This is a genomic window from Thalassotalea coralli, from assembly GCF_055786205.1.
This window is the reverse complement of the sequence record NZ_JBVVBK010000001.1, coordinates 922,390-980,060: the sequence shown is the minus strand read 5'-3', so window position 1 is coordinate 980,060 and position 57,671 is coordinate 922,390. Positions and strand designations below refer to the sequence as shown.

The following is a 57,671-nucleotide window of genomic DNA, read 5'->3' as shown; positions in this document are numbered from 1 at the left end:
TTCGGTTTGCCATTTTGTTTCTGACCAAGCTAAATCATTTAAACATAACCGCTTAACCTCAAACAAAATGTCCTCTCCCCCATTTGGCAGTAGATTACCTAGCCGTGTTCTTCGAAGCATTAGATCATCTAAGTGGCATACTTGTTCGTATTTAACTGCCCAAACGAGTTCTGCCCAAAGGTGTCTGGTATAACGAATAGGAAGTAATTCTTTTTCTGAGGAGTCAGCAATAAAGCTATCAGTTAATTCACCATAGCAGGCTCGCACTTGGCTCAATGTTTCATCATTAAGATAACTTGCTGATTCCTCTTGGTACGAAGAAAAAATGGGTTGTTTAATTGCGCTGTCGTAAATCTTATTGAGACGATTCGCGCTAGAGTTTTCGTTATCAGCGCAACTAAGTTGCTTGCAGACTAATGCCATCGTTTGTTCGGCGATAAGCCTAAAAGTTGTTAATTTTCCGCCCATAACCGCAATCAAACTATCTTGCTGCTCTATATGATGATCTCGTTTCTCTTTCGATGGCGACGCTTGTTTTTCAGAGGTAATAACAGGCCTAACGCCCGCAAAGGTGGAAATTATGTCTTTTTCTGTAATATTGGCATTTGGAAATTGTTGAGCAACTGCCGCAAGTAAATAATCAAATTCTTCCTGACTAATACGGGCTTCACTCGTTAATTTATGCTTGTGCTCTACGTCAGTCGTTCCAACAACTGTGGTATTAAGCCAAGGGTAAATTTGAACAGGTCTGGCATCTTGCTTATGTCGTAAAGAAACCACACTTGCCACAGGTAAACGCCAATTAGGAATAACAAGGTGACTCCCTCTAAGTGGGCGCATAAAATAATCAGGTCGTTTACTTTTCTCAGTTTTTAGATCAGTAAGTAGTTGATTTGACCAAGCACCGCAGGCATTAATAACCACTTTTGCATTGGTTTGTAATACTTCGCCATCAATATCAATGCTCACTTGATAACTGTCACATTTATCTTGTCTATTTTGCGTAACTTTAGACACTTTTGCGTAATTGATTGCCTGCCCACCTAAATGTAAAGACTCTTGTATTAACCGCAAAACCATGCGCGCATCATCGGTTAATGCATCAGTAAATTGAGTACCACCAAGCAGGTTTTCAGTCTCGACAAAAGGCACTACCCCTTCGTAGTATGCTTTCGGCCAGTATTTATGTTGTTTCGTTCCGGCAATTAAGTCATAACAGTTTAGCAATTGACCGAATAACCAAGGACTAGGAAATGCTTTTTGATAGTGGCTCATCACAAAGCTTTGCTTAGTAATAAGAGGGTAACCTTCTGATAAAAGGCGCTCGCGTTCTATGACAGACTCTTTCGTTAAACGAAACTGCCCTTGCGCCATATAGCGCAGGCCACCATGTACCATTTTTGAAGAACGACTTGAGCTTCCCCAAGCAAAGTCTTTTTGTTCGACCAGTAAGACGTTTAACTTCATTTGACTGGCAAGTTTGAGAATGCCAGCTCCAGTAATACCGCCACCTATGATAATCAAATCCCAGCACTCTTGACGCTTAAGATGATTTATTCGCTGTTCACGACTTTGCGTAAAATGTTCAGACATAGTCGCTGCAACATGTGCTTGGGTTTGATGAGTCTTAGTAAAACTAGTCATGGTTATACTGTCGCTCGTGCCGCTTATTCTACTAACGTTCCTGGATTGAGCAGTTGTTTATCATCAAAATGCTCAACCAAGTTATCAAGTAGCGCCATTCCTTGGGCACCTTTCTCTTTATGTAAATAAGGCGCGTGGTCTTTACCTACGCCATGCTGGTGGCTTATGGTGCCACCATTATTGACGATAGTATCGCTCGCTAAATGCTTAAGCTTTTGCCATCGCTGTAACGTTTTCTCGAACGTTGAACCATTTCTATAAACATAGGTGGTGTATAAGCTACAGCCTTGGCTGTAAACATGTGAAAGGTGAGTAAATACGTGAACTTTTTCACCTTCATCCTTTAACCCTGAACGAACAACGCTTTCAACTTTAGCCATTAACGCGTCTACATTTTGCCAGTCTGTTGCCGTTTCAAAAGTATCAACCACGTAACCTTTTTGCCAAAGTGCATCACGCAAATAAGGAGAACGAAAACGATTCGCTTGCCATTTCTTGCCTAGTAATTTACCTGTACCCACACCATTAAATTGGCGAAACAACGCTTTTAGTTGTCGCTTACTCGCAGCTATTTGCTGTTTACTTCCGGTTAAGCCATAAGTGAGCATGCACTTATCTTGTCTGCAGCCCCTTAACGCTAAATAACGCTCTAGCCACTTTATTGACTTTTCATGACCCGCTAATTTTAATTGAGTATGGGTTTCAATAGCGTTACTGACTCTTAGCATAGATAAAGGAATGCGTTGCTGAGCCGCTTGTTGACAAAACTGTCTCGCTTGTTGCCACGACGGGAAGAATGCAACCGCAAATGACTCTTTCTCTGCAACTTTGCTCACCCTAACTTTTACTTGCGTTAAAATGCCAAAGCGCCCTTCTGAGCCTAAGATAATTTCACGTAAATCAGGTCCAGCAGATGAAGCTGGAAAGGTTGGTAAATCTAATGTACCGGTAAAGGTTTCTAAGTGACCACCGGCAAATAGTTGCTCTATTCGGCCATAACGCAGAGACTGTTGTCCACTCGAACGGCTTGCGATCCAACCACCTATAGTAGAAAGTTCAAACGACTGCGGGAAATGCCCTAACGTGTACCCTCTCGCTAAAAGCTGCGCCTCTACCATAGGACCCGGTGTGCCAGCACCAAACGTCGCAATTTGACTCTCTTCATCTAAATGAATAAGTTGATTCATCCGTCCCATGTTAACTGTCAGCTTAGGGCGTTCTGAAATTTGTGGGTTGATATGACCTGCGACACTAGTACCACCACCATAGGGGATCAGCTGAACATCGTGTTCTTGACCGTAGGATAAAATGGCTTTTACATCATGGCTATTCTCCGGATAGCAAACACCATCGGGAAACGCGTCAATGTTTCCACTTCTCATGGCAATATAGTCAGATAAAGACTGCCCCCTGGCATGTCTTACCCGCTCTTCTGCATCGATGTTAATCAATGGATGCTTAGGCAGCTTGCTCTCAGGAACGAGCTTAACCACATCCGCTAACTCAACTTCCTTTAAGTAATGCCCATCACCTATTGTTTCAGATAAAAACAGATCTGCAGAAGACGGCAGTGCCATGCTAGTACTATCATCACCCCAGCCATTCCATCGTCTCATTTTTTGCCCCAGCTATATTTTCATTAACACTTATGATAAAACTGGGATTATTGAGAGAAAATGTCCTAAAAAGACAGTATTGATGACATTTAGAGACACAGCTTAAAGAGCCTTAACTAGATCAGTTTATTGATAATGACCCATTTGAATATCCCTTGCGATGAACAACAAACACTAACGTCCATTGATGAAACCTTGGGACAGGCCTCAGTTCCTGCGGTAAATCAATATTTGGAGCTAGCACAAGAACAACATCTTGATTTAGAAAAAGTTTTTGCAGACACCGATATTAAACCAACAATGCTATCTGATAGCAGTAACCATATCCCTGGCGCTAGTTTTCAGCAGTTAATACTCGCTTTAATCAATGAATCCGATGACGAACTATTTGGCCTGCATACAGCTAAATTTGTGCAACCTGGCTCGTATAGCGTATTAGGTTTCATTTCCATGAACTGTGAAACTTTGGGGCAAGCGATAACAAAAATTCAGCCGTTTGAAAAGCTCGTCGGTGACATGGGGACAACTAGTTTTGACGATCTAGATGAGCAAGTAAAAATCAGCTGGCACTGCCAATTTAGTCACCCTGTCGTTAAACGACATATGATAGATAACTGCTTAGCTTCATGGGTGACATTCGCGCGGTATTTGATTAGCCAACCATGTAACCCTACTACCATTCTATTGACGAGACCGACACCGCCGCTCGACCAACAAAATGAATACCAAAACGTATTTAAATGCCCGATAAAATACGGACAAAATGAAAATTCGATTGTCTTTGATAAAACACTATTAGCTTTACCGTTAAACAAAGGGAATCAGCAAATACTATCAACGCTTGAGACGCATGCGAAAACACTTATTTCAAACTTAGGTCACGAACACACTTTTTTAGCTCTGTTAAAACTAGCCATTGAAAATGCACTTGAACACGGCAATACCAGCCAACAGCATATTGCGCAACAATTTGGTATCAGTGCCAAAACCCTGCAAAGGCGATTAGCCGACTTAGATTTACAGTATCAATCTTTTTTAGACGACATTCGCTTAGAAAAAGCTAAATATTATCTTAGCCAAACGACGCTAACACTAAACGTTATTAGCAGTCAGCTAGGCTTTAAAGAACCGAGATCCTTCTATCGTTGGTTTAACAAACTAACAGGGAAGACACCGGGTAAGTTCCGGGAAGATGTTTCAAAAGAAAAAGACTAGTCTTGATGAATCAGTATAACGCTTTTCGATTATAGCCTCTCTGACACTATTAAAAAGGATAATAGCTTTGATGCTATTACCCTTTGCGCAAACTTTTATTGCATGAATGATGTTGTTGTTCAAAAAGCATATAAACGGTAGATGCACTTTAGGATAAAAAGTGAGTTAACCAAGTTCCGGAAATTCAGCTTTCATTTTGTCAAAAATCAGCTCAGCTATAGCTTCAAAGCCATTAGAAGTTGGGTGAATCTCATTGAGCCATTCTTTTTTGCCGTTTAAAGTCCCACGAGAATCGACAACAATGAATTTCTCTCTTTCTTTGCTAATTGCTAACAACTCCCCCCCAATTTTTTCAATAAATATTTTAATAACATCAGCTTGTAGCTCTTCCTTAATGTTTACATTATCCATAAACCTTTTCATCCAACCTTTGGTTTTAATCAAACCACCCAAGAATACTCCGCCAACTAACGATGGATATGGATAATCATACGTATGAGTAATAACAACCGTTTCAGGGCTATAATGATCTCGAATATCAAGTAACTCCTGATACGCTAGCCCTATCTGTTTAACTTTTCGTTCTAAGCGAGTTATATTCACGCATTCTTCAGCTGTTGAATAAGAGGCTCCGTCACTATTTAAAAAGCGCTCAAAATCATTATCTCCAACAATATCATTTCCTCCACCACTAAAGAGTAACAAATCAATTGGTTTTCTATTGTTCTTCTTAGAATGCCATCGCAAAACATCAACAAGCTTGTGCTTCTGCTTGCCTGAAACCATATCAACGGCTTCATCTCCATTAGATGCCATAGAATAAAAATTAGCTTTTTTGTGAGTCCATTTACTTATATGATTTATCAAATTAGATGGTTTACCTGCGATGATCCACTTCGGGGGGTAAGCGAACCAGGAATCACCTTCACTAACAATATTAAGCCGCCCCGGAAACCTTTCTCTCATCTGTATGAATTCTCTAGCATTAGACGTTTTTCTTTTTCTTCTAAGGCGACCAATTTGCTGGGTAGACATTGGCATATATAGCTTCTCCTTGCGCTGCAAATGTAGATTTATTCGTCTTTTTTTGAATAGTCAAAGAACAACTATAGCTAACTTTTGACCATTCTTACCAATCTCGGTATTCAAACAGACTATATTAGAATTCAATTTTCAAGGATACTGCTCACACCCTATTGAATTTAAAGAAAAAAGAATATGTTATCCTCTAAAGCTTGTGAGCTATTCTTAGCCCACTGCCACCACAGTAAACAATTATCACACCACACAATTAGAGCGTACAAACAAGACTTAACTAGTTTTACAAAACTTACCAAAGAGCAACCAATACAACGTTTTGATAAAAAGCAACTCAAATCATATGTTACACAATTGCATCAAATGGAGTTAAGCATTAGAACGATTAAACGCAGAATAGCTTGCTTGAAGTCGATGTTTAGATGGTTAGAACTTGAGGATGAAATTGACATCAATCCATTTCATAAGGCTGATATCTCATTAAAAACCCCAAGACAGCTACCAAGAAACATTCCAAAAAGTAACTTACGAAAAATGCTTAAGTCTGCCAGAGCTAATTTAGGCCTATCAAAAGAAGACAACTATAATACTTCTGGACTAAAAGAGGTTATTACGAAGCCTAAACACTTCAACAAACTAACCAGTCTAATTGCTATTGAACTCCTATTCACGACAGGAATAAGGGTTAGTGAATTAGTTAATATAAATTTAGACCAAATACTTCTAGCAGAAAAAAAAATAAAGATATTTGGCAAAGGGCAGCGAGAGCGTTTTGTTTTTTTACCAAACAAAGAGGTAGCTGACTTAGTAAACCTATATATCTCGTTAAGACAAATAACAGCCCCTAACAATGCCTACTTGCTAGTAAACAGCAGAGGCAAGCAATCGTCTCCTCACTTTATTCGCAAACTCCTTAGACAAGTTTCCGAAACAGCAAAAATAGAAAAAATCACACCGCATATGTATAGGCACTCCGCAGCATGCCAGCTACTAGAATCAGGTGTAGATATTCGCTTTGTACAAAGACTTTTGGGACATCAAAGTATTTTGACTACTCAGCTTTATACACATGTAAACGACAACGTTTTACAAAGGAGAATCACAAAAGCAAATACGAGGAGCTCTATCTCATAAAAAGTAACGATAACTAGGAATTATGGTGTCTAGATTAAATGGATTTTTACCAGAAAGTTTGAACTATATATTGGTCGCAGACCGCACCTACAGAACCTCAGCTTCAGCAAACTTGGAACTAGACGATTTAGAAAAGATAGACGATGGCTATTTCAATGACTTATATGGAACTCTACACGAAATAGGGTATAAAGTTATTCATGTTGAGGGGCCTGAAGAATTAGCAGAATTATCACAAAAAGAGCCAGATGTTCTAGCACTAACAGTATATGGTGGGCAAAAATCCCGCAACAGAATGGCTTTGGTTCCCGCAACATGTGAAGTTCACAACATTAAGTACATTGGTGCCGATGTCTATGCAAGAGTGATATGCCAAGACAAACATTTGTGTAAAAAGTTCTGTGAAGAGCATGGAGCTTTAACGCCTAATTCAGTTGTTTTTAAGGATAAAGTTATACTTGAAGCAATACAAAGGCTCAATTTACCTTTAGTAGTTAAACCAAATTTTGAAGGAAGTTCTATAGGCATTGATGACAGCTCCCTCGTAGCCACCTATCAACAAGCATATGATAAGAGTTCAGAGTTAATAACAAAGTACTCTGAGAGTATTATTGTTGAAGAATTTATCCCCGGCAAAGAGGTCTCTATCAGCATAATAGGTGACGAAAAAGATGTGCACTACTTTGAGGCTATTGCAATTGAACAAGAAGGACAACCTGGCTATTTTGATGATCACCTACTGACGGCTAATGAAAAGCGTAATAAATGGCATGAGAAACATTTTGTTAATATCAATAATGATTTGAGTCAAGAATCAATAAATATTGTTAAAAACATCTTCTTATCACTTGGCAAAGTAGACTACATGAGAATCGATGCCAAGCTGTTTAAGAATAAACTGTATATTATTGAATTAACACCTGATGCACACTTAGGTGAAAGTTCTCAATTTGCACAGTCCTTTATATTGCAAGGGATGAGCTATAAGTCGGTTATTAAAAGTATCATTGAAGCGTCGTTAGTTCGTTATCAAAGTCAATATGCCAATGACTGATGAAACAAATACCGTACTCAGAGTTGATAACGTATTTTTCTTCTTCAGTTAGCTCATTGAAAGCTAGACCACTAAGCCTGTGTTTCCATATGTTGTTTAATGGAAGGTTTAAGTCCAACATTTTAGTTTTAACATGCTCCGCTAATTCACTCTCATTATTCAAATGGTGAAATTTCATTACATTGTAAAGTACAGGAAGAAAAATTTGTCTATCAGAAAAAGTAGGCTCGTCAAGTATGGCCGCTATAGGTTCAATAAGCTCCCCTGCAACTTCTATTTGTCGCATTTTCAGGTTAACCACCAGTAAATTTGACAAAATAACTAATCGCTCAAAGTCATTGCTTGCTGTACTGATAGCACTCATTAAACTCTCTTTTGTTTCCTGCGACTCATGCCCTGCATAAATGTCAATTGCTGCTTCGTTGTTTAACAAAGAATGCCTCTCTGACACCACGCCAGATAAGAGCGCATTAGCATAATGAATACTTTGTTTGGCATCTTTTAATAAGCCTATTCTCGCCTGATGAAAACTGCATGTTAACCAGCTAAATCCAGCGGCTCTTGGGTAACTGTGATTTTCGAAATGACTCGCACTTTGTTTTAAGTATGGGACGGCTTCTGCAGAGCTTAAAACGAGTTCTGCGTTTCTCAATAAAAAGCCATACTCTCTATAGTCTTGGATTTTTTTCGTTGTTAAAAGTTTTTCGAATAACGAACGACACAAATCCATTGCGCCTAACCCTCGAAAACATGCTATTCTCACCAACTCAAAACATAGTTTTGTTCGGTCCGATGTTTGCTCTAGAGCAAGGTGCTCTTCACATATTCGCAGTGCTTTTTGTTGTTCACCTAACTCCTCCAATAAAATGGCGTTCAGAAGCTTTCTAGGAACTGTTTTGTTCGTAATTGAGTCTAACGCTTCTAATGATTCTCTTGGACAGCCTATAGTGTGCAGGTATATGCTCATCCACCAATCTATGTAGTGACCGCTTTCTTTTAAAGATTCTAAAGAGAGTTTACTTCGAACATTTTTAACGTGATCGACAATCATTCTAGGATCATTCTGTGTTAAAGAAATATCCGTTATTTGTTCTAAAACTTCCAAAATGTAGTGAGATTTGGTAACCGTTGAAAAATATAGAAGCCTTTGCAATACCATGCTTTTTGAAACAAAGATGTCATTGCTATTCAATAAGCTTTGGTATTCGTTAAACCAAAAGGAATGTGAAATTGTTCGATAACGTTGTGCAACCGGATCTTTTAACCAAATTGAAGATATAGAGTCATCCGTTGGCAACCACTCATTGTGAACTTGTTTGATAAAACCTTTGCCATGTAATTTAGAAAGTAGGCCGCTAATATCGAAACATATGCTGCCAATACTGGGATCTTTTACCGCTAACTTTATTAAATCTTCTCGAGCCGGGTCTGGATGACAACAGATTAAGGTAAAAATTAATTGCTCCGCTTTGCTTAACTCTTTTAGTCGATAGCTCGATATTAACGTAGGGTTGCAATTACAATTTTGTATAGGGTTTAAGGCTTCTCGAACTTTTTGCTCATTTAACTCTTCAGCAATTATATCGTTTAGTGGCCGCAAGCTACCTTTCCAATCTTTAAAAGCCGAACTAATTAGACTCCAAGCTATATCTTGGTTCTTTTCAAAGTAATCTTTAAACTCTTCAACGCTAATAGGTTCTATTTTTATAGAGTCGCAAAGCAGGCCTGTACTTATTAGCTTCCTCTTCAACTCTGAAACTTGCCAAACATTAGCTTCGTCTAGCTCCGTTGTATATTCATAAACAAACCGAACATTGTTAAACGAAGCTATATTTAATAGGCACTCGAGTGAATAATCGTCAATACACTGGACGTTTTCGACACCGATAAAAACATTTTCTTTTTGCAGTTGTGTGGTTACGTATTCAATTAAAAACTGATGTACTTCAGATGTGTTCGAATCAAATAATTGCTCTCTTGTATGATTAGAAGTTCCATCAGCTTGGTCTAACAACGTCTCAGTAACATGTTTGACAGGAGTTACTTTTGCAATATCTTTTTTGATAGCAGTTTGTAATCTGTGTTTTAGATTAGGAGCTAAGCTTCTCTGATATAATTCAATGTCTTCATAGCTTGAACTAGATTTACCATCCCTAGCAAACTCATCAATGGACTTTGCCAACGAATAAAGATAAGTCCCCGCAGAGTGACGTTTATTGTCATTGTTTGGCACTTCTATTTTCATTGAGGGTGAATTAAGTTCACTGAATACTTGGCTTACAAATCTAGATTTACCTAATCCTGACGCCCCCTCAACAAACAAAGCTATATTTTGCTCAGCAAATAAATATTGATTTAATTTAGCTCTTTCATCACATCGATTAATAAAAGGAAGACTGTCCATAATTCCTAGTTATCGTTACTTTTTAATATGTTAAATAATCTCTTACATTAAAGTGTTCGTCAAACCTTCATCGAAATAAAATATGAAAATCCAATTCGATATACACGCAATCGCATAAAATTGCATGGTCTATTTATAAACTAACTTTTGAAATTCTAAAATATCGGAAAATAACAACCAGCGCAGGCGGCGGGAATTATCGAAAAATCATAATGGCAAGAGTAAATTTAAACTTTGAGAGCGATAGCAAGACTAATGGCCGAAGCCAATAATCATTTAAATAAAAAAGGTAATAGCATCTCTGCTATTACCCTTTTTCTAAATCTATTTATGACAAATCACTAATGGTTTTCAGATACCATATTCACTGTATATTTTGGAATCTCTACGACTAAGTCTTCGTCTTCGACAATGGCTTGGCAACCTAAACGAGATTCTGGCTCTAAACCCCATGCTTTATCCAGCATATCGTCTTCTAACTCGTCACTTTCTTCAAGTGAATCGAAGCCTTCACGAATAATGACATGGCATGTTGTACATGCACATACTTTCTCACACGCATGCTCAATGCCAATGTCGTTTTTAAGCGCTACGTTTAATACACTTTCGCCCTTTTCTGCGTCAAGTACTGCGCCTTCTGGGCAAAGTTCTTCATGAGGTAATACAATAATTTTTGGCATAATCGGCTCAATCTCTATTAAATTTTGTCTACGGCTTGGCCTGATAAGGCTTGATTAATGGAAGCGTCCATTCGTCTCTCTGCAAACGCTGCCGTTAAATGGTTAACTTTTTCAATTGCTTGTTCAATATCGTCAGGATTCGTGCCTTGGCTTGTTTGTGCTAAGTCGCGTAAGCCTGCTTCAATATCGGCGATCTCATCTTGTGACAATAAACGACTATCGGCTTGAAGCGCAGCATTTACTGACTCAATAACGCGTGAAGCTTCCACTTGTTGCTCTTTAAGCATACGTGCTTGCATATCTTCTTTTGCATTAGCAACTGACGCTTTAAGCATATCCGCAATTTCATCGTCAGCTAAGCCAAAGCTTGGTTTTACTTCAATACGCGCTTCTACGCCCGATGATTTTTCCATCGCAGTTACTTCTAATAAGCCATCAGCATCTACTTTAAAAGTCACACGAATATGTGCTGCGCCTGCTGCCATTGGCGGGATATCGCGAAGTTCAAAGCGCGCTAGTGAGCGACAATCTTCAACTAACTCACGTTCGCCCTGAAGCACGTGAATCGCCATCGCTGTTTGGCCATCTTTAAACGTAGTGAATTCCTGCGCTTTAGCCACAGGAATCGTGGTGTTTCTTGAGATAACTTTTTCCACTAAGCCGCCCATGGTTTCTAAACCTAACGATAATGGAATAACATCAAGTAAAAGCATATCGCTGTCTGGTTTATTACCAGCAAGGATATCTGCTTGGATTGCAGCGCCAATAGCGACAACTTTATCAGGGTCGATCGAAGTGAGTGGCTTGCGAGCAAAATATTTCTCAGCAGCTTTGCGAACAAGAGGCACACGCGTTGAACCACCTACCATGACAACTTCATTAACATCAGCAGCTTTTACATCGGCATCTTTCAATGCTCTGCGACAAGCACGCATTGTTTTATCAACTAAAGCTTTTATTAAGCTTTCAAACGTTTCACGAGTGACACTGCCTTGCCAGCTACCCTGCTCCAACTCTAACGAAATATCGAAAGAGACTGCATCAGTAAGTGCTTCTTTAGCACTTTTTGCTTGCACTAGAAGCTGACGTTCCACACTTGCAGATAATGGACGAACTAGGCCCGCTTGCTCAATAAAATAGTCTACAAGCGTTAAATCAAAATCATCACCACCGAGAGCTGAGTCACCGCCCGTTGCTAATACTTCAAATACGCCTTTGTTTAAGCGCAAAATCGAAATATCAAAAGTACCACCACCAAGGTCATAAACGGCGATGACACCTTCTTGACCACTGTCTAACCCGTATGCAACCGCAGCTGCCGTCGGTTCGTTTAAAAGACGTAATACATTAATACCAGCAAGTTTTGCCGCGTCTTTGGTACTCTGACGTTGCGCATCATCAAAATAAGCAGGAACAGTAATAACAGCGCCTGTAAGTTCGCCGCCTAATGCCAGTTCTGCACGCTTGTTCAAATCTTTTAGAATTTCAGCGGAAACTTGAACAGGGTTTACCGCACCGTGGCGCGTTTCGATATCAGGATGGCTCTCATTACCGCAGAACTGATATGGTAATGCTGGATATTTAGCTTGAATGTCAGCTAATGAGCGGCCAATAAGACGTTTAGCAGATATTACCGTATTTTCAGGATCACTAATGGCAAATGCTTTTGCATCATCGCCAACAAGTACCTCACCTTCTTGATAACTGACTACAGACGGTAAAATATCTCTTTGCTGTGCGTCAGGAATAGTCTCTGCCAATCCGCTTTTCACGGTAGCAACCAAAGAGTTAGTGGTACCTAAATCAATACCTACGGCTAGTCTATGCTCGTGCGGTACAGTACTTTGGCCAGGTTCTGCTATTTGTAACAATGCCATATTGGGCTCTTAAATCTCTATAATGTGTCTTGTAAAAACTGTTTGCCAATTAATCGTCAAACAGTTGATCTTCTATTCTTTCTAGCTCTACGTGTAACTTCTGATAAAACTTTAACTTTCTTACCATTTCAGTCGCCGCTTGATTTGAGCTTTCGCTATTTTCTTCAATCGCTTGTGTTAGCTGATGGAATAGAGTTTCGTACTCTTTATCTAGCTCTTCACTTGCGTCTAATAACGCTTGGTTTTGGTCGCCAGCATGTTGAATATCATCCAACATCTCTCTTAATTCCATCTGACGCATCAAAAACATAGTATCGCCAAACGATGCTTGTTCATTTGGCATTTCAACGCCACGTAAAGACAGCAAGTATTCTGCTCTTTTTAATGGATTTTTAAGGGTTTGATATGCATCATTAACTAGCGTAGATTTTTTTGCTGCAAGCAACTGCTCTTGTGCACTGGCATGAGCAAACCTGTCAGGGTGCACGGTTTTTTGGATAGTTTGATAGGTAGTTGTTAGCGCATTCAACTCAACGGAAAAAGATGCCGTTAAACCGAAAATTTCAAAATAGTTCACTTCGACTCGCTTTTTTACGCGCCAGCCTATTGCAGAACTAACGCGTTAATATATTTGAAGGGCTAATAGTGTTTTCCTATTAGCCTTTGTTAATTAGGCAGCGATTATACATTAAAGCTTTCACCACAACCACATTCGCCTTTGGCATTTGGGTTGGTGAATTTAAAGCCTTCGTTCAAGCCTTCTTTAACGAAATCTAATTCGATGCCGTCAAGATAAACCAAGCTTTTACCGTCAATGATGATATTTACATCGTCAATGGCAAACATTTGGTCATCTTCATTTAACTCATCTACAAACTCCAGCACATAAGCTAAACCTGAACAGCCTGTGGTTTTTACACCTAAGCGTAAACCCAAACCTTTACCACGGTTAGTAATAAAAGATTTAACGCGTTCAGACGCTGCTGGAGTCATGGAAACTGCCATAGTTGTGCCTTATTAACCTTGCTTGTTTTTGTAGTCGTCGATAGCTGCTTTAATTGCATCTTCAGCTAAAATTGAACAGTGAATTTTAACTGGTGGTAACGCTAACTCTTCAGCGATATCTGTATTTTTGATGCTTTGTGCTTCATCGATTGTTTTACCTTTTACCCACTCAGTAACTAGTGAGCTAGAAGCGATAGCTGAGCCACAACCGTACGTTTTAAACTTCGCATCTTCAATCACACCTTCTTCGGTGATTTTTAATTGAAGCTTCATTACGTCACCACATGCTGGTGCACCCACCATACCAGTAGCAACTTGAGGGTCGTTTTTGTCCATAGAACCAACGTTACGTGGGTTCTCATAATGGTCGATTACTTTTTCACTATAAGCCATATTATTTCTCCTGACTAACGCGCGACTAGTGCGCTACCCACTCAACTGAATCTAAATCTACGCCGTCTTTAAACATTTCCCATAACGGCGACATTTCACGTAAATGCTCGATAGCTTGCTTGATAATACCGATAGCATGATCAACTTCTTCTTCTGTCGTGAAGCGACCAAAGCTAAAACGAATTGAGCTATGTGCCATTTCGTCATTTAATCCTAATGCACGTAATACGTAAGAAGGCTCAAGACTCGCTGAAGTACAAGCTGAGCCACTTGATACCGCTAAGTCTTTCAAAGACATAATTAATGATTCACCTTCAACAAACGCAAAGCTGACGTTTAAGTTACCTGGGTAACGCTTGTCGAAATCACCGTTAACGAACACTTGTTCCATGTCTTTAACGCCGTTCCATAAACGATCACGCATTGCAGTAACGTGCGCTAAATCTTGTTGCATCTCTTCTTTAGCAATACGACACGCTTCACCAAAACCAACGATTTGATGAGTGGCTAATGTACCGCTACGCATGCCACGCTCGTGACCACCACCGTGCATTTGCGCTTCTAAACGCATACGAGGCTTACGGCGAACATAAAGTGCACCAATACCTTTAGGGCCATACATTTTGTGCGCAGAAATAGAAAGTAAATCTACTTTAAGTGCTTGCATGTCTACTGGGATTTTACCGACACTTTGTGCAGCATCTACGTGGAACGCAATTTTGCGAGCACGACACATCTCACCGATTTCAGCAATATCTTGGATAACACCGATTTCGTTGTTTACATGCATAATGCTAACAACAACTGTGTCATCACGCATTGCAGCTTCTAATTTCTTAAGGTCAATTAAACCGTTAGATTCAGGGTCTAAGTATGTCACTTCAAAACCCTGACGCTCTAATTCACGACACGTATCTAAAACAGCTTTGTGCTCTGTTTTACAAGTAATGATGTGCTTACCTTTTTTGCTATAAAAGTTTGCAGCGCCTTTAATAGCTAGGTTATCAGACTCTGTAGCACCTGACGTGATTACAATTTCACGAGGATCTGCATTAATTAGGTCTGCGATTTGATTGCGGGCAATATCGACAGCTTCTTCTGCCTGCCAGCCAAACTTGTGAGAACGAGAGGCTGGGTTACCGTAAAAACCATCGGTAGTAAGATATTGCATCATCTTCTCAGCAACACGCTTATCTGCAGGTGTTGTGGCTGAATAATCAAAATAAATAGGAAGCTTCATTGACTAACTGTCTCCAACTTAATCTCACACTGCGCTAACAGTTGTGGATAATACTTGTCGTTGCAATTAAGGTTTCATGGCCATTTTTCAATTCGTCTTTGCGCTGAAGGCTATCTTGACGTTGCGAGACCATTTTGACATTTCTTTGTTCAACGAGCTCAGACAAAGAAATACCCTGTAAAAATTCTTCTATACGTAAACTTAAATCAGTCCAAAGTGAATGCGTAAGACACTGACTACCCGATTGGCAATCGCCTTTTCCACCACATTTAGTTGCATTGATACTTTCATCAACGGCACTAATCACGTCAGCAACAAAGATTTGTGCTGAGCATTTACCTAAGCGGTAACCACCACCTGGACCACGAATACTGTTGACTAAACCATGTTTACGAAGGCGCGAAAATAGTTGCTCTAGATACGATAATGAAATACCTTGGCGTTCTGAAATGTCTGCCAATGACACAGGTCCATCTGCTGCATGTATAGCAACGTCTAGCATAGCTGTCACGGCGTAACGCCCTTTTGATGTTAACTTCATTATCTACCCCATTAAAATCGCGCCGCAATTGTACATAACCATACAAAATAGTCAAATAAATACTTGAGCGATATAGTCAGGTATTTTAGCTATCGATCTTCGTTAAGGCAACAAATACTTGACTAAAATACTCAAGTATTTATCACCTTAACACTCAACCCTATGTTTTAGTTTGCTTTTCCTTTACTAGACTGAAGCGCCATATCTTAAAAGCAGCAGGAATAACTAGCATAGTTAGCACAAATGCACTTGCCATTCCGCCCACCATTGGCGCGGCAATTCGGCTCATAAGCTCACTCCCAGTGCCATCAGCCAACAAAATGGGTAAAAGGCCAACAACAATAGTCGTCACCGTCATCAGCACTGGGCGAATACGTAACCCCGCTCCCGAGAGAATGGCTTGATCCAATTCTTGTTGTGTCATTGTTCCACCAGAACTTTCAAGGCTATCTTTAAGGCTCTGCAACGCTTGGTTTAAATACACCAGCATTATCACTCCTAGTTCAACGGCAACACCAGCTAGTGCGATAAAACCAACAACAACGGCAACCGATAAATTAAAACCTTGCAAATATAAAAGCCAAAGGCCGCCGATCATCGCCATAGGTAAGGTAAGCAAAATAATAAACACTTCACCAAAACCTCTAAAGTTTAGGTAAAGTAGTAAAACGATTGCTGCTAATGTCAGCGGTAAAACAAAACGTAGTTTTTGTTGAGCACGTTCTAAATACTCAAACTGCCCTGCCCAGCGCAAAGTATACCCTGCTGGCAAAGTAAGCTCGTGTTCGAGCGTTGCTTTTGCTCTTTTAACGTAATCGCCTAAATCATCACTATCAATATCAACAAATATCCAGCCATTGATACGTGCATTCTCACTCTTGATCATGGGTGCGCCACTATCAACAGAGATAGTGGCTATATCAGCTAATGTAAGGTGCAGCCCTGAACTCGTTAAAATGGGCAACGAGGCTAAAGTCTCTGGAGAGTGTCGATATTGTTGCGGATACCTCAAGTTAACTGGATAGCGGGCAATATCTTCAACTGTTTCAGCAATTTTTCTCCCGCCAACCGCTGATGAAATAAAGCTTTGCACCTCGGCAATCGACAAGCCATAGCGGGCTGCGGCTAGTCTATCAGGTACGATATTGATATAGCGTCCCCCTGCGACTTTTTCCGCATAAACGGATGCAGTACCTTCAAGAGGCATTAGTAGCTTCTCTATTTGCGTACCTATTTTTTCTATTTCAGTCAGGCTTTCACCGGCAACTTTAATGCCTACAGGCGTTTTTATACCCGTGGCTAACATGTCTATTCGAGTTTTTATTGGCATAACCCAAGCATTCGACACACCAGGTAGCTTGACTAACCCTTCAAATTCTTTAATAAGCACATCCGTTGTTATGCCTTCTCGCCACTCAGACTTAGGCTTTAATTGAATGAAGGTTTCTATCATCGTCAGTGGCGCAGGATCAGTTGCCGTTTCTGCACGGCCAACTTTACCAAAGACCGTTTCCACTTCAGGCACTGAACGAATAAGCTTGTCTGTTTGCTGCAAAAGCTCTCTTGCTTTGCCGATGGAAATACCAGGATACGTGGTTGGCATATACATGAGATCGCCTTCATCTAGGGTTGGCATAAACTCCGTTCCTAAATGTTTGAGCGGCCAAAAGCCAGCGACACCAACAAGTACAGCGAGTAACAGCGTAATCTTTGGAAACCTCAGTACGCCTTTAAGCACGGGGGTATAACAAAAGACTAATATGCGATTAAAAGGGTTTTTGTGTTCAGCGACAACTTTGCCACGAATAAAGTAACCCATAAGTACAGGCACTAGAGTAATTGCTAGCGCGGCAGCTGCTGCCATGGCATAAGTTTTGGTATAAGCTAATGGCGCAAACATGCGCCCTTCTTGTGCTTCTAAAATAAAAATAGGTAGGAAGCTGACCGTTATAATTAATAAACTAAAAAACAGCGCTGGCCCCACTTCAGTGGCTGATTTAGCGACTATTTGCCATCTATTTTCTTTCGTTAATGGTGTTTTCTCCATGTGCTTATGCATGTTTTCAATAAGCACAATTGCGCCGTCTGTCATCGCGCCTATGGCAATAGCGATACCACCTAAAGACATGATATTGGCGTTCACACCTTGCATGTACATCACAATAAAGGCCGCGAGAATTCCCATAGGAAGGCTAATAACGGCTACTAAAGAGGAACGTACATGAAACAGGAACACTAAACAAATTACGGCTACAACAATCAGCTCTTCACCTAGCTTTTGCCACAGGTTATCTACGGCGCGGTTAATCAGCGCCGACCTATCGTAAACAGGCACGATTTCAACACCAGCTGGTAAACTATTTTTTAAGCTTTCAAGCTTTTCTTTAACACCGCGTATCGTTTTTTCAGCATTTTCGCCATAACGCATCACAACAACGCCGCCAACGACTTCGCCTTCCCCGTTAAGCTCAGCGATACCACGGCGCATTTGTGGCCCCAATCTTACCTGAGCGATATCTTTTAGTAACACAGGGCTGTCAGAGTTAAAAACGCCTAAAGGAATATCTTCAATATCTTCTATCGATTGAATAAAGCCTTTTACATTAACCATGTATTCGGCTTCCGCCATTTCAATAACAGAAGCGCCAGCTTCTTGATTGGCTTGCTTTATTGCAACCTCTACCATCGACAGCGGTATTTGATAGGCAGCGAGTTTTATTGGGTCTACTTCAATTTGATATTGTTTAACCATACCACCAACGGTCGCCACTTCAGAGACACCAGGAAGCGCTTGCAACTCAAATTTTAAAAACCAGTTTTGCAAAGAAGTAAGTTCAGCGAGATCGTGCTTCCCACTCTTATCCGTTAGTGCATATAAATAAATCCAGCCGACACCCGTAGCGTCAGGCCCTAAAGCTGGCTTAGCTTCTGGGGGTAACTTGTCTTGTACCTGCATCAGGTACTCCATTACGCGTGCTCGCGCCCAATACAAATCTGTATTGTCATCAAAAATTAAATAGACATAGGAATCGCCATAAAAAGAAAAACCGCGTACGGTTTTTACCCCTGGTACGGATAGCAAAGCCGTCGTCAGCGGATAAGTGACTTGCTGCTGTACCACTTGAGGTGATTGTCCTGCATAACTTGTTTTAACAATCACTTGTACGTCAGATAAGTCAGGGATAGCGTCTACGGGAGTATTTTTTACCGCCAATAAGCCTGCGCCGAGCAACATTAAGCTTAGAATAAGGACGAGAATGCGGTTGTGAATAGACCAGAGAATAACCTTAATGATCATGGTGCTCTCCGTGGTCTTTCTCTAAGCTTTCTGTGCCATTACCTTGTGAATCGATAGCAACAACAATGAACTCACCGTCATGTATTTCAAAGGTAAAAGTAAATTCGGTACCTAGTGGAGGAAGCTTGTTCTTAATGGCTTCAGAAATAACAAAATCCATGGTTGCAGGGCCCCGTTGCCATTTTTCTATCGGCCCTCTGGAAATGTTTGCAATGCCAGAATCTGCATCAAAGTTATTGATAATTCCCTTAACAGTTGCCGTGCTTACGGTGTTTTCTTCGCTTTCACTCATGCTCATGTCGTGCATCATATGGCCACTGTGATCTTGCTGACTCATGCGTATAAAGTCAGAGGTTTTACTCGATTCAGAGTCCAATAAGAATTGGGCTGAAATAACAACGTCTTCATCTTCTACTAGCCCAGAAAACACTTGTGTCACGCCATTGTATGAAAGGCCGGTTTCGACATTAACAGATTTAAATTTGCCATTCCCCAATGCAATTACCACTCTGTCTGTTTCACCGACCTTAATAATTGACGTAGCGTCCACCAACATAGTTTCAGCTGCAAGCTCTGGCATTATTTTTACCGTGGCAAACATGTTTGGCTTTAACTCGCCAGCTTGATTGTTCATGCGAATTCGAACGCGAACTGTTCTATTACTCATGTTCAGCGTCGGATAAATATAATCGATAGCGCCAGAAAGAATATTACTAGCAAGGTACTCGGAGGCTATAGATACTTTATTCCCTACCTTTACTTGACTCGCTTGACTTTCTGGCACTTGTGCTTCTAGCCAAATTTCTGAAAGATCGGCGATAGAAAAGAGCGTCGTCCCTAATTCAACATAGTAGCCTTCTCGAATATTTAAGTTTTCGACAATGCCAGCATGTGGCGCAATAAAAGCGATAGTTTGTCGCACCTGCTTACTTCTGCGAATGGCATCTATAGTTGATTGTGGAATATGCAAGGCTCTTAACCTGTTTTCACCAGCAATGATTAAATTGGTTTCACCGGTTTTTAATGACAATAAAAACTCTTCTTGTGCGTTGACTAATTCCGGAGAATAAAGCTCGTAAAGTACCTGCCCTTTTTTGACCTCCTGCCCGGTGGTTTTTACATGTAATTTCTCAACCCAACCCGCGATTCTTGGGTGAATATGACTCAGCTTTTCTTCGCTGTAAGTAAAAGAACCGAATACCTCAATTTCTTGTTGTAATCGCCCAAACGTGACAGGTGCAGTTTTTACCGCTAAATTGTTTTCTACCTCAGGTGAGATAGTAATAGTGCCAGGGGAATCTTGAGCAGTATCTTCTTTATAAACAGGGACAAGATCCATCCCCATGGGTGATTTACCTGGTTTATCACGTCGATAGTTTGAATCCATTGGCGCAACCCAATAGAGAGGTTTATTATCTTGCTCAGACCCTAGTCCAGGATCTTGGTTAGTGATTCCATTACTTAGATGCAGCTTATCGCCAATCCAATCGTTAGCCAAATATCCAGCGACTATACCAACGAAAATTAATAATGCTGAGCCAAGAAACAGGCTCAATTTTCGGCTTGTTGTTGCCATAAAAATACCTAAATGTTTGATAACCTAAAGCTAGGTTAGTTTTATTCAAAAGTGGTAAGCTAAATGCTCACAGAGTTAATCAAACGACAGACAGATCTGTCCTAGGGTTAGGCAATTATTGGTGGTTTTGTGGATTGATGAAATGGCGGTTTGGGAATAGATATAGAGAGGAATGAACGTTCGCCTTCTGTTTTAATATTTGCAACAGGTAGTTGTTCGATAATGCCGAAACTACTCGTTGCATGACATGAGTTAGCCTGGCAGTCACACGTGTTCTGACAACACTCCATTTGCATGTGATGGCTATTGTGCTGAATTTGCGAACCTTCATGTTCTGATTTCACGTTTAAACTATCAGCATCACTAACATGGTTCATGTGTGTCATGTCATGACCGTGATGACTTGTTTCAATCACCTTGTTTTTAGAAGCTGATTCAACGCTAGACTCAGCGGTATTATTATGACGGCACGGTGCTTTAGCATTGGCAAGGGCAGATACTTGTCCAACAACAAGTACCGATAAAATTAGCCATGTTAAAACGCTTTTCAGCACCTATGCCTCTCTTGTGTTTTCTTAAGCTAAGCTCAGTTCAGTTTACTTAAGCTCAGTTCAATTTAGCTTTGCATTGCTCAGTCTGGTTTACATAAACTGAGTTAGGCGATATTTTTAGCTCTGTTTATACCGCTCTGCTTTAACAACAGACCTCATAACTCCATTTTAGATTTCAGGATCAAAAGATTCAATAATTTCTTTACGACGTTTAGCAGCAGCTTTTTCGTCTTCAGCAAACTCTTTCACTTTAAGTTCAGGTAAAGAATCTTGGCAAACTTCACCACCTAAACGGTTAATTTCTTTGCACAAATCAGACACCTTTTCATCCATTAAATGAACGTGATCTAACATTCTGCCGATAGCTTTTGCGACAGGATCTGGGTTGTCAGCAGACACCGCATAAGCATCGAAACCATATTTTTCAGCCGCTTGTTGGCGAAGTCCATTGTCTTTGTCCTTGTTAGCATTCACTATCTTTCCTGGAATACCAACTGCAGTAGCATTGTCGGGCACATCCTTTACCACAACAGAATTAGAGCCAACTTTACCATTTTTTCCGATAGTAATTGGGCCCAATACCTGAGCACCAGCACCTATAACCACATTATCGCAAAGTGTTGGGTGACGTTTGCCAGCTTTCCAGCTGGTACCACCTAAGGTTACACCATGATAAAGCGTCACATCATCGCCGATTTCAGCAGTTTCACCAATAACTACGCCCATACCATGGTCTATAAAAAAGCGACGGCCTAGCTTGGCACCGGGGTGAATTTCTACACCAGTTAACCAGCGTGAAAATGTCGACAACAAGCGAGCAAGTAACTTCCAATTGTTGCGCCAAAGTTTATTACTTGCTCTGTGTATCCAAATAGCATGCATGCCAGGATAATTAGTTAACACCTCAAAAGAAGTGCGTGCTGCTGGGTCTCGATCAAAGACACTTTGAATATCTTCTTTGATACGACTAAACATATTTATTCCTTAATATATGATCACGCAGTGTGATATCAGCTTAGTTTTCGCTTTCACCCTCTGGCTTAGCGCCTTTAGCTGACTTCTCTACTGATGATAAAATGCCACGCCACATTTTTACTTCTTTAGTGTCTGGGCGAGCACGATTAATAAAACGTCGTAACTTAGTCATCACTAAACCTGGATGGCTAGGCACAATAAATCCTGTTGCTTTTAATGCTGTCTCAAAGTGGTCAAACATACGCTCGGTTTCTTCAACCACTGGGTATTCTTCTTCCTCTTGCTTAGCAAACTCTTGCTCTTGAGCTGCTAAGAAAGCCATTCTGACTTCATAACTTAACGTTTGAACAGCCATGGCCAAATTCAATGAACTGTACTCAGGGTTTGCTGGAATTTGTACATGAAAATGACACAACTGTAATTCTTCATTAGTTAAGCCACTACTTTCACGACCAAACACCAAAGCAACCGGATATTTACTCACTTCAGAAATTAGCTTTTCACCACAACTTCTCGGCTCAAGCATTGGCCAAGGTAAAGTTCTAGAGCGAGCACTAGTTCCTACCACTAAGCCACAGTCCTCAATAGCTTCTTCTAACGTACCTACCACTTTAGCATTGGCTAATACGTCCGTTGCACCTGCTGCCAGAGCTTGTGCTTGACCGTTTGGCATTTCAATCGGGTCAACTAATACCAATTCACTTAGTCCCATGGTTTTCATTGCTCGTGCAGCTGAGCCCATGTTGCGACAATCTGAGGTATTCACTAAAACTATGCGGACATTTTCTAACATTATCTTTTCTCTAAATAGATTAAATTTCGTTCATCTGCGCCTAGCAATATTATTCCAAACTAAATAAGTGTCTAGACGGCTAAAATTGCCGACAATGTTAACACAAAAACAGTAGCGCTGTACCCTATAAAAGTCACCCTTTTTTCTAGCCATTATCATTCTGAAATAGTACAAATTTTTCTAAAAATAATTCTCCCCCCTTCACTACTTTTATGTAAGGCCTAGTAAATTACTGGCATTACCTCTTAAGTATTGTTATAATCCGCCGCCGAATTTCAGATGAAAATTCGTTTCGTTCTTTTACAAAGCTGTTTAACTGTTAAGGTATTGCTATGCACCCAATGCTCAATATAGCCGTACGCGCTGCGCGTACAGCCGGAAATATTATTGCTCGCTCTTTTGAACAAACTGATCGTGTTGAAGTAGAGTCTAAAGGAACTAATGACTTAGTCACAAACGTTGACAAAATGGCAGAAGAAGCCATTGTTGAAACAATTAAAAAGTCTTACCCAGATCACGCTATTATTGGTGAAGAAAGTGGTGTAATCGTAGAAAACGATTCAGAATACCAATGGATTATTGATCCTCTTGACGGTACAACAAACTTTGTAAAAGGCATTCCTCACTTTGCCGTTTCAATTGCCTTAAAAGTAAAAGGTAAATTAGACCAAGCAGTCGTATTTGACCCAATCCGTGGTGAATTATTCACAGCAAGTCGTGGTAAAGGCGCACAGCTTAACGGTTTCCGTATTCGCGTTCGTCAAAGCAAAGAACTTACTGGTGCTGTACTTGCCACAGGTTTTCCATTTAAGCACAAGCAACATATGGCAGCTTACATGGAAATGTTCCAAACGTTATTCGTAAAAACGGCTGATATGCGTCGTGCAGGTTCTGCCGCACTTGATTTAGCGTACGTTGCAGCTGGTCGCGTTGACGGTTTCTTCGAAATTGGCTTAAAGCCTTGGGATACCGCAGCAGGCGAGTTATTAGTTGTTGAAGCAGGTGGGCTAGTAACTGATTTTGTTGGTGGTCACAATCACAGCAAATCAGGCAACATAGTTGCAAGTTCACCACGTGTACTTAAAGAAGTGTTAAAAGACATTCGCCCTCACTTGGGTACTGCGCTAGCTAAATAAGCAAACCGAATGTTGAATTTAAAAAAAGCGTGCTTAAAGCACGCTTTTTTTATGCATCGATTTCTTGTGTGCTCAACCACACTAACGTCACTAGGCAATGCCACCTAAACTCTCTGGCGTATTAGGTTTATTATTTGCCAAGAACGCAATTAATTCATCAGGTAACAGCGGCTTGCTGTAATAGTAGCCTTGGATGATATCGCAATCCATTTGTCTTAATAGGTTTAAGTGTTGTTCTAATTCAACACCTTCAGCAACAATAGACAGACCTAAGTTTTTCCCTAAACCAATCACAGTATTGATAATGGCTTTATCTTCTGAGTTAGTATGACACTGACGTACAAATGACTGATCTATCTTTAACGTGTCTACCGGAAAACGCTTCAGATAACTCAACGATGAATAACCGGTACCAAAATCATCAATCGATAACTTCACACCAAGCGCTTTTAACTGTTCCATTACCACTAGCGTATTAACCTCGTTATGCATAAACACACCTTCAGTAATTTCTAACTCTAAATTTTCTGGTGGTAACCCAGTGTTAATTAACACTTCTTTTACCGTCTCGATAAACGTTGGGTGAGAAAACTGTCGTGGCGAAACGTTTACAGCAACAACGATATCGAAGTAGCCTTGTTGAATCAGGCCTTTAGTGAATATTGCCGCTTGCTCTAAAATCCACTTACCAATCGGCACGATTAACCCAGACTTTTCCGCTAGAGGAATAAACTCTGCTGGAGAAATGATATTGTCATTATGTCGCCACCTTAACAGAGTCTCTATACCTACGACTTTTTCTTTTCTAGCACACAGTTGAGGCTGAAAGACTAAGAATAGCTCATCCAACATTAATGCATGGCGTAACTTATCCACCATAGTCGTGCGTTTTTGGGCTGCAAGTGCATAATTAGGATTATAGATGGCATAACTTTCGTGTTCTTGCTCACTGACAACAGATAATGCTAAATGAACATGTTTTAACAAGGATACAGCGTCATCACCATGAGCCGGAGCAATGACAAAGCCCAAATCAGTTTCAATAAATAGCTCGCCAAACTTAGTCACTAGCGCTTGTTCTTTATCATCGGTGATAGAATTCGCGAATTCGCGAATTGAACGCTCTGATACATCACCTTGAATAACAACAGCAAACTCACTTTCACTGATATGATAAAGTTCAACCCCCGTTGGCAGCTTTTTACACATAACTTTTGCAAAACAACGCACCAATGCCGTTAGTACTTCTCCACCTAAAGTGGCGACTTTTTCGTTAAAATGTCGAATAGCTATTACACCTAATGCAAACGGCTTTTGCTCTTGTAATAGGTTCGTTAAATTATCGTGTAGCTTATATTGATTAGGTAGTTGGGTTTCTTGTGATGTAAAAGCTAAATGCTTTACTGCGCGCTCAGCCTGAACTCGTTCAGTCACATCTTTAATATGAATGTCATAAGCTTGCAAAGTTGGGTGCCAGTAAATACTGGTTTGTAAAACTCGGTCTTTAACCGGTGCTTCAATAACTACACTATGATCTTCGCTAGTGGCAAGTTCTAATTTAATCTTATCGAAGTCTTGTGGCAGTAAAGCTAGTGTTTCCACCTCTTCCAGCCCCATAGTGTTTAGCAACGTTTCACAAGCAGGGTTTGAAAACAAAGTTTTACCTGAACTATCAATACTAAATATAGGGTTTGGATTACGCTGAGAAAAAAGGGCTAGACGAGAACTTTTTGCTTGAGTTAGTACATATTGGTGTATATACCGAGAGCCAACCGCCGCAATAATCACAATAAGTGCGCTATAAGCCAATACTAGCCAACCTGTTGCGTCTATTTGCGACACAGTGGCTTTGTGGCCTAACTCCACTTGAGCCGTAGTTAAATGTTCAATTTCTTTGAGTTTAGGCAGTAATGCAATGCGCTTGGCACTAATTTGACGCAAAACGGCACGCATATCATCCCAATTATCATCATTAACCAACATCAATTTATTGAACTGGTTAAACAAACTAATAATATCTGCCTGCTCTTGCTCTATATGCGTCACCAAGTTGGCGAAGTCATCGGTCCCTTTCAATCCAGAAAGGTGCATTGTAAATTGTCGCTGGATGTTTTTCGATGACTCTATAAATACATCGGTTTCTTGTGAGCGATAATACTCATATATTATTCGTTCTTGTTCACTTAAATCTGCTATTAGCTCATTAATGGCAGAGAATATAGGAAGGCGATTAGTAACTAGGTCTACTGTATGTTCTTTAACGTTATTATTAGCAAAATATACTAAGGCTGAAAGTGCGATTCCCAGAAAAATGCTGAGACCAGCTAATAATGACGCTCTAACTAAATACCGCTTTACAATCAATTGCATTTGTTATTCTCTTTATTGTCTCGATGTACGTGAACGTAACTGCTTAATTAACAAATCTCACATAAGTACAATTTGCTAACAATACTTATGACAGGACAAAGGCAAATAAAATTTCCATTATTATTAACAGTTAGGTTAAATGCATTATAAATGCAACTCTAAGTTTCCCATTCAAGCTATTGGTTATAAGATGAAACTTATCAGCATAGCTTTCACCTTATTGAGAGGTTACAATGCCTAAATGTACTCACTCAGCTATTAAGACGTTAGCATGCAATACCCTGAAACTCCACATAAACAGCCTTTTGGTGCTGGCGAAGTAGCGTTAGTTGGCAGCGGCCCAGGCGATCCTGAATTATTAACACTGCAAGCGTATAAATTTATTCAACAAGCTGAAGTGGTTATTTATGACCGTTTAGTGAGCAAAGAAATCATGGCATTGGTTCCAGAGCACGCTGAATTAGTATACGTTGGTAAGATGCAATCTCATCACCGAGTGCCGCAAGATGGTATAAATCAGCTCATTGTTGATCATGCTAAAGCAGGTAAAAAAGTCGTTCGCTTAAAAGGTGGTGATCCTTTTGTATTTGGCCGTGGCGGTGAAGAAGCCCAGTTTGCCTTAGCGAATAACGTTGCTTGTCATATCGTCCCCGGCTTAACAGCCTCTTCTGCTTGTTCAAGTTATGTTGGTATTCCGCTAACCCATAGACAAGTTGCCCAAAGTTGCACCCTAGTTACTGGTCACGTGAAAAACTGTGGTGCATTAGATCTCCCTTGGCATACGTTAAGTGATGAGAAGCAAACTGTTGTTTTCTATATGGGCGTGAAAAGCTTGCCAATTATCACTAAACAATTAATAGATGCTGGCCGACGTGAACAAACACCTGCGGCGTTAATTCACAAAGGAACTACCCCTGAGCAACAATTGTATCGTGGCACTTTAGCAAACCTAAATGAAATCGTAGAGCAACATAATGTTAAGCCGCCTACGCTTATCGTTATTGGTGATGTGGTCGATACGTTTTCTCCTGAACAATTAACGAATCTTGGCTATTTATCGCCTGCTTAGCGACAGCCATTTACCGCGAGTCTTCTAAAAATTCCTACGCTAATATTCACCCTATAACCAAAACGCATAGGGTGAATTGCCAATTGAATATTTAATTCAGTTAACATGACTATATACTCACGTAATAACAATTTTTAGAGAATAACTATGCGTGCCCTGCAATTTACCATTCCCCTATTACTGGCAACCAATTTGGTAAGTCAATCAACCAGTTTCGCGGCTGACAACTCACTGACATTTAACGGTCAGTTATTAAATGAACAGAATAAGCCTTTAGCCAATGCAATGGTTCAAATTGCCGGGAAAAGCATTAAAACATCGAAAGATGGTTCTTTCTCTGTTTCACTGCCTGAACAAAAAATCTATCGACTCGATTTAGAAAAAGCCGGCTACTACCAACGCATACAACACTTTAGCGAACAAGAGTTAGTAAACTCTGATAAAAAGCTTTCGTTTACCTTAGTAAAAAAACAAGCTAAACGCGTGATGTTTGCCTTTGGTGGCGACGTGATGATGGGACGCAGGTATTTAAAGCCTTATTTTAACGATCCGGTACTTATACACCAGGAAACCCTGTTAGACGATAGCAAGGTACTGCTTAAGCAAGTTAAACCTTATTTGTCTATTGCCGATTTCGCGGCACTAAACCTAGAAAGTCAAATTGCACATGACAAACCAAAAGAGCGTGCACCTAAGTCTGTAACTTTTTATTCGCAGCCAGAAATTGTTGAAGCACTTCAATGGGCAGGAATCGACTATGTTACTTTAGGCAACAATCACACCTATGACTATTTAGACGAAGGGTTAGATTCAACCCTAAAAGCGCTAGATGAAAAACAGCTACCATATTCAGGGGCTGGCTTTACCGAAGAGCAAGCACTTAAACCCTACAACGCGACACTTAATAACACCCCATACGCTATGCTTGGCTACGTTGGCTGGCAGGGCGGCGGAAAAATAAAGCAAACGGCTAGCAGTGTGCAAGGTGGTGCCGCATTTGGTTCAATGGAAAACATTGTTTCTAGCGTTAAAAAAGCGATTAGCAATAAACACACTCCTATCGTTCAGTATCACGGCAGCTTAGAATATAAAAACGAACCAACAGGCGTTACTGAACAACGATTAAAGTCTGCAATTGATAACGGTGCAGCGATGGCTATTGCTCACCATCCACACGTGACCCAAGGTATTGAATTGTACAATAACAAACTGATTGCCTACTCGATGGGTAACTTTGTTTTTGATCAGAATTTCACGGCAACACAATTAAGCTACATGCTTTATGTATGGTTAGATGATGGTAATTTTCATCGCGCTGAAGTCGTGCCCGTATACCTAAAAGGCTACCAACCAGTTCCAGCTACCGACTCAGAAAGAACGGCGATTTTAAAAAGGGTCACTACTCTATCAGCTAAGCGCGACACGCAAGTACTAGTAGAAAATGGTTTAGGTGTTATACATGCTCAACCAGCAAATATGTCAACTCAAACAGTCCAGAGTCGATTTGATATAAATGAAGAGAAAGTTCATCAATTTTCTACACAACTTGAGCCGTTAAAAATCAGCAACATTGCCCTTAACGGCGAACTGCTTCAGTATCGTTTAGGTACTAATTTAATTAATGGTCATGACTTCGAGCAATTTACCAGTTTCGATAGCAACGAAAGAGGCTTCTTACTTGACCGTGCTAATAGCAAAATCGTCGACCAAGGTAAGGACAGTAAACAAAGCCTGTCACTGAAGCTTGTTGGAGAAAGCAGCCAATGGTTAGGCATGAAAACCTTCCGTCGAGTATATAACGCTAGTAACCCAAGTACGATTAAGGCCGATATAAAAACGGCAAAAGACGTAACGTTGAAGTTTTACTGGCAAGGTAGAAAAACTCGCGACAAATACTTTGATGCTTTAGAAAACTGTCCTAAGCACCTAATCAGTGAAGTTAAATTATCAGCGAAAGATAGTTGGCAGCCAGTAGAAATTGACTTCAACTCCCCTCGTATAGGCTATCGTAGTTACCGAGTTTTGGTAGAAGTTGTCAATAATCTGCAACAAGAGAGTACTATGCTGGTTGATAACTTTTCAGTGATTGAATGGCAAACTGCTTATCAACAAAACAAGCAACCTAAGCTGTTTAGCGATCAAGCTAAAATGGCTGACTTTATTGGCTTTAACCAAACCAGCGAACAAGCGGTTAGCGTTACCCTTTCTCAAATCAAATAGGAGACAATAATGACGCGACTTAGACAAAAAGATGATGCCGTATTACTTGCCTTTAAAGGATTATTGTCAGATGGGTATTTTAATTCTCAGCAAGCGCTAATAGATGCGCTAGCCGATAAAGGTTTTCATGATATTTCACAAGCAAAAGTCTCTCGTATGCTCTCTCGTATTGGCGCAGTTAAAACGCGCAACGAAAAGAACGAGATGGTATACCAATTGCCCAATGAAGTTATCACACCTAAAACCCAACAAGCCATCAACTCTATGGTGTTAAAAGTTAAACACAATGGTATGCAAATCGCGGTAAAAACTATTTTGGGTGGTGCGCCCGTAATAGCCCGTATTTTAGATACGATGGGCGAAGCCTACGGTATTTTAGCCACTATTTCTGACGATAAAACCGTACTTGTAGTACCAACAGAGCCAGAGAACATCGAGTTTATTACGCAAACGATAGTAAAGCATTTAGAAGTAGCCGATATTCATTAAGACGTTGTTTCTAAAAAAACATAGAAAAAGGCGCTTGATAGCGCCTTTCTATTATCCGCCACAACATTCTTAGTTTCGCTAAAGCGAGCCTTTAAAATGTTTTAGAATATTGGCGCGAACTTCCGGCCTATATTTTTGATCAAAAGTATGCCCTGTGGGGTATGTTAGGTGTGTCACAGTGTGATCAAATGAGCGTTTTTTTAAATAACCTACGATGTCTTCTGACATCTGAAACGATGGCCAAATTTGATCGTTTTCTGCCGATATTAATAAAATAGGACCATTGAGTTTTTCAAAAGAAAATTGCGCTTCTTTTACTTTTTCTGTGTCTTTTAACGCTTGCTCAACTCGTTTAAATAGTGGCTTGCTACTCTGTCGCTCAAAAGTTAGAGAAGAAACGCCTTTGCCTTGATAAGTCCAAGCATAATCTCCTCTCGCGCCATGCCACGCCACATTACTTGGTGTTGTAACGACTAGTGATTTGATTCTTGAATCGGTAGTAGCGGTCAAAAACGCGAGCTCAGATCCTCTTGAGGCACCCCACAAACCTATTTTGCTATGGTCAATTCCTTTAACCGTTAGCAAGTAATCTATGGCTCTATGAACATATTCAACGGGAATGTTGTCTAAAGTCTCAGGTAGACTTCCAAAACGAAAGTAAGCGAGGGTTAATGCGGCTATACCATTTTGTGCTAGATATTCACCGTATTCTGTTCTCATCCCTCCGCTGGAACCTCCCAGCACAACCACCACTGGTGTTTCAACACGCACTTTTGGTAAATACAAGTTGGCTTCAAGTCCGTGGTTTCTCAACTCAGTGGTGTCAAACGGTAAGGAGCTTGACTCCTCGGCTACAACTTCATTGGCGAAGATGATTAAAAATAAGTAAGCGAATAGTGTATAGACACCTTTAATGAGCTTCATGTGGCTTTATTGTTCTATTTCATTAATTAGCTTAATTACAGCGCAAAGAAGCATCACTAATCAATCGTTTTTTCAGTAATAAAGTGGTTTACGTCGAATTCAATATTATTCGGTTTTGACATGGAAAAGCGTGAAAAATCGAAGGCATTCATGTTTTCATCAGCAATAAATGCTCTAAACCTTACTACCTTATTTGTTGGTAGTGGTTTAAATACTTTAACCTTCCTGTGCATATTGCTATCAGGAATACCATGATGATAATCATGAATCATAGCAATGGCTTTTGCGCCCAGTGTAACGTGCCCCCCAAAAGACAGATCTATTTGATACTCTTTTGGCTGTTCATCCCAGTTTATACCTCCAATAGTAACGGGATATTCAAGCATCGCTTCTTTGACTGCCCTACTAGCCCCCAGCGCCATCGGATCGTTTGCAGCCCAAATTATGTCGATCTGTTGCCTTTTCAGAAGCCCTTTAACTTTTATATACGCTTCTTCTTCGGACCAATTAGCCACAGAGCTATCAATTAGAGTCACTTGTTTTTTATTTGCGATAAAGTCCATCAAGCCCTGTTTGCGGTCAACAGCTGCTGCTGAGCTGTAATCTCCTTGAATAGCGAGTAATTGATAGGAGTGATTCCTTGAATTGATAGTAACTTTATCATCATGAATGGTTAACAACTCTTCCACCAAAGCTCTGCCAACATGGTAATTGTCTGGAATTAAGCTGCCAATAACTAATGCTTTTTGGTTTGTTGATAATCGTGAGAGTTGTTCATCGGATAGTGCATTCAATAAAAAAAATGATTTAACGCCTTGTGAGCTGAGCTCTTGAACAATACTAAACGCAGCACCTTTTTCATTAACAACAATAACGTAATCCGGCTTTAACTCAATTGCATGTTGAGCAAGTTGCTTCATTAGAATGTGATTGCGATTTGCATAAAGCGAAATTAGATCAACACTGAGATCGTCTGCAGCTGCATGCATAAAACGATCTACATTCGACCAAAATGCTCCAGTAGCATCTCCTTGAGGATGCCCTGGATTAATAAATACCACTTTCAGTTTGTCGGCCTTGACTTCGTTACTTACCAGTAAAAAAAGTGACAATAACAAAAATAGTATTGAAGCTTTCATGCTATTAATTCTAGCTGAATTTTATATTTTTTAATAAAAGCGTTTATTTTTTATCATCATTGGCTTTTTGCAAAGCAAAAAAAAGCCCCGCGGGAGCGCGAGGCAAACAGACAATCATCTGTCATCTAAATACGAGAAAACTACAAAATGAAATCGGCTTCTTTCAACTCACTATCTACCTTCGAGAGAGTTAGAGTTTAGGGTAATCAATGTCGCTTGCCCCTCCCCAAAGTCGTGTATCTAAAGCGTGCATCACGCCTTTCTTAAAAACAAACCCGTGAGGTCTGTCTTTTGCAACAATCAAAGGACCATCTAAGTCTACAAACTTAGCCCCAGAAGTCAGTAAAAATGCGGGAGCCATAGCCAACGAGCTACCAACCATGCACCCTACCATAATATCAAAACCAGCTTCTTTCGCTTCTCGATAAAGAGCTAATCCTTCCGTTAAACCACCTGTTTTATCGAGTTTAATGTTTATCGCTTGGTATTTACCTTTTAAATAATCTAACTCTTTTCTTGTATGACAAGACTCGTCAGCGCAGAGAGATACAGGACAATCATAGTCAGCAAGTACCTCATCTTTATCTACAGGTAAAGGCTGTTCGATAAGGACAACATTGAGCTTCGCTAACGTTTCTGCCGAACTTTTAAGATCGTCTATCGTCCACCCTTCGTTAGCATCGACGATAAACTTGCTATAAGGTGCAGCATTAAAGATCGCTGTCATCTTGCCAAGAATATCTTGGTTATCGAGCTTAACTTTAATCAGCGGCGGGTGTTCTAATTCCGCTGCTTTTTTTGCCATAGCTTCTGGCGTATCGATACTCAACGTTTGCGCAGTAATGCACGCAGGCGTAGCCTCTAAATCAAGTAACTGCTCCACGGTAGTTTGTTGCACTTTTGCTTTTAAATCTAAATACGCACAATCTAGCGCATTCTTTGCTGAGCCTGCTGGCATGGCGAGTAACATTTTGTCTAGCGGCTCGCCTGCAGCTAACGACTGTTGAAACTCTTTCAGCTGTGTTGAAACTGTGTCGAGTGATTCATTGTAACGCTGATATGGAACAGACTCTCCGCGGCCTACATACTCACCTTGCGTTAACTGAACTTCAACCACCTGCGCACTGGTTTTGGCGCCTCTCGCGATACGAAAAACATTGGCAAGTGGAAACTCTTGCAACTGAAAGCCTAATTGAATTTGTTCCATTTTAGTCACTCAACCTAGTCGTTAAATTGTGTTTTAAGTACGTCAACAATCGCATCCGTACCATGACGAAGAGGGTCAACGCATGGCATACCAAACTCTTGAGATAACTGCTGACAAATAGCATTTGCCTCCTCTTCGCTAACGCTAGAGGTATTAACGGTAATGCCAGCAACTTTAGCGTTTGGATTGGTAAGTTTCGCTGCTTGCAGGTTTAATTCAATGGTTTCGGCAATGCTTGGAAATTTACTATCAGGCAAGCCACGCATGTGATTTCGGTTTAACGCGTGACAGATAACTAACGCATCTGGCTGTGAACCGTGCAACAAACCTAAACTTACGCCAGCGAATGCCGGATGAGATAAAGAACCTTGCCCTTCAATAATGTCCCAATGTTCAGAACCGTTATTTGGTGATAACGTTTCTGCTGCACCCGAGATAAAATCAGCAACGACACAGTCGATCGCCACACCTTGGCCTGCGATTAGAATTCCGCACTGACCTGTTGCTCTAAAATCTGCAGCCATTCCTGCTTTATGCATGGCTTTTTCAAGTGCTAAAGACGTGTACATCTTGCCAACAGAACAATCGGTGCCCACGGTTAATACGCGCTTGCCAGTACGTTTTTTACCTGTACCTGTTTTAAATTCTGCTTGAGGATGACGTATATCCCATAGGTTTGCCCCCGTTTCCGCTGCTGCCGCAACTAACTCAGGTACCGCTTGCATTCTATCGTGCAAGCCACTGATAACGTCCATACCATGAGATAGAGCTTCTAGAATATAAGGATGCCACTTGGCTTCTAAAACGCCGCCACTGTTGGCAAAACCTAGCACTAAACTCTTAGCGCCTTTAGCAACAGCATCGGCAATAGTTAACTGCGGTAAACCAGTAGATACGGTACATCCTTCAACAGACATTTCGCCAACACAAAGTTCTGGGCGCCAGTCGGCAGCACCTCGTGCCATTTTGATAGAAAGTTCGTCTGTTGCGTCACCAATAAATAATAGATAAGGAGCAGCTAGTTGCATCTTGTTATACCCTGTTGTGCTGCTATGCAGCGCTTAATTCGATGAATTCAGATTAATAGGGTTAACAATGGATGAAAAATGCTTAGTGTTGAAAGGGCTATAACTTGAGGTTATAGCCCTTATTTTCATTGGGGTTTAGCGCGTTAACGCGTCTTGTAAATGAGGAATGAATGATTCAGCAACGGTTGAGAGACCGCGGTTTTCTAAATGCAATAAACTCACGTTAAATGTTAATTTAGGGGAAAAGGACGCAAATGCTATTTCGTCTGATGCATTTCCTTCAGCAGTGAATTTATCCACCACACAAACACCTGAGCCGTGAGCCACCATTCTAGCGGCAATAAAATAGGTTTGTACTTTTACACGGGCAGAGATAGGAATGTTTTCCTCCATCATACGTGTCCACAATAAATCACCTAAAGGGCCACTGTCGCTGATGTCGATAAATTCATGATCCGCCAGTTGCTCTAATGTAAACGCATCGGGCGTTTGTTCAAACATGTCTTTTGGGTACATTACTACTAGCTCGGATTCGGCCATAGGAATTTGTTGAATACCTGCCATTTTGTTGGGCGAGAACACCACGGCAAAGTCACACTTATGCTCAAACAAAGAGTGCATTACTTCATCGTTATGTACCGTTTGAATATCAATATTCACGTTGGCATGCTCTTCATGAAAATCTGCAATGACCTCTGGAATCACATCAAAGCCTAGCGCCGGCGATACACTCAACTTCAAATTACCAAAATCTGACTTTTTGATATTTTGCGCAGTGTTTTTAATAGAGCGCATCTGCTGATAAATTTTATCAACTTCATCAAATAACAGGTCGGCTTCATTGGTAGGAATCAACCTTCCTTTCACTCGTTCAAAAAGGTTGAATCCAAGTTGCATTTCAGCGTGAGACAACACCTTACTCACCGACGGTTGCGATACATGCAGTATTTTTGCTGCATTGGTAATAGAACCCGTTGTATAAATTGCATGGAAAATTTCAATATGACGAAGTCTCATATCCTCTCCTTACTGTGCAAAAATAATGGTGCTTGCTGTCCAAAGTGCTGCTGCAATGGTTGCTGCAAACGTCGCAGGAACAATCTGCGATTTAACGTGATCCATCAAATCACAGCCTGTTGTCATCGAACTTAAAATAGTGGTGTCTGATATCGGAGAACACTGATCACCATAAACACTGCCATTTAGCACGGTAGCAAAACAAATCATCATATAAATTTCTGGGTTTGCTAGCCCTTGGCTTTGGCTTATTGCCCAGGCAAGTGGCATCGCTAGCGGAAATGCGATAGCGTAAGTTCCCCAGCTAGTACCGGTAGAAAATGCGATAACCATGGTCATTAGCTGCAATGTTATTGGTAGTAACCAAAATGGTAATTGTTCACCTAATGACGAAACGAGATAAAGCCCACCGCCAATTTCTTTACTGATAAATCCGATAATAACCGCGAGCATCAATATCACGGAGGCCACTACTACGCCTTTAAGACCTACACCGAAGCCATCAACAACATCAGCCAAACTCATGCCTTTAGCTAAAGCGATAAAAATAGACAACATGAGTGCCGCACCAAATGCCCACGTCACTTTAGGGGAACCTAAAACAACGAAAGTCATTACCGCGGTAATAATTAGCGTCACTAAAGGTAAAATAAACTCTAAGTAATGTGGATTATAATTTTCAGGTACTTTGGTCGACTGTAATTCTTTGGCACTTAATGGCTTTGCGCCAGGGGCATCTAATTGGCCTGTTTCTAACGCTCTTTGACGCGCTGCACGAATACGTTTACCGCTAAACGTAGTGATATTTAAGCTAAGCAGTAAGGTACCTAGAACCGCAAAAATTGCGTAAAAGCTAAAAGGAATACTACTAAAGAAAAAGGCTAATCGGTCTGCTTCCGTTGCTAAGAAAGCAACTCCCGGTACAAAAATTAGTGCTTGGATATACGCTGGCCAAGCATTGAAAGCAATAATTGCAGCAATTGGCGAGGCCGTTGAGTCAACAATATAACTCATCTCTTCATGACTAACTTTTGCTTTATCTGCTAAAGGCCTTACCGTTGTACCAACTAATACAGTACTCATAGTACCGCCTTGGAAAAACAAAATACCCAGAAACCAAGAGACTAATTTTGCCGACTTCTGACCCTTAACAAACTTTTGTGTCATAAAGGTAGCAAACGCTTGCGCGGCACCTGTTTTAGACCAAACCCCCAACAAGCCACCGAGCAACCACAAATACAACAAAAGTAAACCTGCCGTCCCTGTTGTCGCTAGGTTTGGAATAATTACGGCGTCTGTTAAATCATATTCCCCCAGCATTAAAGCACCGGTAATAATGCCAGAAAGTAACGCTGTTAACGGCTCTCTAGTCAACAAACAAAGAATAATAGTGATAAATGCAGGCAGTAAGGACCATAATCCAAAATGAAACGCGGGTTTAAGGAGCTTAACTTGCCCTTGTTGGTCAATCACCCATTGCTGACTGATATCAGGTGCACCATGGGCATCTAAATTCGCTTGGTTTAGTGGTGAACTTTGATATGGAATTACTTCAACAATACCAACTTCTTCCCCTTTAAAGCGGTACGCATATTGTCCATTATCCTGCATATATACATCGTAAATATGAGACTGCTCTAGCCACACTTTTTTGTCTGAGTGGTTAACAAAAAGCGCGCCTAAAATACCAAATATAAAGACGAACAATGCCAACCGGTTATGATTTGCCATGAAAACTTTCCCAATTGCTATACTGATTAGTTGTTATTTTTAATACGTTAACAGCTTTAAATAACTCGGTATGTTAGCGATATGAAAACAACCTATAACCTTAGGTTATAGCCTAACAATGATCAGTCAATTGTTTATTTACCTTTTTTTATTCAAGGTTAGAAGCAGCAAAGTAAAAGAACCATAAATAAGGTTCGCTAAAACGATAATAAAACATGGGAATATAACGGTGAGAGTCATGAAAACACGTCAAAAGAGCGGATATAAGCTTTCGAAACTTAGTTTATGTCTATTAGCAGCAATGGCCCCTCAAGCTTTTGCACAAGAAGCCCCTTCAACTGATAGCCAAAAAGCTAAAGAAGAGGAAATTGAAAAAATTGCTGTTGTTGGTTCGCAAATTCGCGGTGGCGCAATCAGTGAGTCATTAGCGGTTTCAGTAATTAGTGCCGACGATATTGAAAGTTTAGGTATCGACTCAGGTGATGAGCTGATGAGCATGATCCCAGAAAACGGTCAAAACTTCATGAGTGAAGCTGAGAACATTTCTGGTGGTATCAACTCTGCACGTGGTGATGTTGGTGCGTTTAATTTACGTAACATGGGTACAGGTAATACGCTGGTTCTATTAAACGGTCGTCGTTTAGTCAACTCAGCAACTTTCCAGACAGAAGAAGTTGGTGGCAGTTTTGTACCGGTAAACTCAGTTAACTCGAACACCATTCCTGTGGTTGGTTTACAACAAGTAGAAGTTCTGCGAGATGGCGCTTCAGCTATCTATGGTGCTGACGCTGTTGCAGGTGTTGTGAACCACGTACTTAAAACAAACTTTGAAGGCTTTACCATTAAAGCAAAAGGATTAGAGTACGATAATTTTAGCCGCGGAAGCAGAACCGTTACCATTGAAGCTGGTAAAGATTTCAACAACGGCCGTACCAACATTAGTGGCTTTTTCAACTACTTTGATCGTGACCGTGTAAATTCTCAAGACGATGAACGTTGGTCTAACTCAGACTTCAGAGACCGCTTATCTGAAGATTCACCATGGTATGGCGATACGCGTTTTAGAAACAACAGTGCTAACTCTAACTTTGGTCAATTTGATATTGTTCCTGGCAATGAAGGTGACCTAGACGATAACGATTTAACTGACTCATCAGGTGAATTTGAAACCTACCCAATTGGCGATGAACGTTGTCAGTACGTAATTAATGCAACGACCTGTGGTGCAAAAGACGGTCAAGGTACTTACCGTTATAACCTAAATGAAAACCGCGATCTTCGTTCAGATTTAAAACGCTTTAATTCATTTATTTTTATTAATCATGAATTTGAAAATGACGTAGAAAGCTTTACTGAATTATCTTATTACTCATCTGACACGACAATGACACGCCACCCTTCCGCTTCATTCTCAAGTGTTAAGCTGCGTGTTTCAAAAGACAACTACTACAACCCGTTTGGTTCAGTTAACTCTCCAAATCGACTACCAAGCAGCCTTACTGGTGATTTCCCAGAAGAAGGTTTTGACTTAATTATCGATAACTACCGTTTAGCAGAAGTACCACGTGTCGTTGATAATGACGGTGATACCTACCGTTTCTTACAAGGCTTTAGAGGTATGATTGGCGATTGGGATTGGGAATCAGCTGTATCTTACTCAAAAGCGAAAAAAGAAGATATTACTCACAACCGCGTATCGAACACCTTGTTACAGGAAGCGTTAAACGATAATACTTCAGCTGCTTATAACCCGTTCAGTGGTGGTGTAAACACCAATATCGAACGTGCATTAGTAGACGTTAGCCGTATCAGTGAAACAGAGCTAACGACTTTTGATGTTAAGTTTTCTAACGCAGATTTATATGAATTGCCAGCAGGTTACATTGCATTCTTAGCAGGCTTTGAATGGCGTGAAGAAAGCTTTAAAGATGACCGTGACGAGCGATTAGACGGCACTATTGTCTTTACTGACTGGGAAGGCGACACTTACCCATTTGTTTCTGACATTGTTAACTCAAGCCCTACTCCTGATAACGAAGGTAAGCGCCAAGTAACATCTTTGTTTACTGAGGTACAAATTCCAGTTCTTGACAACTTAGACGTTCAAGCAGCAATTCGCTATGAAGACTTCGATGATATCAATCAAGACACAACAGTAGGTAAAGTAGCATTCGGTTGGCGCCCAGTTGAGCAACTATTAGTGCGTGGTTCATGGTCTGAAGCATTCCGTGCCCCTAACTTAGTTACCGTAAACGAAGATATTGTTGCTCGTACTAACACAAGAACCGACTACGTTTGTCAATATGCTGCTGATTACGGCGGAGATCCAGAGCAAGATACATTAGATTGTCGTAACTCTATTCAACGTATTGCTCAAGGTAGTGACCAGTTAAAACCAGAGAAATCTGAAAACACCTCGTTAGGTTTTGCGTGGACACCAACTGATGAGTTAACGCTGACTTTCGATTACTGGACAATTGAGAAGAAAGACACCATTGGTTTATTCGGTGAAGAAAACCACACCCTTCTTGATTTAGTGTACGCACTTGAGCAAGGTACATCTAACTGTAGCGGCAATACCGTAAACACGGCAATTACTCGCGAAGATGCAGATGCTGACGTTGCTGAATTTTATGAAGCAGCAGGTATTTGTAATACAGGCGCGATCAAATACATTGATGATCGCTACGCTAACCTAGACACCCGTACTATTGAAGGTTATGACGTTGGTATTTACTACAATGTACAAACCAAATACGGTACTTTTGACTTCAAATACAACGGTGCCTTTTTAGAAACTTATGATCAAGATGCTGGTGGTGACGCACAGAAATTAGTTGATGCTCAAGCATCAGGCTTGTTACCTTCTGAATACCCTGTTGACGGTTTTGCCGACCTAATTGGTAAAGACGGTAACCAAGACGAGCGTCATTCAGCTAAGTTCCGCTGGTACAACGACAACTGGGGTTACTCATTAAACATGTTTAAAGTGGGTAGCTTCTACCAAAGCTCACTAACGTTGGATGACGGTACTAAGTACATCATTCCTTCAATGACGACTTTCAACACCAGTGTTGATTACAAGTTTGAGCTAGCAGGTGTAGATTCGCGCGTTAGATTTGGTATTAACAACGTCACAGACGAGCGTGCACCTCTTGCTGACCGCTACTTCGGTTACTTTGCAGATGCTCATTCTGACTACGGACGTGCATACTACGTAGAACTAAGAGCTAAGTTCTAATTTCTTAGAACAGTTAGCAAAGTAAGTACTTTGCCTAGCCGCCAGATTCTAGCAATCGTTCTAGAATTGGCGGCTACATTTTTATAACCACTTCCTCTTTTTACTTATGCTAGCCTAGACTAGTAAAAACAGAATCCGAGCGTTTATCATGATGGGAAAATTTTTGTCATTTAACAATAAATCTTCAAGGCTATTGCCAGCCGTTTTATTAAGCACCATGTTTGCAGCCAGTTCACATGCTTGTGACCTAGGAAGCATTAATTTTGATAATAAATTTTCCGGTGCAAGTAGCGATAAAATGATCGCATCATGCAAAGCATCAGACGAGCAAATTACCTTAACCTTTCAGCCGGAAAACCGTCCAATTAACAACAGCCCATGGTATGCGTTTAAATTATCGAGTAAACAAGACAAACAAATTAAAGTTAGGCTTGCAGTAAAAGACGGCAAGCACAGATACCCGCCTAAATTAAGTTCAGATGGCAAAACATGGAACCCGATTGACTACAAAGCGGGAGATAAATACTTAACTTTTCGTGTTAATTTAACGGAGAAACCTATCTGGATTGCAGGACAAGAAGTTATTAACAATCAAGACTATATTGATTGGGGTGAAAAAATTAGCCAAAAGTCGCACATCACCCACGACCTGTTAGGTCACTCAGTGGAAAAGCGCCCCATTTACAAAATTGAATCAGCCGATATGAGCAAGGCAAAGCCTTGGTTGGTGGTATTAGGACGTCAGCATCCACCTGAGCTGACAGGTGCACTAGCGCTATTTCCTTTTGTTTCAACACTACTTTCTGATAGCCAGTTAGCAACGGTATTTCGCAAGTATTACAACATTGTCATTGTACCTAACATGAACCCAGACGGTGTCGAATGGGGCCACTGGCGCCACAATGCCAACGGTGTTGACTTAAACCGTGATTGGAGCAAGTTCAAACAACCGGAAGTTATCGCGGTAGACAAATATTTATCGGAGCTAGTAAACAAAGGCCATAAAATGTCGATGGCGGTAGATTTTCACTCGACTCATAAAGACATTTTCTACACCATGCCTAGCGACTACGGTATGCAACAACCATATTTAGTCAACAACTGGCTAAACAAACTAGACAGCCAATATGAAAACTTCAGCGTTATCCAGCAACCAGGTAATAACCCGGGCCGAGGCGTATTTAAACAATACTTTGCCGACAAGTTCGATGTACACGCAATTACCTATGAAATGGGTGACAACACAGACAGATCCTTTATTCGCAAACTAGCAGTAGATGCTGCAAACTCGCTGATGAAAACCATGCTCCAAGATAACAACTCACTTAAAGAAATAACCAAGTAACTGAGTGAGTTAAAAGCTGCACTTAAAAATGTAAGTAATGAATAAAGCAAAATGATAACTGTAAACGTGTTTAACCCCCTTAAACTGTTCCCTGTAGCGGCATTAGTTGGCAGCCTATTTGTTACCGGCTGCCAGCAACACCAAAGTCCCCAAACCTCGGCATTACCAGGTAAAAAAATAGCCAGTACTGAACAAGCAGACATATTAATTACCAACGGCCGCGTGTATTTCGGCGACTTAACAGGCGAACAAAGCTTAGATATTGCTGTTTGTGGAGAACTCATTTGCGGACTTTACCCGACAGGCTCTCATCAGCGCTCTGCAGAAACAATCATCGACGCGCAAGGTAATATTGTCAGCCCAGGCTTTATCGACCCTCACACTCATACATTAGATGAACTGCTCAGCCAAGGTAAAAATGCCAACTTAAATTATTTAACCCAAGGTGTTACAACAGTCGTTAACGGCAACGATGGTGGTGGGCCAGTAGACATAGCCCTATTGGCTCAAAAATTAGCAGTAAACGGTATAGGCACCAATGTCGCTCTATTTGTCGGTCATAACGCTGTACGAGAAACAGTGATGGGACGAGCTCATCGTCCAGCAACAGAACGCGAAATAGAACGTATGCAACAGCTGGTGGATACCGCAATGCAAAACGGTGCGTTAGGTTTATCATCTGGACTTTATTATGTGCCAGGCAGCTATGCCGAAACTAAAGAAGTAGTCGCACTAGCGAAAACAGCCGCTCAATATGGCGGTATTTACGATACGCACCTTCGCGATGAAAGCACCTTTAACATCGGCTTTTTACAAGCTTTAGATGAAGCTATTTACGTTGCCAAGACAGCTGAGATCCCATTACATCTTGCACACATAAAAGCCCTAGGCGTTGATGTTTGGGCGCAAAGTGAACCAGCTATAGCTAAAATCGAGCAAGCTCAAGCACAAGGCGTAACTATCACGGCCGACCAATACCCGTGGTTAGCCTCTGGTACTAAGCTTCACAGCGCTATTATGCCTAAATGGGTGATGGCTGATTCGAAACAAGCCTTTTATCGGCGCCTAAACGATCCCAAGTTAACTGACAGATTATACAAAGAAATAAAAGAGAATATTCGCCGCAGAGGTGGCGCAAACTCCTTGCTAATTACCGCCTTTAGTTCACAGTCCATCGTTGGAAAAACACTAGAAGACATCGCTAAAGCAAAGAAACAAGATCCCGTTTTCACGGCGATGGAGCTAGTGCAATTAGGCGATATTCGCATCGCTTCTTTCAATATGTCTGAACAGGACTTAGAACGTTTTATGGTTAAGCCTTGGGTTATCACTTCTTCTGACGGTACTAACGGCCACCCTAGAAAATTCGCCAGCTTCAGTAAAAAATTTAACACCTACGTTAACGAGAAAAAGTTACTAACCATTGATCAGTTTATTACCCAAAGCTCGGGAAAAACCGCTAACATTCTTGGCCTTGCTAACAGAGGTGTTATCAAAAAGGGTAATGTCGCCGATGTAATAATATGGGATGCCGAAACCTTTAAGCCCAAAGCAGATTTTACCAAATGGAACCAGCATTCCACCGGCATTAAACACGCCTTGGTAAATGGTAAGCATGTTATCAAAGACAGTGAATATTCAGGAAAACTAGCGGGCAAGTTTGTAGAAAAGGCTAAAGTGAATAAACACAAAGTAAATTTTTAATTACTTCTTCGTTCAGCCTCGCTATTTAGGGTTATATTTATTATCGATAATAAGAACACAGAACCGTTCTACACGCTCACATTGCGAATTCTTTAATTCAACATAAAAACCAAAAGGCAATAACTTACGTATAACAAGACAAAATCAATTTAACCCCTAATTTATGTTTTCATTATTTAAAAGAGATCCCATCAAAAAGCTAAACAAGGCTTATGGATTCAAACTTGAGCAAGCGATGTTGGCTCAGCGCAATGGCGATATTAGATCTTACTCTATGCTAACAGCTGAAGCAGAAAAGATAAGAGAAGAAATCGAAGCACTTGAGAATGGCTCGAACAAATAACAACGGTATATTGGCCTGATAAGGACTGGGCAAGTTGCAGTTCTCTATAGCGTCCAGCAACGCTTTTTCAAACCAAACGTTAACTCTCCAGTATACAATGGCTTGATTGAATTAATTCAATAAATTCACCGCCTTTGTCTTATCTAGCTTTTTGACTTCATCTGCTTGATAAAAGCACGTTTTTTTGGTGGCATTGATAATCAACATAAAAGTATGCTTTTATAGTTATAAGATGAGAGTATGAGTTATGAGTCACCTCCCCTCTTCACGTTTCTTTTATTTTTAAGGATTGCTAGATGTTTTGTACAGAGCTTCAGCTTGAATTAGACAAGATACCTGATGATAAAATTGATGAGCGTAGAGAGCTTACTTATCAATACGCCAAACAGTTTATCAAAGAGAAAAACAAAGTCAGCGTTACTAAAATCCGAAGAGCATTACACATCGGTTATCATCATGCGGCTATGATTGTAAAACGTCTAGAAGACGAAAAGTTGATCAGTGAACCTACGTTAAATGGCAAAAGAGAAGTTCTGTAAAGCTTTGTATAAATTTGTATTTAAATTGGCTCAGTTAATGCCCAAACCCATACTTTAGAAAAACAGCAAAAGTCCATGTGGCTACAAAAGTTAGAATATATACTTTATTAGGTTTAACACTGAAAGAGAGTGGCATAGAGCTTATTAGAGAATATAATTTTTGACGGTCGTCAAACAAAAGAGCCAGTAACATAAACAAAAAAACAACATTGATGTATGGTGTTCCTTGCCAACCAAGTGATATTGGAATGATGAGAATACAAACGTGCATAGGCAAGAGCATTAAACTAGCAACTAAACGAAAACGACTAATTAGCAATAAGCCACCAATCGCTGATTGCATGATAGCGATAAAGTAACCAAACAGACCCAAGCCATATTTTGATAATTCATCAATTAACCACACAGGCCCAATGATATTGGGAAAGCCAGGAATTAATTTACTTAGACCAGCAGAAAAATAAACTATCCCGAGAAAAACTTGAAAGATGGTTAAAAAGTAATTCCATTTAATATTGCTCAAAACCTTTCCTTTGCACTTAACGAAAGATTAACTCTCTTCACTTGGCATCAATGTACCATAATGAACTTGATAAAGCGCTTCAGTTGACAAAAGTGACTGACAACAGCTTGTTATTGCGAATTATCTTTTGGCTTTTGTTCTTTTTTAAAACTATTGGGTGAAAGGCCTTCTTTCATTATTTTGTCTAATTCTGTTCTTTTCTTTGAGTCGTCGCCATTCTCATGTAACTCCAGCTTTCTTTCTTCGGCCTTTGCTAAATTTCTTAACGAAGGCTGAAAAATTGACATTATTTCTGCACTCACAATATATCTCCATGAATTAATTGCTGTTGTAGCTATAACTATTGATATAAGGGCATTAATGTAGATTACAAATTAGACGAAACTTAGGCTTCATTTCTAACGTCCTGTTACGAGATGAGTACTTGTTAGATATTAAAATACAAAACTGTACCCAATACGCCGATCACCAGTACATAGAAAAACACTTTGTTTGTGTTACCACCACTCTGATATAGCTCGTGAATAGTAACCCCAGTTGGCGCTTCTTCATGTGCCACCAAAGCAGCCCCCTTTTGACCTCGCTCAGCTTTATCAATACTAACAATGATAATAGATCCCTCTTTGTGAACTTTAGGATCATAATGAGGAATCTGAGCTAAAGGTAAAAAACCATGTCGCTCTGCACCGTAATCAACAAAAGCCGCCTCCAACGACGGCTCTACTCTGGTAATTTTTGCTTTGAAAAAATCACCTTCTTTAAATAAATTTTGCGAAGTCAAAGATGCTCCCTAAGTATCTGGTGCCCCAATAAGGAGCTAATAAATGCTTGGCTTGCTAGCTGTATTGTTAACGCACCGCTGTAACGGTTATTTCAATTAGCACATCACCTTCAAGATCTACGCCTAAGCAGGCTCGTTGAGGCCAATTTTGAGGATTGTCACCGAACCAATCACACCAAACCGCATCCATTGATTGTTTTTCATTCATATCAGCAATATAAACTTGAGCGGATACGATTTTAGTTTTATCGCTACCAAGCTCAACTAGGTTTTCTTGAATTGTATCTAGAGTTAATCGGGTTTGGCCTGTTATGTCTAAAGAAGTATTTGGTGATGTTGCCACCGTCCATACTAAATCTTTGTATGCGGAAGATTTATTACGTCCGTTATAAATACCGCGCTTTCGTTCAATCACTTAATTATCCTGTACTGTTAACGCCCCAACTTAAAGGGCAAATAATGATTTGGCTTTAATAAGCGGTGCAGGAACAAAGCCTAAGTATCGTTTGTCCTGCTGAGTAACCTGTTAGCTTGGTTTTTTAGCACATTTCGCATAGCTAAATAATAAACCTGCTACTTGTTGCACTAACGAGAAATTATTTTGGTCTAAAGTAAATTCGATATACACCCCGTCATAATTTTTTATAAAATCACATGTAATCTTATGGTTACCAAAACTCTTTCTGCATGACGCTATATGTTCTATAGGAGCTAAAGTTTTTGTGTGTAGTTTAACTATACTCCATGAGTTAGCATTTCTATGTATCTGATGAGCTTGAAAAGTTTCGTTAAATGTCAAATTGCCCTCTGACTTATCATAAAATGAAAAGTCTATTTCGGCTGCACTGAACAAATCATATTTTCCTTCAAACACCATAAATGTATAGCTATCTGTTCCAAAGGGAATGTAACCTGGGATTTTACTTTTAATAAATGAGTCTGAAATTTCAAATAACCTTTGCCCTGTATTTAGGTCTGTAGCAAAAGATTTCAAAGATAACAGCAATAAAAAAACTATTTTGAACTTCAAGGCATAACCTACCATGCTAACGCCCGCATAAGTTGCTGATAATAGCTTGTTATGCAAGCCCTTCATATTTTTCTCTCGCAAATTGTACCGAAGAAACCCGTATCTGGTGTATATCAGAGGCTAAATTTTGAAAAAACTCAGCGCCTTTTTCTACTTGAAACTGAAGTTTATTGTGAGCATAAACTTCGCCTTTATTGCTTTCTGGATACTTAAAAGCCTGAAACCAATCATCAATAGAAATTGATGTTTCTTCGGTAAAACTTTTTAAAACATCAGGCAATTGATCAGTAAGCACATATTTTTCAATTCCAGCTAAAAACTCTAAGCTAGTGTGCAACTCTTTTAACTGATTATGTAATTCACTAATTCTGTGGCCTTTTGCATTTTTACCTTCGGCAATTAAAAAGCCTTTTAAAAGTAACTCTATTCCATGATAAAAGTTAAATATAACAGGAATACCTTGATTGTAATCAGTCCACTTTGTAGTTTCTTCATGTTCTTTTTCCATTGCATCTACATCAAAACCATCTTGGATTATTACCCATTGATTCCCCTTCGAAGCAATTAAATTTGCAACATTTTCGCATAAATCTAAATATTGCATGGCGACTTGCCAGTATGAAAGTGCTTTTGAAACTTCAGGTTGCATTGGAGCTTTCCTTGGCCACATAACGCCTCGTTAAGAGGCAAAAATTTGTTGGTTAAAATTGGCGACGAAGGAACAAAAGCCAACTGCTTTTCGTCCTTTTAAACGACTTGTTATGCATTTTTTTCTTTATTTGTATCAACCAATTGTAAAAATATGGGCACTGCTGCATCAGATATTTTTCCTTCACTTTTCCATACTTCAATATCTGCTTTTTTAAATGAAGGTTCCGAAAAGTGTATTTGACGTACACTTTCTTTGTGGACTTCTTGCCCAAAAGCATCAGCTCTTGCTAATTGCTCAATGACATCCGAATCTAAATTGTCTGCGTGTTTTTCTTTGTAAATTTTAAATGCAAGTTGCAAAGTTCCATTAGAGTTATTGCATCTTTGATAGTTGAACCAATTATTAGCCTTCAGCACCTGCTCTAGCTGTGCTTTTTGTCTATTTTGCCAAAAAGCAATAACTAACCCGACCAATCCAAATAAGGTTCCTAAATATGTTGCCAAATTCTCCATATGACTCCAAATGTATAACAATATATTTTGTAGACTTCTCAGTAATACCCGTCTACGACTATTCGTTTAAGCTACCAGAAATCGTCAGAAATTCAATTCCTTATCCAGAAAATCGCGCACATTCACTCCCTATTGCTACTAACCGCCAATCTAATTTTTACTACCTAGATTATTTTGACTTAGCACTACTCGCATTCGGTTCTCACCAGTTTTTTCTAGTGAAAGTTTAATATTGAATCTGTTTGCTAATCTGTTCGCTAACTCCATGCCTATACCAAACCCTTCAAGACTGTGCTGTGAGTTCGATTGCGCAATGCTGTTAGACACTTCAAAAGTATGATTAGTTATCTTGCAGCTAATAACATCACTTGCCCCATGTTGAATGGCATTGTTGAGGATATTGGAAATGAGTATTTCAGCAACTTCCTCTGGAATAGCGAAGTAACACTGAGCTTCTGTAACTAAGATAAATTGCTGCGCCTTTTTCTCAGCAAGAGGGCGAAGCTCTTCAATTAATGGCACTAATACTTGTTCTATCTCAATACTTTCGCCGCTGCCTAGTTTATTAGTCATTAACCACATAATGCCTGAAGAAATGCGCGTTAACCTGTTAACCGAACGATTTAAGCGTTGTAACGCTTTGGGGTTATCGGGCGTTAAGGCTAATATGTCTGCAGAGTTTTGAATAACCTGCATCGGTGTTCTTAGCTCATGGCTCAAGTATTTAACGGCAGCTTGCTCTCGTTCAATAACAGAGAGCTTTGCCTGCCAAACATCGGCGTATTTATTTGCCATACTGGCAAACTCATTAACTTGTTGTTGTTTTGCATAATCCTTTAAAGTTGTTGGCTTTGATGCACTGGTGATATGACCAAGAAGCTCATCTAAACTAAATGTCACTTTTCGGGTAAATCGTCTAGCTAACAGATAAGCACTAGCCAGAAAAAGCAGTAGGATTGGTGAGATTAAAATAAGAATTTTATCTGCTGCTTGCCAAACACTGTCGGCTTTCGATGAATGGTAAACCAACACGTACTCTTGTCCGTCACTTACCCTGCTAAACTTGGTCAGATGAAACTCAGCAAATTCGGTAACTTCGCCCTGCGAAAGGGTCTTAGCAGGTTCAATTAATGTGCTTGGAATATCACTTATCAGGTATAGAGAATAAGGCTCTGGCAGTTTTATCTTAGTTAACTTTGTAATAGACGCTTGTTCCGCTAAAACTAGCGCCATATTTTTTAGACTTTTTTCATTCGCTCGGTCTTCAAACACAAACATGAAGAAGAACATAATGGCGATAAAAAACACCATGAAAAAGCCTGAGTACATTAACCATTGTTTAGCCAAGATTCTCGCTAACGGCTTTTTCATTTAGTTGGCTCCTCATTGGCACTTTGTCGAAGAGCTGAGCCCTGCTTTTCTTTTATCTCGTTCACTTCTAAATTCAGTCGATAGCCCACACCACGCACTGTTTCGATTAATGCTTGATTAAAGTTCGCTTTAAACTGTTGGCGTAGTTGATGAATATGAGATCGCAAAGGATCACTTGCGGGAATGTCATCTGACCAAATTTGATTGTAAAGCCAAGATTTATTGACCACTTTGGGGTAGCTTTCTATCAGCAATCGCATGATGACACAGCCCGTTTCATAAAGCTGCATATCAGTCTGCTGATCAGAAAAAACCGATTTATTGATATCTAATGACCACTGCCCCTGCTTCACAACCAAACTTTCGTTTGGCCTTTGTTTGTTTAATGCTGCGATGACTCTTGCTTTTAGTTCAGGTAGCGCAAAGGGCTTAACCATGTAATCAATTGCACCTAAGTCAAAGCCTAGTAACTTATCTTCTAATTCAGCTCTAGCCGTTAGAAAAATTATTGGGATGGTTACGTCTTTTTCTTGTTTTATGTAGCGACAAAAATCAAAGCCGCTGCCATCGGGCAAGTGCACATCAAGTATCATTAAATCGATATGTGTTTGCTCGATTCGACTTTGAGCCTGCGCTAAGGAGTAAGCAAAGTCGACTTCGATATCAAATGCTTGAAGATAATCAGAAATGCCTTCAGCAATATCAAGATCATCTTCAACCAACAATACGTTTATTTTGCGTTTAACCATTCATATACCATAGGAACTATGTTTTTCTCTAGCTCTCTATTGCCTCCTTCCATTTGCATCATAGCAACTACCACTAATTCTCTTTCACGGTCAATCCAAAACGCGGTACCGCCCTTTCCTGCCCAATAAACGCTGCCTTTACTTAAGTACTTTTCATCTTCAAGCTTAACGCCAATACCGTAACCAAAGCCACTATTGCTATATAAACGCTCCGGTACCCCTTGAATGCCTTGTTCAAGTTGATTGGTTAGCATCATTTCAACCAAGCTGGTATCCACTATATGAGAATACTGCTCAGGATACAGCAACAAATGTAAAAACTTCATGTAGTCACTTGCAGTAGACAGCAGCCCTGCGCCCCCCGAATTGGCAACATTCACATCAGTAAGGTGGCTTTCTATATCATTTTTACTCGGATCTTTCGAAAACCAGCTATTGCTGTACATAGGAACTAGCTTGTTTACCTTGTTTGAAGTTAAGTAAAAAGCGGTGTCTTTCATATCTAAAGGTGTGAAAAGTTGCGTATCAAAATAGTCCTGTAATTTGTTGTTAGTGACCCTTTCAATTACAGCGCCTTGAACATCAGATGAAAAACTATACCGCCATCTTACCCCAGGCTCAGATAACAAAGGTAAACCTGAAAGTTTGTCCATAAACTCAACTAAGTTATCACTTCTCCCAACGCCTGAAAACAAATACTGCCAGCCTGCTATACGATTGATTTTAAAACCATAAGATAAACCTGATGTATGATTTAACAAGGTGTGCATCGACATGGGTGACTGGCTATCAAACTCTGGATAAAAGGTTTGTAGTGGCGTATCCACGGTGTAATCTCGCTCATACAAAAACGATAAAGTTGCTAATGCGGTAATAGGTTTCGTCATAGAAAAAAGCCGAAAGATGTTGTCTTTCTCCATTAGTATTTTGTTTTCTCTATCGGCATAACCAAAGGCTTGTTCAAAAGCAATTTCATTCTTATGCATGATAGTTAACACCATACCCGGCAGCGCATCTCGATTGATCATCTCGTTAATTTGCATAGCAAGTTTTTCATCGGCTTTGTTTTCATACCTATTAGGTGCTTCACCTGCTTGAATGATAGGTGTAGTTGAGTTTGCTTTAGGTGACATTGCCTTTAAATCAGATTTTATTGGATAAGCACATGCCCCAAGAGACATAAGCCCAATTAGTGCTAATGCGGCAAATGGCGTGAATAATTTATTTTTCATTGATAACTCCCAGCTAAAGTTTTCAACTACTGTAGAAATTGAATGTCAGTTGAATGTGAAATGAGAGCTAAGATCACAGTTTTATTTAACTATTTTTTGAATTAACGAGATTTTGTTACTGAAGAAGATTAAGCTAGTTAAAGTTATTGATTACATAAAGCTATTGAGGAATTAATGCTAGACGTTTCAGACATTCACTTACTAAACACTATTGTCGAATCAGGCAGCATTAATAAAGCGGCAGAAAAGCTCTTTATGTCGCAACCTACGTTAACCAAAAAGTTAGCTAGATTAGAGCAATCATTAAAAGTTGAGTTATTTCATCGACACAGCACCGGCATGACAGCCACTGACATTACCCATTATTTGATTAATCAGGGGCAAGGCATTCAACGTAAGCTCGATCATATGGTTCGACATGTAGAGCTGTTATCTAATTTGGAAGGCGGCTCTATTAACATAGGTGTCAGCCCTATTATTGAGCAACTATATTTCCCCAAAGTGTTGTTAGATTTAATTGAAGAAACGAAAAACGTTCAAGTATCTTTTAAAGTAGAATCGCCAGACAAGCTACACCAAACACTACTCGATGGCCAAATAGATATCGCCATTGGCCCTATTAGCGATCAGCAAGCACTGGCAGAATTAACGATAAAGAAACTCACCCATGCTGACGTTATTTTTGTTGTCAGAGCAGGTCACCCATTAACACACCGAAAAACACCAATCGCTTTTCAAGAGCTAACTCGTTATTCAGGCATAGGCCCAACGTTGAATCAAACCCTAGATATACAAATCGAAGAAAATGCACCTAATGCTAAACTACAAGTGGTGTGTGATAACTACCGTATATCGAAATCTGTGGTGTTAAGTTCAGACTACTTTACGGGTGGCCCGAAGCAGCTTTTTGAAAAAGAAATTTCTTCAGGCGAATTAGTGATTATCCCGGTTGACATATCAATTCCCTGGCAGGCCTATGCATATACCCGACCAGAAACTGCACAAACGCCCGTCGTAAGTAAACTTCTGAGTATTCTCGATCGATATGTAGACGAATAGCACCCCGCTATTCAAAATTTTTAGCAGACCTACAAATTATTATAATTATTCTTTATAACTATAATTGGGTAAGCTATCTGGGAATGAGAACAGCCTTAGGCCGTTAAAGCGGTTTAATTCTTTAAACTCGTTTTTTCGACAAGAAAAATAATGCAGAAAAGCATGTTTAAGAGTAGGTAAAAATTAACCTTAAGTTTAGGAATAGTTATGACAGCACCAAACCTTAGCGTTGTTGAGCAAAACAACCAGAGCGACCCCGTTAATGCCTTAGATACACTGACATCAGATTTTTCTGCAATGAAGGCGGCTTACAATGCAGAGCCAGCGCCAAGCTATCAATCGAGAAAGCAGGTATTAAACGCGCTTAAATCTTCTATTTTAAAGCACGAACAAGCAATATATGACGCGCTAAAGCAAGACTACGGCTACCGCAGTGAATTTGACACGTTAGTGGCAGACGTACTTCCTACCGTTGCAGGTATTAATTACTCGTTAAAGCACCTGAAAAAATGGATGAAGCCATCAAAGCGCCACGCAGGATTAATGTTAGCGCCTTCTAAAGTATTGGTTCACTATCAACCATTAGGTGTTGTCGGTGTTATCACGCCTTGGAACTTCCCAGTATTTCTTGCCCTTGGCCCAGCAACGCAAGCTTTAGCTGCTGGTAATCGTGTGATGATTAAAATGAGTGAGTTCACGCCAAATGCCAACCGCGTATTACGCGAGATCATTGCTCCTGTTGCCGAGCACATTAAAATCGTAGAAGGTGAAGCTGATGTTGGCGCAGCGTTTTCGGCACTTCCTTTTGATCACCTAATTTTTACTGGTTCTTCTACGGTAGGTAAAATGGTTGCTCGCTCTGCAGCAGACAATTTAACACCGATAACACTAGAGCTAGGTGGTAAATCACCGACAATTGTCGATCACGACATCAATATGAACATTGCTGTTGATGCCATTATTATGGGTAAATCGATTAATTCAGGGCAAATCTGTGTTGCACCAGACTACGTGTTCGTACCGAAAAACCGAGAGCAAGAGTTTATTACTACTTTCATCGAACGCTATCGTGCTTATCACCTAAATAATAGCGACAAGAATACACAAACCCATATCGTGAGTGATCGCCAACATACTCGATTAATGGCGCTTTTAAATAACGCTAAAGAGCTAGGTGCGAAAATTCACGCGGTTAAAGAGTTGGAAAGCGATCAAGGAAAGCGTGTTTACCCTCACTTGGTGACAGGTCTAACGCAAGACATGGAGATTTTAAAAGAGGAAATCTTTGGTTCTATTTTACCTGTAATGACTTATGAAAATATAACGGACGTAATTTCCTACATAAATGACCGCCCTCGCCCATTGGCCTTGTACATTATGTCGAATAACAAACAGGTTATTGACCAACTTTTGAAAAACACCCACAGCGGTGGCGTTTCAATTAACGATACAGCAATGCATGTAGCAGCTGATGACGCACCATTTGGCGGTGTTGGTAATTCTGGTATTGGCCACTACCATGGCCATGAAGGTTTTTTAACCTTTTCTAAAGCTAAAACCGTGCTTTACTCTAGTTCTTGGTTACCTAAAAACAACTTTTTACTGAAAAACAGAGATTTCGTTTTTAAAACATTAAGACGTTTCTTTTTAAAATAAGATATTCAAAGATCTAGCCCAACAATAGAAGCTTACGGTACTAACAAACTTTAGGCTTCTTTTGTTTTATCCGTCAGCATTTTTTACACTTTCATGACAGCCTTAAACAGTTCACTTTTTAACCAAATAATAAATCAAAGGATTTTTTAACTGGTATAAAAAATGCTTTTGTAGCCACTTATTAGACTAATTGTCACATTAACAAGGAAGTTGAAGTTTAGATGTTTCTTCCTACATAAGTTTCTTCATAGAGGGCTTACGATAAAATGAAACAACTAACAACTTTTATAATATTCTTATTTTCCATCTATTCCTGTCACGCGTCTTTGGTAAGGATTTCTCACCAAGACACTGGTGATGGCTGGTATTACTCCCACGAACATAGTGGCTGGGTAACTGCTGAATGGGCAAAAGTACAAACAAAGAATGGCCACGATTCTGGAGGAAAACCATTTGCTTCTGCACAAATGAATCTGTTTATGCAAGAAAATGGTGGGTCATTTGGTGCCCAAATAGCGTCTGCATATCATTATTCATTTTCAATTAAGGCCGCTGAAAATAGCAACTTATTGCAGTCTTTAGTTGTTCCTGTGTTAATCGATTACTCTTTATTCACTGAAGTTTCTACTTGTTTTCATTGCGGTTCAGACATTAATCAAAGACTTGCCCGTCTCGAAGCAGAAAGTTCAATCAACGTATCAGGCAGTATGGGGACAAGCGCTTCACAAAATAAATTAATTTCAAATCGTTGGTCCACACTGCACGGCTATAACTCGCAGGTTGAGGATTCAGATGTTTTACGATTCAATATGCGCTTGGATGAAATTGGGAGAATTAATCTGCTGGCTCATTTAAGTGTTCAAGGAACTCATCAAGGCGTCGGAACCAGCTTTAATATTTATTCATATGCAGATCCAATTATCACAATAGATCCATCTTTCCAGCATGCAGACATGCTTTCAATTGAAACTAAAGAAGCCCCAGAAAATATAGAAAACAATAACATAGTGGGCTCCCCACCTCAGTCGATACCAGAGCCTAATTCAATGTTTGTATATTTATTGGTGGTAGTAATTTTAACTCAAATAAGAAGAGAGTTATAAGAAAATTCCTTTATGGAGTAGACCCTTAAAGCTAGATAGTCTACTCCACAAATGAACGACACATCTAGTTATAACCTAGTATATAGCTTGCTGTTACTGGCTCAAAAAACTCGAATAGTTCGTTCGATTTTTCTTCTGGTGCAACCTCAGTATCTTGCGTGCTTAACGCTTGTTGCTCAGTTTCTTCGACAGATTCAAAATTGTATTCTTTCATGATGCTTGCCCCGTTAGCGAAATTCTCAAGATTAGTGTCGCAAAAGATAACTGAACAAACTATGAACAAATTGTAATCGAAGCATAACCTAGTGTTATGCCTATTAGGCTTTATGCAGTTTATAGCTAAAATGCAAAGTTAGCCGCTTCTTTTTCTCGTTCATTACGACAGTACAACACCACTTCAGCCACTTGCTCTTTAGCTAATCCGACATAGGTGCTAGCGTCAAAAATTTCGTTTAGTTCTTTTTTACTTAACAATGAAGCGAGCTCAGATCGCTCAAAGGATTGTCTTAGTGTTCGGTTCTCCTCAATTGCTACCTTAGCAAGGTGGTGAACTTTGCCGTTTGCGATTATCTTTCCGAGTTTGGGTGCTAAAGCAAAAACAAGGCGCTGTGACATAATCAAACCATTAGTGCGCAGCACGTTTGCTCGCATTTTTTCTCGGTTTACCTTTAGTTGACTGATAAGCGCCAACGCCTTGCGCGCCATATCGTCAGACTGCAAACTGATCTCAGCGACTACTTTATTAGGCCTAGAGGTGTTGTCACGTTCAAAAAAGTTCATCATGTCATCAAGAATAACTTCAGATAATCGAGGGATAGTGCGACTAAAATGCATTAAGGCTTCGGACTTACTGGGGTTATTTTTATGAGGCATAGTACTGCTGCCTACTGCCGTTTTTTTTCTTATTTCTACCGTTTCTGCGATGTCAGTTGACTGCAACAAAAATAATTCTTGCCCAATGCGCCCAAAAGATTTGCTTATCATTGCTAAAACTTGTCCATACTCGGCAAACACGTCTCTACTTGCGTGCCAATCATCGGCGTATGGTGTTGATGACAAGCCCAACTCTTCAGAAAACCGGCGCTCCAATTCTATGCCTCTATCACCTAAGCCTAGATAGCTGCCAACCGCACCCTTTAAAATTGCAGAGCGATCTAGTTTTACATACACCGTTTTTAACCTTTCAATATTGCGGCGATTTTCAGCAGCCCAGGTAGACACTTTTTTACCAAAGGTGATAGGAAGTGCGTGTTGCCCTAATGTTCTGCCAATCATTAACGTGCTCGCTTCTTTTTCCGCTAATGTCAGCATGGCATCTTCTATAGCGCGTAAACGCGAAATCATTAGTCGAACTGCTTGTCTCGTTTGTAAAACAAGTGCGGTATCGTATATATCAACCGTTGTCGCACCATAGTGCAAGTATTGTGCTGCATTGCCTTGTAAATTTCTTTGCCAAACATTGAGAAGTGCCACCATTCGATGTTTTACTTTCTGATACTCTTTCGCTAGCGCATCTTCCGGGATGTAAATAATATCTGCTTTTGCGGTTATCTCTTCGGCAGCTTCTATGGGAATAATATTCAAACTCGCTTGCGCACGAGCCATTGCAGCCTCAATATTTAACACCTGCTGGGTTTTATTAGACTCACTAAACACTTCGGACATTTTTTGATTCGTTGCAAAAACAAAAGCACTGCAGAAAAAGAAACTTAAGATAGTCAGTCGAACAATTGAGGGGTGCATAGCAGTCACCTTGAGCTAAGGCTAAGTTAATACTATCTATAAGACTAGCAAGTAATTAATCAGCTTAACAATTATTGAACGCATAAAAAAAGCCAGGTGTTACCTGACTTTTTTTAACTCCCCTATAACTCTAGGTTAAAGGGTAGAGTTTTTAAGTTTCTAAACTGTGCTAAACGTTAGTTCAGCATGTTTTAGTTCAACATAGCTAGCTGTGCCGCCTGCTCTTTTTCACGAGCGACGTACTTATGCCATTGCTTTGCCATTTTTGCAGAAGCTTTTATTTTTTGCGCATCTTCAAAAGCCGCTAAGGCTTTATCAAAGCTCTTCTGATTAAAATGACTCATACCTAAAACTAAATGCATATCGCCTATACGGTCAATACCGCCGCGCTCTATTGCTTTTTTAGCTGAAGCGATCGCTTTAGTCCAACGCTCAGTATTTAAGTAGGCTTGTGCTAACTGCGCATCATATTTGCCAGATTCTGCAATTTCAGCTGCTTTGGTCAAAACAGGAATCGCTTTTTCGTCGTCTTTCGCAGCAATAAAAGATTGAGCTAACATTTCAAGGTATCGCTCTTGTGCCACCAAAATCCCGTCGTTAATCGCATTTTCTAGCACTTTAGCAGCTTTATATGGTGCACCGTGATAACGGTAAAGTTGAGCTAGGGTAACTAGATCCTGTGCCTTAGTTACAAAGCCTGCTTGCCATGCAGCTTCCATAACAG

Annotated in this window: 50 protein-coding genes and 1 pseudogene (2 of these 51 only partly in view); 15 read left to right on the top strand and 36 right to left on the bottom strand. The window is 40.2% G+C overall.

Annotation, left to right across the window (positions count from 1 at the left end; all coding sequences use genetic code 11):
* On the bottom strand, window positions 1–1,644 hold the 5' portion of the coding sequence (locus ACOB80_RS04380; RefSeq protein WP_473164585.1) for a glycerol-3-phosphate dehydrogenase/oxidase. 84 nt of this gene lie to the left of the window's left edge; 1,644 of the gene's 1,728 nt are visible here — the first part of the coding sequence; the start codon lies at window positions 1,642–1,644; its stop codon lies off the left edge, out of view.
* Window positions 1,645–1,667: 23 nt separating this feature from the next.
* Window positions 1,668–3,260: an FAD-binding oxidoreductase gene (locus ACOB80_RS04375; RefSeq protein ID WP_473164584.1), complete on the bottom strand. Its 1,593-nt coding sequence runs from the start codon at window positions 3,258–3,260 to the stop codon at window positions 1,668–1,670.
* 135 nt (window positions 3,261–3,395) lie between these two features.
* Here ACOB80_RS04375 and ACOB80_RS04370 point away from each other — a divergent pair, with 135 nt between their 5' ends.
* Window positions 3,396–4,475: an AraC family transcriptional regulator gene (locus tag ACOB80_RS04370; RefSeq protein WP_473164583.1), complete on the top strand. Its 1,080-nt coding sequence runs from the start codon at window positions 3,396–3,398 to the stop codon at window positions 4,473–4,475.
* A 165-nt stretch (window positions 4,476–4,640) separates the two neighbouring features.
* Here the strand turns inward: ACOB80_RS04370 and ACOB80_RS04365 are convergent, their stop codons facing one another.
* Window positions 4,641–5,516: a hypothetical protein gene (locus tag ACOB80_RS04365; RefSeq protein ID WP_473164582.1), complete on the bottom strand. Its 876-nt coding sequence runs from the start codon at window positions 5,514–5,516 to the stop codon at window positions 4,641–4,643.
* A 177-nt stretch (window positions 5,517–5,693) separates the two neighbouring features.
* On the opposite strand from ACOB80_RS04365, the gene ACOB80_RS04360 reads away from it, so the two are divergent.
* Complete coding sequence (locus ACOB80_RS04360) at window positions 5,694–6,647, top strand: tyrosine-type recombinase/integrase (RefSeq protein ID WP_473164581.1); 954 nt, start codon at window positions 5,694–5,696, stop codon at window positions 6,645–6,647.
* A gap of 22 nt (window positions 6,648–6,669) precedes the next feature.
* Window positions 6,670–7,701, top strand: coding sequence for an ATP-grasp domain-containing protein (locus tag ACOB80_RS04355; RefSeq protein WP_473164580.1), 1,032 nt, complete (start codon window positions 6,670–6,672; stop codon window positions 7,699–7,701).
* On the opposite strand, the gene ACOB80_RS04350 is transcribed toward ACOB80_RS04355, so the two are convergent.
* From ACOB80_RS04350 to trmJ, 13 genes are all read right to left on the bottom strand, one after another.
* A complete protein-coding gene (locus ACOB80_RS04350) occupies window positions 7,652–10,105 on the bottom strand; it encodes a hypothetical protein (protein WP_473164579.1) in 2,454 nt (817 codons plus the stop codon). The two genes, ACOB80_RS04355 and ACOB80_RS04350, sit on opposite strands and share 50 nt — an antisense overlap.
* A 341-nt stretch (window positions 10,106–10,446) precedes the next feature.
* The gene (gene fdx, locus ACOB80_RS04345) at window positions 10,447–10,785 is read right to left on the bottom strand and encodes an ISC system 2Fe-2S type ferredoxin (RefSeq protein WP_473164578.1); all 339 of its coding nucleotides are present in this window, start codon (window positions 10,783–10,785) and stop codon (window positions 10,447–10,449) included.
* Window positions 10,786–10,802: 17 nt separating this feature from the next.
* On the bottom strand, window positions 10,803–12,662 hold the full coding sequence (hscA, locus tag ACOB80_RS04340) for a Fe-S protein assembly chaperone HscA (protein ID WP_473164577.1): 1,860 nt from the start codon (window positions 12,660–12,662) through the stop codon (window positions 10,803–10,805).
* A gap of 49 nt (window positions 12,663–12,711) precedes the next feature.
* Window positions 12,712–13,239, bottom strand: coding sequence for a co-chaperone HscB (gene hscB / locus ACOB80_RS04335; RefSeq protein WP_473164576.1), 528 nt, complete (start codon window positions 13,237–13,239; stop codon window positions 12,712–12,714).
* A 104-nt stretch (window positions 13,240–13,343) separates the two neighbouring features.
* Window positions 13,344–13,667, bottom strand: coding sequence for an iron-sulfur cluster assembly protein IscA (gene iscA / locus ACOB80_RS04330; protein WP_473164575.1), 324 nt, complete (start codon window positions 13,665–13,667; stop codon window positions 13,344–13,346).
* Between the two features lie 12 nt (window positions 13,668–13,679).
* Window positions 13,680–14,060 carry a Fe-S cluster assembly scaffold IscU gene (iscU, locus tag ACOB80_RS04325; protein WP_473164574.1) on the bottom strand — a complete coding sequence of 127 codons (381 nt, stop codon included), beginning with the start codon at window positions 14,058–14,060 and terminating at the stop codon, window positions 13,680–13,682.
* 25 nt (window positions 14,061–14,085) lie between these two features.
* Window positions 14,086–15,300: an IscS subfamily cysteine desulfurase gene (locus ACOB80_RS04320; RefSeq protein WP_473164573.1), complete on the bottom strand. Its 1,215-nt coding sequence runs from the start codon at window positions 15,298–15,300 to the stop codon at window positions 14,086–14,088.
* Window positions 15,301–15,334: 34 nt separating this feature from the next.
* Window positions 15,335–15,841 carry a Fe-S cluster assembly transcriptional regulator IscR gene (gene iscR / locus ACOB80_RS04315; protein WP_473164572.1) on the bottom strand — a complete coding sequence of 169 codons (507 nt, stop codon included), beginning with the start codon at window positions 15,839–15,841 and terminating at the stop codon, window positions 15,335–15,337.
* Between the two features lie 160 nt (window positions 15,842–16,001).
* Window positions 16,002–19,139: an efflux RND transporter permease subunit gene (locus tag ACOB80_RS04310; protein ID WP_473164571.1), complete on the bottom strand. Its 3,138-nt coding sequence runs from the start codon at window positions 19,137–19,139 to the stop codon at window positions 16,002–16,004.
* Window positions 19,129–20,715: an efflux RND transporter periplasmic adaptor subunit gene (locus ACOB80_RS04305; protein ID WP_473164570.1), complete on the bottom strand. Its 1,587-nt coding sequence runs from the start codon at window positions 20,713–20,715 to the stop codon at window positions 19,129–19,131. The genes ACOB80_RS04310 and ACOB80_RS04305 overlap by 11 nt, the downstream gene beginning before the upstream one ends.
* A gap of 107 nt (window positions 20,716–20,822) precedes the next feature.
* The gene (locus tag ACOB80_RS04300) at window positions 20,823–21,269 is read right to left on the bottom strand and encodes a hypothetical protein (protein ID WP_473164569.1); all 447 of its coding nucleotides are present in this window, start codon (window positions 21,267–21,269) and stop codon (window positions 20,823–20,825) included.
* A gap of 165 nt (window positions 21,270–21,434) precedes the next feature.
* Window positions 21,435–22,241 carry a serine O-acetyltransferase gene (gene cysE, locus ACOB80_RS04295; RefSeq protein WP_473164568.1) on the bottom strand — a complete coding sequence of 269 codons (807 nt, stop codon included), beginning with the start codon at window positions 22,239–22,241 and terminating at the stop codon, window positions 21,435–21,437.
* 40 nt (window positions 22,242–22,281) lie between these two features.
* A complete protein-coding gene (gene trmJ, locus ACOB80_RS04290; RefSeq protein ID WP_473164567.1) occupies window positions 22,282–23,034 on the bottom strand; it encodes a tRNA (cytosine(32)/uridine(32)-2'-O)-methyltransferase TrmJ in 753 nt (250 codons plus the stop codon).
* Window positions 23,035–23,366: 332 nt separating this feature from the next.
* Between trmJ and suhB the strand changes: the two genes are divergently transcribed.
* Window positions 23,367–24,170, top strand: a complete 804-nt coding sequence (gene suhB / locus ACOB80_RS04285; RefSeq protein WP_473164566.1) for an inositol-1-monophosphatase — start codon at window positions 23,367–23,369, stop codon at window positions 24,168–24,170.
* A 90-nt stretch (window positions 24,171–24,260) separates the two neighbouring features.
* On the opposite strand, the gene ACOB80_RS04280 is transcribed toward suhB, so the two are convergent.
* Window positions 24,261–26,540, bottom strand: a complete 2,280-nt coding sequence (locus ACOB80_RS04280) for a putative bifunctional diguanylate cyclase/phosphodiesterase (RefSeq protein ID WP_473164565.1) — start codon at window positions 26,538–26,540, stop codon at window positions 24,261–24,263.
* Between the two features lie 271 nt (window positions 26,541–26,811).
* Between ACOB80_RS04280 and cobA the strand changes: the two genes are divergently transcribed.
* The 3 genes from cobA (at window position 26,812) to ACOB80_RS04265 (ending at window position 30,318) form a co-directional block, all read left to right on the top strand.
* Window positions 26,812–27,609, top strand: a complete 798-nt coding sequence (gene cobA, locus ACOB80_RS04275) for a uroporphyrinogen-III C-methyltransferase (RefSeq protein ID WP_473164564.1) — start codon at window positions 26,812–26,814, stop codon at window positions 27,607–27,609.
* 147 nt (window positions 27,610–27,756) lie between these two features.
* Entirely contained in the window at window positions 27,757–29,829 is a 2,073-nt protein-coding gene (locus ACOB80_RS04270) for a CapA family protein (protein ID WP_473164563.1), read from the top strand.
* Window positions 29,830–29,838: 9 nt separating this feature from the next.
* A complete protein-coding gene (locus tag ACOB80_RS04265; RefSeq protein ID WP_473164562.1) occupies window positions 29,839–30,318 on the top strand; it encodes an arginine repressor in 480 nt (159 codons plus the stop codon).
* A gap of 78 nt (window positions 30,319–30,396) precedes the next feature.
* Here the strand turns inward: ACOB80_RS04265 and ACOB80_RS04260 are convergent, their stop codons facing one another.
* The 6 genes from ACOB80_RS04260 to ACOB80_RS04235 all read right to left on the bottom strand — a co-directional run bounded on the left by ACOB80_RS04260 (window position 30,397) and on the right by ACOB80_RS04235 (window position 37,364).
* Window positions 30,397–31,242, bottom strand: a complete 846-nt coding sequence (locus ACOB80_RS04260) for an acyl-CoA thioester hydrolase/BAAT C-terminal domain-containing protein (RefSeq protein ID WP_473164561.1) — start codon at window positions 31,240–31,242, stop codon at window positions 30,397–30,399.
* 56 nt (window positions 31,243–31,298) lie between these two features.
* Complete coding sequence (locus tag ACOB80_RS04255) at window positions 31,299–32,381, bottom strand: ABC transporter substrate-binding protein (protein ID WP_473164560.1); 1,083 nt, start codon at window positions 32,379–32,381, stop codon at window positions 31,299–31,301.
* 190 nt (window positions 32,382–32,571) lie between these two features.
* Complete coding sequence (gene dgcA, locus ACOB80_RS04250; protein WP_473164559.1) at window positions 32,572–33,588, bottom strand: N-acetyl-D-Glu racemase DgcA; 1,017 nt, start codon at window positions 33,586–33,588, stop codon at window positions 32,572–32,574.
* A 14-nt stretch (window positions 33,589–33,602) separates the two neighbouring features.
* Window positions 33,603–34,616, bottom strand: a complete 1,014-nt coding sequence (gene dgcN / locus ACOB80_RS04245; protein ID WP_473164558.1) for an N-acetyltransferase DgcN — start codon at window positions 34,614–34,616, stop codon at window positions 33,603–33,605.
* Between the two features lie 135 nt (window positions 34,617–34,751).
* On the bottom strand, window positions 34,752–35,633 hold the full coding sequence (locus ACOB80_RS04240; RefSeq protein WP_473164557.1) for a LysR family transcriptional regulator: 882 nt from the start codon (window positions 35,631–35,633) through the stop codon (window positions 34,752–34,754).
* Window positions 35,634–35,642: 9 nt separating this feature from the next.
* Window positions 35,643–37,364 carry a Na+/H+ antiporter NhaC family protein gene (locus tag ACOB80_RS04235; protein ID WP_473164556.1) on the bottom strand — a complete coding sequence of 574 codons (1,722 nt, stop codon included), beginning with the start codon at window positions 37,362–37,364 and terminating at the stop codon, window positions 35,643–35,645.
* 238 nt (window positions 37,365–37,602) lie between these two features.
* Here ACOB80_RS04235 and ACOB80_RS04230 point away from each other — a divergent pair, with 238 nt between their 5' ends.
* The 5 genes from ACOB80_RS04230 (at window position 37,603) to ACOB80_RS04210 (ending at window position 44,536) form a co-directional block, all read left to right on the top strand.
* A complete protein-coding gene (locus ACOB80_RS04230) occupies window positions 37,603–40,605 on the top strand; it encodes a TonB-dependent receptor domain-containing protein (protein ID WP_473164555.1) in 3,003 nt (1,000 codons plus the stop codon).
* Between the two features lie 163 nt (window positions 40,606–40,768).
* Window positions 40,769–41,950 (top strand): M14 family metallopeptidase, encoded by a 1,182-nt coding sequence (locus ACOB80_RS04225; RefSeq protein ID WP_473164554.1) that lies wholly within the window; start codon window positions 40,769–40,771, stop codon window positions 41,948–41,950.
* Between the two features lie 51 nt (window positions 41,951–42,001).
* Entirely contained in the window at window positions 42,002–43,654 is a 1,653-nt protein-coding gene (locus ACOB80_RS04220) for an N-acyl-D-amino-acid deacylase family protein (protein ID WP_473164553.1), read from the top strand.
* A 163-nt stretch (window positions 43,655–43,817) separates the two neighbouring features.
* Entirely contained in the window at window positions 43,818–43,997 is a 180-nt protein-coding gene (locus ACOB80_RS04215; RefSeq protein ID WP_473164552.1) for a DUF6435 family protein, read from the top strand.
* A gap of 296 nt (window positions 43,998–44,293) precedes the next feature.
* Window positions 44,294–44,536 (top strand): DNA translocase FtsK, encoded by a 243-nt coding sequence (locus tag ACOB80_RS04210; protein ID WP_473164551.1) that lies wholly within the window; start codon window positions 44,294–44,296, stop codon window positions 44,534–44,536.
* 34 nt (window positions 44,537–44,570) lie between these two features.
* On the opposite strand, the gene ACOB80_RS04205 is transcribed toward ACOB80_RS04210, so the two are convergent.
* From ACOB80_RS04205 to ACOB80_RS04160, 10 genes and pseudogenes are all read right to left on the bottom strand, one after another.
* Complete coding sequence (locus tag ACOB80_RS04205) at window positions 44,571–45,059, bottom strand: hypothetical protein (RefSeq protein WP_473164550.1); 489 nt, start codon at window positions 45,057–45,059, stop codon at window positions 44,571–44,573.
* 110 nt (window positions 45,060–45,169) lie between these two features.
* Window positions 45,170–45,361 (bottom strand): hypothetical protein, encoded by a 192-nt coding sequence (locus ACOB80_RS04200; protein ID WP_473164549.1) that lies wholly within the window; start codon window positions 45,359–45,361, stop codon window positions 45,170–45,172.
* Window positions 45,362–45,618: 257 nt separating this feature from the next.
* Window positions 45,619–45,819 (bottom strand): annotated as a pseudogene (locus tag ACOB80_RS04195) (S1 RNA-binding domain-containing protein); the annotation flags it as partial.
* Between the two features lie 88 nt (window positions 45,820–45,907).
* A complete protein-coding gene (locus tag ACOB80_RS04190; RefSeq protein WP_473164548.1) occupies window positions 45,908–46,255 on the bottom strand; it encodes a RidA family protein in 348 nt (115 codons plus the stop codon).
* Between the two features lie 111 nt (window positions 46,256–46,366).
* A complete protein-coding gene (locus tag ACOB80_RS04185; RefSeq protein WP_473164547.1) occupies window positions 46,367–46,936 on the bottom strand; it encodes a hypothetical protein in 570 nt (189 codons plus the stop codon).
* On the bottom strand, window positions 46,920–47,519 hold the full coding sequence (locus ACOB80_RS04180) for a HEPN domain-containing protein (RefSeq protein WP_473164546.1): 600 nt from the start codon (window positions 47,517–47,519) through the stop codon (window positions 46,920–46,922). Before ACOB80_RS04180 ends, ACOB80_RS04185 begins: the two co-directional genes overlap by 17 nt.
* Window positions 47,520–47,629: 110 nt before the next feature.
* The gene (locus tag ACOB80_RS04175) at window positions 47,630–48,034 is read right to left on the bottom strand and encodes a hypothetical protein (protein WP_473164545.1); all 405 of its coding nucleotides are present in this window, start codon (window positions 48,032–48,034) and stop codon (window positions 47,630–47,632) included.
* A 150-nt stretch (window positions 48,035–48,184) separates the two neighbouring features.
* Window positions 48,185–49,405: a sensor histidine kinase gene (locus ACOB80_RS04170; RefSeq protein WP_473164544.1), complete on the bottom strand. Its 1,221-nt coding sequence runs from the start codon at window positions 49,403–49,405 to the stop codon at window positions 48,185–48,187.
* Window positions 49,402–50,154, bottom strand: a complete 753-nt coding sequence (locus ACOB80_RS04165) for a response regulator transcription factor (RefSeq protein WP_473164543.1) — start codon at window positions 50,152–50,154, stop codon at window positions 49,402–49,404. Before ACOB80_RS04165 ends, ACOB80_RS04170 begins: the two co-directional genes overlap by 4 nt.
* Window positions 50,136–51,386, bottom strand: a complete 1,251-nt coding sequence (locus tag ACOB80_RS04160) for a serine hydrolase domain-containing protein (RefSeq protein ID WP_473164542.1) — start codon at window positions 51,384–51,386, stop codon at window positions 50,136–50,138. Before ACOB80_RS04160 ends, ACOB80_RS04165 begins: the two co-directional genes overlap by 19 nt.
* Window positions 51,387–51,560: 174 nt before the next feature.
* On the opposite strand from ACOB80_RS04160, the gene ACOB80_RS04155 reads away from it, so the two are divergent.
* From ACOB80_RS04155 to ACOB80_RS04145, 3 genes are all read left to right on the top strand, one after another.
* A complete protein-coding gene (locus ACOB80_RS04155; RefSeq protein WP_473164541.1) occupies window positions 51,561–52,445 on the top strand; it encodes a LysR family transcriptional regulator in 885 nt (294 codons plus the stop codon).
* Between the two features lie 207 nt (window positions 52,446–52,652).
* Window positions 52,653–54,101 (top strand): coniferyl aldehyde dehydrogenase, encoded by a 1,449-nt coding sequence (locus ACOB80_RS04150; protein WP_473164540.1) that lies wholly within the window; start codon window positions 52,653–52,655, stop codon window positions 54,099–54,101.
* A 326-nt stretch (window positions 54,102–54,427) separates the two neighbouring features.
* Entirely contained in the window at window positions 54,428–55,204 is a 777-nt protein-coding gene (locus ACOB80_RS04145; protein WP_473164539.1) for a hypothetical protein, read from the top strand.
* 64 nt (window positions 55,205–55,268) lie between these two features.
* Here ACOB80_RS04145 and ACOB80_RS04140 read toward each other — a convergent pair whose 3' ends face one another.
* The 3 genes from ACOB80_RS04140 to ACOB80_RS04130 all read right to left on the bottom strand — a co-directional run.
* Window positions 55,269–55,418: a hypothetical protein gene (locus ACOB80_RS04140; RefSeq protein ID WP_473164538.1), complete on the bottom strand. Its 150-nt coding sequence runs from the start codon at window positions 55,416–55,418 to the stop codon at window positions 55,269–55,271.
* Window positions 55,419–55,543: 125 nt separating this feature from the next.
* Window positions 55,544–56,869, bottom strand: a complete 1,326-nt coding sequence (locus ACOB80_RS04135) for a lyase family protein (protein WP_473164537.1) — start codon at window positions 56,867–56,869, stop codon at window positions 55,544–55,546.
* 269 nt (window positions 56,870–57,138) lie between these two features.
* A protein-coding gene (locus ACOB80_RS04130) for a tetratricopeptide repeat protein (RefSeq protein WP_473164536.1) crosses the window boundary here: on the bottom strand, window positions 57,139–57,671 show its final stretch. It continues 763 nt past the right edge of the window; the window shows 533 of its 1,296 coding nt (coding positions 764–1,296); the start codon falls outside the window, past its right edge; it ends in the stop codon at window positions 57,139–57,141.

Excerpts from the sequence above, each read along its gene's own strand:
- ACOB80_RS04210 (WP_473164551.1), top strand. The coding sequence starts at position 44,294 with ATGTTTTGTACAGAGCTTCAGCTTGAATTAGACAAGATACCTGATGAT.
- ACOB80_RS04230 (WP_473164555.1), top strand. The coding sequence starts at position 37,603 with ATGAAAACACGTCAAAAGAGCGGATATAAGCTTTCGAAACTTAGTTTA.
- ACOB80_RS04365 (WP_473164582.1), bottom strand. The coding sequence starts at position 5,516 with ATGCCAATGTCTACCCAGCAAATTGGTCGCCTTAGAAGAAAAAGAAAA.
- ACOB80_RS04185 (WP_473164547.1), bottom strand. The coding sequence starts at position 46,936 with ATGAAGGGCTTGCATAACAAGCTATTATCAGCAACTTATGCGGGCGTT.
- ACOB80_RS04320 (WP_473164573.1), bottom strand. The coding sequence starts at position 15,300 with ATGAAGCTTCCTATTTATTTTGATTATTCAGCCACAACACCTGCAGAT.
- ACOB80_RS04310 (WP_473164571.1), bottom strand. The coding sequence starts at position 19,139 with ATGATCATTAAGGTTATTCTCTGGTCTATTCACAACCGCATTCTCGTC.
- iscA (WP_473164575.1), bottom strand. The coding sequence starts at position 13,667 with ATGGCAGTTTCCATGACTCCAGCAGCGTCTGAACGCGTTAAATCTTTT.
- ACOB80_RS04235 (WP_473164556.1), bottom strand. The coding sequence starts at position 37,364 with ATGGCAAATCATAACCGGTTGGCATTGTTCGTCTTTATATTTGGTATT.
- ACOB80_RS04215 (WP_473164552.1), top strand. The coding sequence starts at position 43,818 with ATGTTTTCATTATTTAAAAGAGATCCCATCAAAAAGCTAAACAAGGCT.
- ACOB80_RS04170 (WP_473164544.1), bottom strand. The coding sequence starts at position 49,405 with ATGAAAAAGCCGTTAGCGAGAATCTTGGCTAAACAATGGTTAATGTAC.
- ACOB80_RS04265 (WP_473164562.1), top strand. The coding sequence starts at position 29,839 with ATGACGCGACTTAGACAAAAAGATGATGCCGTATTACTTGCCTTTAAA.
- suhB (WP_473164566.1), top strand. The coding sequence starts at position 23,367 with ATGCACCCAATGCTCAATATAGCCGTACGCGCTGCGCGTACAGCCGGA.
- ACOB80_RS04220 (WP_473164553.1), top strand. The coding sequence starts at position 42,002 with ATGATAACTGTAAACGTGTTTAACCCCCTTAAACTGTTCCCTGTAGCG.
- ACOB80_RS04240 (WP_473164557.1), bottom strand. The coding sequence starts at position 35,633 with ATGAGACTTCGTCATATTGAAATTTTCCATGCAATTTATACAACGGGT.
- ACOB80_RS04280 (WP_473164565.1), bottom strand. The coding sequence starts at position 26,540 with ATGCAATTGATTGTAAAGCGGTATTTAGTTAGAGCGTCATTATTAGCT.
- ACOB80_RS04375 (WP_473164584.1), bottom strand. The coding sequence starts at position 3,260 with ATGAGACGATGGAATGGCTGGGGTGATGATAGTACTAGCATGGCACTG.
- cobA (WP_473164564.1), top strand. The coding sequence starts at position 26,812 with ATGCAATACCCTGAAACTCCACATAAACAGCCTTTTGGTGCTGGCGAA.
- ACOB80_RS04355 (WP_473164580.1), top strand. The coding sequence starts at position 6,670 with ATGGTGTCTAGATTAAATGGATTTTTACCAGAAAGTTTGAACTATATA.
- dgcA (WP_473164559.1), bottom strand. The coding sequence starts at position 33,588 with ATGGAACAAATTCAATTAGGCTTTCAGTTGCAAGAGTTTCCACTTGCC.
- ACOB80_RS04160 (WP_473164542.1), bottom strand. The coding sequence starts at position 51,386 with ATGAAAAATAAATTATTCACGCCATTTGCCGCATTAGCACTAATTGGG.
- ACOB80_RS04155 (WP_473164541.1), top strand. The coding sequence starts at position 51,561 with ATGCTAGACGTTTCAGACATTCACTTACTAAACACTATTGTCGAATCA.
- ACOB80_RS04350 (WP_473164579.1), bottom strand. The coding sequence starts at position 10,105 with ATGGACAGTCTTCCTTTTATTAATCGATGTGATGAAAGAGCTAAATTA.
- iscR (WP_473164572.1), bottom strand. The coding sequence starts at position 15,841 with ATGAAGTTAACATCAAAAGGGCGTTACGCCGTGACAGCTATGCTAGAC.
- ACOB80_RS04140 (WP_473164538.1), bottom strand. The coding sequence starts at position 55,418 with ATGAAAGAATACAATTTTGAATCTGTCGAAGAAACTGAGCAACAAGCG.
- ACOB80_RS04175 (WP_473164545.1), bottom strand. The coding sequence starts at position 48,034 with ATGGAGAATTTGGCAACATATTTAGGAACCTTATTTGGATTGGTCGGG.
- cysE (WP_473164568.1), bottom strand. The coding sequence starts at position 22,241 with ATGTTTAGTCGTATCAAAGAAGATATTCAAAGTGTCTTTGATCGAGAC.
- trmJ (WP_473164567.1), bottom strand. The coding sequence starts at position 23,034 with ATGTTAGAAAATGTCCGCATAGTTTTAGTGAATACCTCAGATTGTCGC.
- hscA (WP_473164577.1), bottom strand. The coding sequence starts at position 12,662 with ATGGCATTGTTACAAATAGCAGAACCTGGCCAAAGTACTGTACCGCAC.
- ACOB80_RS04260 (WP_473164561.1), bottom strand. The coding sequence starts at position 31,242 with ATGAAGCTCATTAAAGGTGTCTATACACTATTCGCTTACTTATTTTTA.
- ACOB80_RS04150 (WP_473164540.1), top strand. The coding sequence starts at position 52,653 with ATGACAGCACCAAACCTTAGCGTTGTTGAGCAAAACAACCAGAGCGAC.
- ACOB80_RS04180 (WP_473164546.1), bottom strand. The coding sequence starts at position 47,519 with ATGCAACCTGAAGTTTCAAAAGCACTTTCATACTGGCAAGTCGCCATG.
- ACOB80_RS04135 (WP_473164537.1), bottom strand. The coding sequence starts at position 56,869 with ATGTCCGAAGTGTTTAGTGAGTCTAATAAAACCCAGCAGGTGTTAAAT.
- ACOB80_RS04360 (WP_473164581.1), top strand. The coding sequence starts at position 5,694 with ATGTTATCCTCTAAAGCTTGTGAGCTATTCTTAGCCCACTGCCACCAC.
- ACOB80_RS04255 (WP_473164560.1), bottom strand. The coding sequence starts at position 32,381 with ATGAAAGCTTCAATACTATTTTTGTTATTGTCACTTTTTTTACTGGTA.
- fdx (WP_473164578.1), bottom strand. The coding sequence starts at position 10,785 with ATGCCAAAAATTATTGTATTACCTCATGAAGAACTTTGCCCAGAAGGC.
- ACOB80_RS04305 (WP_473164570.1), bottom strand. The coding sequence starts at position 20,715 with ATGGCAACAACAAGCCGAAAATTGAGCCTGTTTCTTGGCTCAGCATTA.
- ACOB80_RS04370 (WP_473164583.1), top strand. The coding sequence starts at position 3,396 with ATGACCCATTTGAATATCCCTTGCGATGAACAACAAACACTAACGTCC.
- ACOB80_RS04165 (WP_473164543.1), bottom strand. The coding sequence starts at position 50,154 with ATGGTTAAACGCAAAATAAACGTATTGTTGGTTGAAGATGATCTTGAT.
- dgcN (WP_473164558.1), bottom strand. The coding sequence starts at position 34,616 with ATGCAACTAGCTGCTCCTTATCTATTATTTATTGGTGACGCAACAGAC.
- ACOB80_RS04270 (WP_473164563.1), top strand. The coding sequence starts at position 27,757 with ATGCGTGCCCTGCAATTTACCATTCCCCTATTACTGGCAACCAATTTG.
- iscU (WP_473164574.1), bottom strand. The coding sequence starts at position 14,060 with ATGGCTTATAGTGAAAAAGTAATCGACCATTATGAGAACCCACGTAAC.